Genomic DNA, 55,848 nt, shown 5'->3' with positions numbered 1-55,848 from the left:
GCGGCGACCAGTTTCGTCGGTGCGTATGCGAGTTATTTCCTGGACGGCGCAACTGGCGGCATCATCGTCGTGCTGCAGACCCTCCTCTTCCTTGCCGCCTTCTTCCTTGCCCCTAAACACGGAATGCTGGCGGCGCGTCGCAGGGCGGCCGAAGTTCACGAGGCCCGTCAATGAATATCCTTGAGACTTTGGTTTCGCCTTTCCAGTTCGGCTTTATGGTCAACGCGCTGGTCATCTCGATGCTTGTGGCCGTGCCGACCGCGCTACTTTCCTGCTTTCTCGTGGTCAAGGGCTGGTCATTGCTGGGTGATGCCATCTCCCATGCTGTTTTTCCTGGCGTGGTCATCGCGTATATCATCGGCATCCCTTTTGCAGTCGGCGCCTTCGTCACCGGCATGTTCTGTGCGGTTGCCACTGGCTTTTTGAAAGACAACAGCCGCATCAAGCAGGATACGGTGATGGGTATCGTGTTTTCCGGCATGTTCGGCTTCGGCCTGGTGCTCTACGTCAAAATCCAGTCCGAGGTGCATCTCGATCACATATTGTTTGGGGACATGCTGGGCGTTGGCTGGCGCGACATTGCCGAGGCGGCCGTCATTGCGGCATTGACCGCGGGCATCATCGGTATCAAGTGGAAGGATTTCCTTCTGCATGCATTCGATCCGGCCCAGGCAAGGGCCGTCGGCCTTCGGGTCAACCTGTTGCACTACGGCTTGCTCTGCCTGATTTCGCTGACCGTTGTCGGTGCATTGAAGGCGGTCGGAATTATCCTCGCCATCGCGATGCTCATTGCACCGGGCGCTATTGCCTTCCTGCTGACGCGCCGCTTCAGCAGGATGCTCATCCTGTCGGTGGTCATTGCCTTAATCGCCTCGAGTGCGGGAATCTATCTATCTTTTTTCATCGATAGCGCACCGGCTCCGACCATCGTTTTGATGCTCTCCATCCTGTTTACGGCGGCCTTTATCGTCACCGTTAGGACGAAGCGGTCGCAGGCCACATTGCAATAGGTCGATGCGGGATAGATCAGAACAGCGTGGGGTCTCTCTTTCTGAGCCTTAGAAGACACGATGCTTCATGACGGATTGATGACAAAACTGAAAAACAGCTGAAAACAGCCGCTGCCTATTTGACATGGGAGCCTTTTAGAGAGGTCGCCAAGAAGCGCCGCTCGTTCAAAAGGAACGTTTGACGCTTCCCTCACCCGAAGGCGCGCCCCATGAAAATCATTCAGATCACCGATACGCATTTCAGCCCGAACAAGCCGCATTTCAACGGTAATTGGGCGCCGCTTTTGACATGGATCGAGGAAACCGGTGCCGATCTGATCATCCATACCGGCGATCTTAGCGTCGACGGCGCGGATCTGGACGAGGACATCATCTTTTCGATGGACCTCATGCGTCAGGCTTCCATCCCGATGCTCATCGTTCCGGGTAACCACGATGTCGGCGATCTCCCAGGCTCGCGTCAGCCGGTCAATACTGAGCGGCTTCAGCGCTGGCGGCGGCTGGCCGGTGAGGATCGATGGCTGGAAGACGCAGGTTCCTGGCGCTTCGTCGGCCTCAATTCGCTGCTGCTCGGCCATGAGGATGACGAGGAGGAAGCGCAATTCGAATGGCTCCGCAATGCTTTGGAAGACCGGGGCGGCCGTCGCGTTGCGCTTTTTGCGCACAAGCCGCTTTTCGTCGACGAGCCGCATGAAGGCGATACCGGTTACTGGAGCGTAAGGCCGTCCCAGCGCCGCCGGCTTTACGACCTGATCGCCGCACATGACGTCGCGCTCTTTGCCAGCGGCCATCTGCACTGGGCCTGGCAGGGACGCTTTAAACAGACAGCGCTGACATGGGGACCGTCGGCCGCCTTCATCATCGACAAGATGGAGCGCGAAATGCCGGGCAAGCGCCTGATCGGCGCCGTTGTCCACGAATTCGGCGACGATGCCGAAAGCCGCACCGTCGCGGTTCCCGGCATGACCGCGCATGTGCTCGACGACGTCGTGCACGAGGTCTATCCGCATGCGGCAAAGGCGCAGGAGCTGGCCGAATGAGTGCGCTTTCGCTCCGCGGCATCACGAAGTCCTTCGGCGGCAGCAAAATCCTCAAGGGCGTGAGCCTCGATGCGCAGTCCGGCGAGTTCATCGCGCTTGTCGGTCCTTCAGGCTGCGGCAAGAGCACCCTTTTGCGTATCCTTGCCGGTCTCGAGCATGCAGACGAGGGCGAAATTGCGATCGGCGGGCGCGACGTGTCGGCGATGGCAGCGGCCGACCGCAATATCGCGATGGTCTTTCAATCCTACGCGCTCTACCCGCACCTGACGGCATCGCAAAACATCGCCGTCCCGCTTGCCATGCGCCGGCTCTCAAGAACCCAGCGTCTGCCATTCATGGGGCCGCTGACGCCCGGCCAGCGCACGATCCGTGCAAGCATTGAGCGTGACGTCAGGGAGATGGCGAAATCGTTGAAGATCGACCATTTGCTGGACCGCAAGCCTGGGCAGATGTCCGGGGGCCAGCGGCAGCGCGTGGCCCTTGCCCGCGCCATGGTCCGCCAACCAAGCGTTTTCTTGATGGACGAGCCGCTTTCCAATCTTGACGCAAATCTGCGCGTCCATGCGCGCGGCGAAATCGTCGAGCTGCATCGCCGCGCCGGCGTACCCACCGTCTATGTCACGCACGACCAGGCGGAGGCTCTCTCGATGGCGGACCGCCTCGCCGTGATGATCGGCGGCAATCTTCTGCAGCTCGCGAGTCCGCAAGTAATCTACGATGACCCAGCGCATATCGAGGTTGCCTGCTTCATAGGCCAGCCGCGCATCAACCTGCTGCCGGCGGTTGCGGAAGGCGGTATCGTCGCCTTTGGCGGAATTCGCCTGGCGCTTAAGACCATGGCGCAGTCGAAAGCTTCGGTCACCATCGCCATTCGCCCAGAATTCGTTCACCTTGTCGAGAGCAGGCATGACGGGCTTCCCGCGTGCATCGAGCGGATCGAATTCCTGGGATCAGAGGTCATTATCTACTGCCGGCTGGACGCGATCGGCGAGACAATGATCGTCAAGCTTTCGCCGGCGCGGGCCGCCGGTCTTTCAGTCGGCGCCCCTGTCGGACTTCAGCTCTCATGCGATCGCGCCATGGTCTTCGCCGAAGACGGCTCGCGCCTGCGCAGTGTCGTTGCTGTAGCGGATGCTGCACGGGAGAAGGCGCATGGCTAGTGTCACATCCATGGCCATGCCGGGAGATCCGGCCGCAGCGCATCGCCTGAGCGAAGCCCGCATTGCCTGGATGCTGGCGCTGCCTGCGATCGTGTTGCTTTTCCTCTTCGTGCTTCTTCCGGTCGTTGCCGTCATCATACTCGGCTTCACCGACTTCGAACTCGGCTATGGAACGTTCCGTTTCGTCGGTTTGGAAAACTACGCTGACCTGATCACCGATCGCACCTTTCGCAGGTCGCTGTGGAACACGGCGGTCTACACGGCAATCGTCGCGCCGGTCTCGATCTGCCTTGGGCTCGCCATTGCGATGCTGATCGAAAGCGAGACTGCGGCGCGCAGTTTCTTTCGCACCGCATATTTCCTGCCTGTCGCCTCGCTGATCGTCGCCATGGCGACCGTCTGGCAGTATATGTTCCATCCGACGATCGGCCCGCTCAACGGGCTGCTTTCGCTTGTCGGCCTTTCCGGCCCGAACTGGCTCGGCAGCTCCGGAACGGTGCTCTACAGCCTATCGATCATCGGCGTCTGGCAATCGGTGGGCTTCAATATGGTGCTCTTCCTGGCTGGCCTGACGGCGATCCCGCGTGAGCTCTATGCCGCAGCCGAGGTGGACGGCGCCAGATCCGCAGTCGACCGTTTCTTTCTGGTCACCTGGCCGATGCTCGGCCCGACGACGCTCTTTGTCATCACCATCAGCATCACCAACGCCGTTAAGGTTTTCGAGACGGTCAAGACGCTGACCGAAGGTGGTCCGAACAAAGCCTCGGAGGTGCTGCTCTTCACCATCTACCAGGAAGGCTTCGTCTACCTGCGCGTCGGCTATGCCTCGGCGATGACGGTCGTCTTTCTCGCAATCCTCGTCGTGCTGATGTTCCTGCAGTATCGCCTTCTTGACCGCCGGGTCCATTACACATGACGACGAGCGCCTTTCCTTTCGGCAGACTTATCCGTCTAGCACTGCTTTGTCTTGGCGCCATTGTGTTTTTGGCACCCTACGTCTTCATGATCTCCACCGCCGGCAAGGCGCAGAGCGATATTTTCACCTCATCTCTGTCGCTGGTCCCCGAGCACTTCAACTATGTGCAGAACTTCACCAAGGCGCTGAGCCGCGTGCCGATGGGAAGGCTGCTGTGGAACGGGGTCGTCGTCTGCGGGCTGATCTTCTTCTTCCAGGTGCTGGTCGCGATCCCCTGCGCCTATGCTATGGCGAAGCTCCGCTTCCGCGCCGCACGAATGATGATGGTCTTGGTCATGCTCGGCCTTCTGGTGCCGATTCACGCAACCGCCTTGCCGCTCTATGTGGCCTTCGACCGCACTTCGCTGCTCAACAGCTATGCCGTCCTTGTCGCCCCCTTTACGATTTCGGTTTTCGCGATCTTCATGTTTTTGCAGTTCTTTCGCGCCATGCCGGATGATCTCATCCATGCCGCCCGGCTCGACGGCATGTCGGAACTCGGTATCGTCGCCCGAGTGATTGTTCCCAACGCCTGGCCTGCAGTGACCGCGTTTGCGATCTTTTCGGTCGTCGCCCACTGGAACGATCTTTATTGGCCGCTGGTCGTCATCAGCAGGCAGGATTTTGCGACGCCGCCGCTCGGTCTGATGTATTTCCGCGCCGCCGAAGCCGGCGACGACTACGGCGCGCTGATGGCGGCAACACTGACCATTACCCTTCCCCTCGTAGCCGTCTTTCTGCTGGCGCAGAAGCGTTTCGTCGAGGGCATCACCATGACCGGTCTTAAAGGCTGACCGGTTCTAACAAAGGAGAACGAGCGATGAAACATATCACCAAGCTTCTCGCCGCAGCGGCTGTATCCATGGCAATTTCGCTTCCGGCTCGTGCCGAAACAGCGCTGACGGTTCACTACCCCATGCCCGGCTTCTTCAAGGACGTGATGGACACGATCTCGAAGAAGTTCATGGAAGAAAATCCGGATATAAAGATCCAGTTCGCAAGCCCGTCTGCAACTTACGAAGAAGGTATCCAAACGGTCCTTCGTCAGGTCGGCACCAGCGAATTGCCCGACGTCACATTCGTCGGCCTCAATCGCCTGCGCATGCTAAGCGAGCGTAACGTCGGTCTTGATCTGAGCCCGCTCGTCCAAAAGGACGGGAACATGGCCGAGCAGGGTTTCTCCGACACGATCCTGAAGCTTGCGCAAGTCAACGGCAAGCAGGTCGGTCTCGCCTTTGCGACCTCCAATCCGATCATGTACTACAATGCCGATCTCGTGAAGGCAGCCGGCGGCGATCCGGACAATCCGCCGAAGACCTGGGACGAAGTCATTGCGCTTGGCGGCAAGATCAAGGCGCTCGGCAACGGCGTTGACGGCATCGATTTCCGCTGGCAGGGCGACGACTGGATGTTTTCGGCTCTGCTTTTTGGCGCCGGCGGCCAGATGCTGAACGAGGATGAGAGCAAGGTTGCGTTCAGTGGCCCGGAAGGTCAGAAGGCCGTCGAGACCCTGCACCGCATGGTCACTGAAGGCGGCATGCCGGTCTTCACCAAAGCTGCCGGTGAACAGGCCTTTGCCGCCGGCAAGGTCGGATTTGAATTCCAGACGACCGGCGCGTTGCGCAACACGATCAAGAATGTCGGCAACAAGTTCGATCTGCGCACGGCTAAGATCCCGCTGATCGATCCGGTCAACGGGCGCCTGCCGACGGGCGGCAACGCCGTGGTCATCCTGACGCAGGATGAAGCAAAGCAGGACGCCGCATGGAAGTTCGCCAAGTTCGCCGCCGGCCCCTATGGCGCTTCTGTCGTCGTTCCAGGGACGGGTTATGTTCCGAACAACGAACTTGCCGCCAAGTCGGTCGAATATCTCGGCGATTTCTATAAGCAGAACCCGCTCTTCCAGGCGGGCTTGAGCCAGATGCCGGTGATGGTGCCTTGGTATGCCTTCCCAGGCAGCAAAGGCGTGAAGGTCACGCAGACGATCGTCGACAACCTTTCGCGCATCGTCGATGGCTCTGCCGAGCCGAAGGAAGCGCTCGACGACGCAGCCGACGACGTTCAGGGCATGCTGCCGCGCAGCTGAGCCGTTCGCCTCAGCACGAAGCCGTCGCATCGCACATGCGGCGGCTTTTACTATGACGGATCTTGAGTGAGATCGCGTACCGTTCCACCTTTGCGCAGCGTATAGGCAACATCGAGATGGCGGGCAGGGGCGGCGTTCTCGGCGATATCGAGGAGCAGGGAGGCCGCCGTCGCTCCCATGCTGGCATCGGGCATCTCGATCGTCGTCAGGGGCGGGTCCATCAGCCGGCCGATTGCGATACCGTCGAAGCCGGCGACGGAAACGTCCCGGGGCACCGAGAAGCCCTCGCGCCTGAGCGCGCCGATAGCGCCGAAGGCAAGAAGATCATTGGAGGCGATGATCGCTGTCGGCGAAAACGTGGCCATTGCCTCGCGCAGATCGAGCTCCTCATAACCGCTGACAAACGGGATCTCGACCGCATCCAGCGGCGTAAGGCCCCTTTCATGCATGGCGTCGACATGACCGGCATAACGGAATCTAGCTCTGTCGGAGGCGACGAAATTTCCCGAAACGAAGAGGATCTGTCGGTGTCCCATAGCGATCAGAAACTCGGTAAGTTCGCGTCCGGCGCGGCGGTTGTCGGCCGTGACCGCAGCGGGAAATCGCTGCGTCGGCATGTTGTTGAGGAGAACCGTCGGCGGCAGGGACGGCAGAAGGGCGGCACTTGTCAGCGGATCGCAGACGGTAAGGATCAGGCCAGTTGGACGGTCGTTCAAGAGTGACGCAACGGCGTCGGCCTCGCGCCCAGGATCATAATTGGACTGGGCGATTACAACCCCGTGACCGGCGACCAGCATGCGATTTTGAATGCTGGAAAGCGATGAGGCAAAAACCGGATTGGTTATGCTCGGTATGAGGACGCCGACAACCGGGCGTTGCCCAAGCTTCCCAGCGGTAGGTCCCGCCGGCCGATAACCGAGTTCGGCTGCTGCCCGGCGCACCTTGCGCACCATTCCGTCGCTGACGGGTCCATTGCGGTTTAAGACCCGACTGGCGGTTGCAAGCGAACACCCCGCGCGAAAAGCCACCTGTTGCAGGGTGGTCATGAAATGCTCCGCAATATGACGTCATCGAAAATCCCGCGCCACCAGTACCATGAATCCGATTTTGATGCGTGATGCAAATCGCATGGCTGCGCTGACAAAATTGGGTCCTTGGCAGCCTCTGTTGAATAATGCTCGCAGGATTGGAACCGGCACCAAGCCCGATGAGCCGGGTCGCTTTGCCCCGGCGTCTCGCCTCATTTCCAACTAGCTCGGCAGGTTTTTTCCAAAGCGACGATATTTCGATCGCCGCATAAACACGTCAGCAAGACCGGGTGGTTTTCCGATCGAATGCAACACGAATGCGCTTCGGCCCGTCATGACACGAGTTCGAACTCCGCGACCTCCGTGTCCGCACCGTTGATTCTCAGCCCGATCCGATGGACGCCGTCGTAGTATTTTCGGGTGGTGATCTCAGCGAAACGATGTGCCCGTCGGAACCGGCGGATTTCGCCGGGCCCTAACGAGAATGCCGAGCCTTTGAACACCTTCGGTGCAAGGGAACCATTGGCCTTTCGGAAATGCACCACATAGTCCACGGTGAGTTCCTGGGTATGGTCGGCGGTCGACGTGATTTCCACGGCGAATCGAAGCGTGTCCGGCATGGTGATGGCCCGGCTGGAGAGTTCGAGCGCGCCACATAGCAGTCTCGCCGGATAGCGTCCGAAGGCTGCCAGGATCCGGGCATCGCCGCTCTTGATCAGTGAGCGGCTGGCATGCCGCAGGAGCGATCGCCTCTGCGGACTGGCGTCGACCATCCAACGCTCCGCGATCTCAGCGAGGAGACCCGGGTGGTCCTTCGAAATGTCGTTGAGGTGGTTGGCGACCGAACGACGCACATAGGGCTCCGGATCGTCGCGTAACGCCTGAAGGATCGGCAGAACGGGGGACGGATCGTTCATCAGCGAAGACAGCCGCATTGCCCAAGGCAGACGAGGCCGCGTGCCTTCTGACACGAGTCTCCGCACGTGCCTGTTCGAGTCGAAAATCCACCGTGACATGATTTCGAGAGCGGCTGCCTGGTCCTCGATCAGAAAATACCTGATGGCGAACTCGGACGTGAACCGCTTGGTCATCTGACGAAGGGTTTCGAGGCTTCCGGTGAAGTCGCCGGTCCCATGCTGACCGACGACAAGCGTGAGGGGAAGGACAGCCCAACCGCAGAGCCCCAGCCTGTCCGATTCCTTGTCGACGTGGTCGAATTCGTCCGGATGCAGCATGGCAAGCAGAATAGCATGCCGCGCGGTGCGATCGATCGGAAGCACGCGGACCAAATGGTCCGCAATCAGCTGGGAACGTTCCTTCAATTCCAGCGCCGGCAGCGCCTGGAGAACCGCCCGCTGGAATGCGGCTTCGTCGAACCCTTCGAGGTGATGTTTCAGATGGAAGGCGATCCAGCCGACGAGATCGGATGAAAAGAGATTCTTCAGAGGTTCCATTTCAGTGCTCGCCGTACGTTGCGAGCGTGGTGAAATGCCGAAGGCCCCGGGTGGGGTCGGCGCCGTCCATGTCCATGAGCGCGAAACAGGCTGCACATTCCGGCGAAATGACGGCGGCGGCCATGATTGCGTCTGCGTCGGCCTGGCTGCGCCAACGCACGAGGTTCGCATGCTCTGCATCTGCCTGTTTGAGAAGTTCACGGCGCATGAAACCGTCCGTGCCCCGGAGGAGATTCTGGGCTGCATCCGAGGCAGCGATGAGACCCGCCTCAGTGACCCCTAGCTTGAGGCGGATGGCGGCAATTTCGACGATGGGTTTGGACATAAGGCGTCTCCAATGTTGCTCTGGAACCGACTTAGTAGAATATATGCCATTATATGTCATATTAGATCGATGAACCGCGCCTGCACCTCTGATCGTCTGGAACGACTCGATCTCCTTGCGAGCCGCCTGAAAGCGGATGAGGCGATGACTCTCGCCAACCTGGCCGTGGAATTTCGCGTCAGCGTCAGGACGCTGGCACGCGACCTGTCCATCCTGCGGGAGAGGGGCCTTCCGGTTGAGACTGAGCGTGGCCGTGGAGGAGGCGTCCGCCTGGATCGCCATTGGGGCGTCGGTCGGCTTTCGCTCACCTACAGGGAGGCTGTCGACCTCCTTGCCAGCCTAGCGATCGCCGAGCAGCTGCAGTCGCCTTGGCTGATCGCCAATCTGGATTCCATTCGACGGAAGCTGAGCGCATCGTTCTCGCCGTCCCTCAAGGACAGGATATCGGGTCTAAGGAAACGTATTCTGGTCGGGCGTCCCGCGTCGGCGATGGTGCTCCAGGGCTTTGCCGCCCCCGCGCTGGATCGCGGCGATCTACTCACGGCATTCCTCGAACTGCGGGTCCTCAGAATTGTTTACGAGGATGCGACGAGGCGTCTCTCCGACCGGATCATCGAGCCGCAGCTTCTGCTCCTCAATTATCCTGTCTGGTATGTCATCGCCTGGGATCTGTCGCGGCAGGCGGTTCGCAGCTTCAGATGTGATCGCATCGCTGCGGCCGATTTACGAGAAGAGACCTTCCGGTTGCGCCCGGCCGGTGACTTCGCAGAGGCGATCGACGGCATAGAGGCGATCAGTCCATGACAGACAAGCGCCATGCGATCGGCATGCCGGCTGAAGGCGAGAAAAGCTGCTTCCCAAAGGCTGCTCGTTGCAGATTTCATCTGGTGAACGATACCGGAAGCCGAGTAGTCGTGCTTGACGGTCATGCCCGCAATAGCGGGGCGGCTCGCATTCGTTCAAGAACATGTTCCAATGCCGCGGCGAAGTCTCTGGCCGATGGTTGCAGGGATGCGTTGGCCGGTGGTGGCGCACTCCACGCCCACGCCATTTGATTGCGTCGGCGGCGGCGATGGATACGGTGTCCCTTGCGGGCGGACCGACGTAATTTATGAAACGATTCTCCGCTTCAACCTGCAGGCATATGGAAACTTCGCTTTATCTGCCTGTCAAAGGCTTTCTGGAAAAGGCAGGTTACGTCGTCAAGGGCGAAGTTGGCGGGTGCGATCTCGTCGGCTTGAGCGATGACGAGCCGCCTGTAATCGTGATTTGCGAGTTAAAACTGAGCTTCAATCTGGAGCTCATACTGCAGGCAGTCGATCGCGCAGCTGCCGCGGACGAGGTCTGGATCGCGGCGCGAGTCTCGGCTAAGGGAAAGGGTCGAGAGGCCGACAAACGCTACCGCGATCTTTGCCGCAGGCTCGGGATCGGCATGCTCGGCATTTCCGATGCCGGCGACGTCAGCGTTATCGTCGGCTCCGTATCGCCGATGCCGCGAACCAATCCGAAACGGCGTTCAAGGCTCGTGCGTGAACACCAGAGACGACGCGGCGATCCGTCAGTAGGCGGGAGTACGCGCGCACCGGTCATGACCGCGTACCGCCAGCAGGCGCTCGGCTGTGCGGCAGCGCTGGCGTCAGGACCGCTGCGCGTGCGCGACATCAGATCCAGCGCACCGGATGCTGGAAAGATCTTGCTTTCGAATGTCTATGGCTGGTTTGAGCGGCTTGATCGAGGCGTCTACGGCTTGACAGACGCGGGGCGGGAGGCACTGCGGCGGTGGCCGCAGGACATCCCGGGCACAATCGCCGCGCCGGCCTGATTTCTGTTCCACAATGGAGCTTTACGCAGCTCAATCGAAAACATGGGCCGTAGTTCGGGGCCACTCAAGGCGAGCGAAAGTTGCATCTTTCCCCCGCCTTCTCATCTGGCTGGATCGACGCCAGCGGAATTTGAAACCCAACTTGCCCAGCAGGCGGGGCAGTTTCGCCTTCACTCGAAGCCCCCGTATTTCCGATCAATACCTTTTTGGTTCGCCCCGACCATTTTCGCTGCCGACGCCGGCGCACTGATGGCGGTAGCCGAAGCGGTTCGATGGGCGCGGGATTGCGATGAGCGCATGCGCGGCGGACCTCGCTGACTGGATAGATCCTAAGGATACCCAGGTGGTGATCAGTCGTGATCGCCGCGATACCGGCTTCATATGCGGCGCGGACGATCGCCTCGTGCAAGTTCTCGGGCTCGGTTTTTCCGGTAAGGACCTCCAAACAGGTTCTCACTGCCGTCAAGAACTCCTCACCATCGTCGGTGGGCCATTCCTTCAGCAACAGTTGGGCAGCCTCGTGTGCGGTACGGACCACCTTGCGATCCTTGCCTTCCGCGAAAGCAAGAATTATCGTTGGGAACCTTCTCAACATATCGAATTTCATTGCCCCTGAACTCCGCCGGACAGCCAATGTGAATCCCGTGCTATGGTTTGAACCGGGATCGACTACACATGCTCGTCAACCATCTTCCGCGTCGTTTCGACAAAAACGTCGCGTGTCCTCCCATTGGTGGGAAGGTGGGGGCGTCCTCATTGCCTCTTCCTTTCCATCTCCTCTGATAGGGTTGGCCAGTTTAGTTTCCATCTCACGGGCTGCCGTCCGAAGAACTCGCTTGAATTCTTCGGAGGTCACGCCATCGGCGCGCATCACCATTGCGATCAGTGGATCACGAAGCGCTTCGGATATGGTCAGCTCATCGTTCTTTCCGCCAGCTGCCCCGACATAGCCGATGACTGAGCACAGCGCGAGCGACCGCGGCTCCGAATTTGTCGCAGCCGGATGGATGGCATCAGCGATTTCGATATGATCCATATCAGTGCCTCTCGTAGCGGCGAAACAGGCGCGCACATTCAAGGTTTTTGGAAAGACAACGGAACTCTGCCTGATTGCTTTTGAGGTCCAATCTCCATTGGCGTCCCCGTGATGCGGAGTGCTTAGAAAGGCAGTCTTCGGTGATCTGCGACACGGCAAGGCCAGCGATAAATGCGTTGTCGGCAGCCGCCGGTGGGGCGAGAAAGCTGTCGTCGGTTGCGATCTGGGCGGCGCAATGGCAGACGGGACGTGCGTCTTCATGCACTGCGACCGAGGGACCTGCCATGCAATAGGCCCCGGAGCGGCCGACATGCAGGTGGGCCGGCAGGCGGGCTTTCGATGCGTGGCAGGCCGTCAGGAACTCTTGGGCCGGATGAGAATCGTCGCCGGCAAGAACGACGAACGGATTGCGAGCGTAATCTGCGATTAATCGGAGCGCTGCGGCCCCTTCCGCAAATTCCGGCAGCGCGAAGACATTGGCCGAGAAACACGCGGCCAGATAGGTCGCCAGCTTGTCCGTCTTCAGACAGCCGAGATCAGCTTTGCTTGCCCATGGCAGATGGTTCAAGTTGTTCTCGTCGATACGATCGGGATCCACGAGGAGGAAATGGCGCGCGCCGCAGGCTGCAAGCTGGATGGCAATCTGCGAGCCCAGGCCGCCGCATCCGATGATGGCGAAGTCGATTCCGCGAAACCTTGCGAAGCCGCGTTGCCGATGGCAAAGAGGCGTGAGGAGGGCGTCGTCGTGATCGACCGCGGCGGAGACATATTCGTCCTCAGGCGGCACATTGGAACCCTCCAACGCGCCGCCGAACGCAGACCTAGTAACAGCGGGGCACTGTTCCTCGACAGCATCGGTACGATTGCCGGTGAACAGAGCCCCCCTGCCGCCCCACCCAAGGCTGTGGGCGAAGAAGTTCGGGAAGTCGACGGGCGCACGGACTGCCGCTGTCAATCGCCTAGACCGATAATTGATCATCACATCGCCTCCATTTCGCTGGGCGCGATTCCGCGGATCGTGGCGGCGTAGCGACCGTAATCCTTGCCCACCGCATGGTCGGCTGCCTTCGGGATCACGTGGAATTTTCCGTCGTACCAGAGGCTGACATTATCGCCGCTGGCATCGATCTCTCGCCGGCCCAGCCGAGGATCGATCGGCTCCTCGCCGCGCAGGAGCATCTGTCCGATATCCCAGGCTTGGCGATCGAGAACTCGCTGGCGCTCGGCAAGATGGGCCTGGCGGTGTGCGACAGGCTCTTCGGCAAGCAACTGACCCACGAGGTCGAGGATCCGGCCACTCCAGGAAGGAATGGCGGCGATGTCTGGGAGGTCGAGGAGGACATCGCCGCCGAGACGTTCGATTCCTTTCCGAGCGATGTCGATGAGCGGGACTTGCCGCGCGGCATAGGTGATTATGAATCCCGTTTTGCGGGCGCGGCGCTCAGGATCCGCCTCGGTGGATAGGCATGCCATGCGCATGGCGCACTCCCAGGGAATGGTGTAGGCCGTATGCAGGATGCTCTCGAGCGTCTGTAGGTCGTTTTTGTATGGGGAAACATATTTGAACTCCCCAGGCAGGGATGCCGCCGCAGAGGTGGTATAAAACCCAAGCAGGATATTTCCCGCCGCGTGAAGCAGTTGGGCCGCTGTGGCGGCATGATCGCCGTCGCGCAATCTCTCTCTGGAAAGAGCGATGAGCGCGCTGCCCGGCAATTCGTTCGAGCTCGAAAAGGAACACTGCGGTTCGCGCCGCACGCCAACGTGAAGCGTGTGCAGGCCGGCGATCAGACGCTGATAGCCGCACTCGTCCAATTCCGCGATTAATGCGAAGGCCTTCTCCAGATGGTCGGCGATGCGATCCAATTCCGCATCGTCCGTGATGGGGCGGTCGGACCCGGGATAGTCCGGCATGCATTGGCGGAGGAGGGCTTGCATGATAGGGCTTCGCGCCGGGCTTTCGATGCGGACGAGGCCGATGCCGCAAGAGAGCCGGCACGCCGGCTGACGTTCGAGTTCAAGATCCGATGCGATCAGATCCGGCTGCAGATAACCGCTGACGACTTGCACATCGGGACGGGCTGCCTGCCATTCCAGACTGCGCGCGAGCCCACCCATCCAGGCTGCAAGCGCGGATGAACGGTAAGGGTCGGCACCGACCGGTCCGGCAACCGCTGGCGGAAGCTCCAGCAGACGAGTGTATCCGCCATCTGCAAGATCGGGGAAATAACCTGCTAGCGCCGCTATCCCGACCGAACAATCGGCGAGCTTCGAAGCCGCCGCAAGCGTGCGGCCATACTGGAAGCGTCGCTTCAAAAGGGTGCGAGTTGCCACGCGCTGCAGGGAGACAGTACTTGCCATCAGGGGATTGCGCTTGAGCAGGAGACGCGCCTCATCTGCTAGTTCTTGTATACGGGACGTGGACATCGGCAGCCTCCGTGGGTTAGTCTTCGGACGGATCAAGATTGCATCTCTGGCGAAAATGCCGGAGTTCGGGACGGCTTCGTCCGGCATCGGAACGTTGCGCGTCGTCGTTAGAGAGGCACTATTCCCCAAGGGCGTCATTCGCCCGCCAGTCCCGCGTTAAAAATCCGTAAAAACCACCTAAACAAAGAAAATGCCTCCTCGATCGAGGAGACTCCTCGATCGAGGAGGCTTAAATTGGAAAACGCATGCGCAGCGGTCAGATCGCCAGAGCCGCCTGTACCGCCGCCCGCGCATTCGGCAGGCCTGACCCGAAGAAATAGGCTGCGTCGAGAGCGTCCTCGCTTTCTGCATTCATGCAATCCGCCGTCAGTTTCCTCGTTCCGGGTGCGACAATGGCGTCCAGGCGGGACGCGGCTTTCAGAATGGACTTGACATGAGGACCCGAGAGGCGGTCACCGGGATTGTGGCGGCTCTTGTAGGCCCGCTGAATCAGAGCGCATAGTCCCCCCACCTGCGCCGACGCGCCCGAGGTGCCCCCGAAGGTGGTGTAATATCCTCCGCCAATGCCGGGATTGGTTCCGAACGGCACGACCGCCGACCATGGATCGGAGCCGCGATCATAGCCGAAAATCCCCGGCAGGTCCGTCGTCAGCAGCGAGAAGTGCGAATAGCAGTATTCCTGCATTCGAAAAGCACCGTAGTCGTGTTGTGCGGCAAAAGGAGAAAGCCGGTCGAGACGCAACTGATGCCGGTTCAAGACCTCACCGTCGTCGGAGGGGGAGACAACCGTCAATCCTTCGCCGTAATTGCTGTAGCCCGAACGGAAACCTTCGACGGTAACGGCCCCGACGGCGATGATGCCGTTGTCGTCGTCGGCAAGACTTGCCGGATAGATCAACTGGCTCTCGCCACTGTTTCCCGCGGCGCAGACGATCGGAACGTGCCGGCTGATGGCGACGATGAGCTGTTTGAGGATATGCCACGGGCGATCCGGATTGGAGCCTTTCTGCGCAGCCTTCGGCTCCAGTTCAGGCCCACCCTGGTCGGCGAAGGCGATGCGCGTGAAGAGATTGGCGGCATCCTGGTTTTTCCATAGTTCCAAGTCGGCCTTCAGCTCATTCTTCGGATCAACGACGCTGCGTTTTGGGTCCGGCAGACCACGCGGCAAGACGATCACGTCCGCCTTTTGATGATAGGCATAAAGAAAGGCAGCGATGAACTGCCTGACATCGTCTTCGAAGGACGTCCTGATAGAGATGATCCTTGAAAAAGGGTCAACGCCGAAATAGGGGATGACATTGCGATTACCGCTCGTACGCAACTCGTCACCATTGCCGTAGAAGGCTCCCTCCGGCGGAGCGCTTGCTGTGCCTTCTTCCGCCACAACGGCGGGTTCGCCGACAATCAGACCTGCGCAGCACGTACCATGCGATGCAAAAAGCGATTCCGGATTGTAGAGCCGCCGAAGAACACCCTCCGACGTGGCGTATTCGGCAACCAGGTCACTGAGATAGTCCCGGTCGTCATTCGAAAGGCCGATATTGCCGAGCGGAGCGATGTCGAGCCCGGCAAAGAAGGCATGCCTTTCCTCGCGGTCAAACGACGTAGTCGTATCGAGTATTTCGAGCGCGCGCGCGCCGTAACGATGGGTCGTCAAATCGATCGACGCTTCCCGGTCAAGCCGGGTTGCCAGATTGGGATGGTCCGGAGATACGCCGACATCGATCAGCGCGACGCGCGCGGGTCGCAACGGGCCGGCGGAAGCGATGGCATCCCAGACCGTGCCGGTGATGAGGGGATCGGGGAGCGCGCGTGCGGCGCTCCCATCGAGCGCGGGTGGAGCAGGCGGAGCCGATCCGTATTCCGCGTCGACCACACCAAGCGCAGTCAGGTGCCAGAGATAATAGTAGTTGATCGGCGCGGGCTCGGGCATTTGTGATTGATCCGTCATGTTCATGATCCCTGTTGTGCAGCTGGCGAATTCAGACCCATTCGTCGTGTACGGCCTGGAATAGAGGACCGAATGCGTCGTGGAGGTAGGGAGCGAAGCGTCGGGCGAGATCTCGACCCGCCTGCGTGTCGCTGGGATAGTGGAGGCCAGCCCATTCACGGTTTTCGGCGACGTTCTGGGCGATGCGGGCTAGCTCGTCGGTGGCCGGATGTTCCGGCAGGATCGTCGAGAATGCGAAGGCGATCGAAAAGCACTGGAACGAGTGGTTGCTGGGATAGGATTCGTGGACGGGCACGGCCAGCAACGGCCGCAGCATGGGCTCGAACTGGTTTGGCCGCAGCCGGTTGAACTGACTTTTGTAGATCAGTCCTACATACTCGCAGGTCGTCAGGATCGCCTGGAAAAGTCCTTCCGTCTGCTCGAAACCGCCGAGATCCTCGATATGCAATGCGCGGGTAAATTCCGTCACGGAGATCGTCGACTCGATCTGGACGTCGGGCAGGCGCCGCGCACGTTCCCGGTCGCGGCGTTGCATGGAGAGCAGCACCGTCGTTTCGAGACGGGTATAATCGGGACCTGGCGGCGGCAGTATATCCAGCGTTTCCCAGGTGAAGCGCCGCGCCGCGAAATAGGCGTTGCGTGACGGCTGCTGGTGCAGCCTGCGCAGCTCGAAGGAAGGGATAAGCTGCGACACGCCAAGGCCCGCACCGTCCATCGTCGTCTTGTTCTTGTTTTTATTCTTGTTTTTGTTCTTGTTTTTGTTGAGCGACGCCTTGTTGAGCACCGACTTATTCGCCACGCTCTTGTTGAGGACCGAGGCTGCGGCCATCGTCGCCATCATTGGCTCATCCAGGGGCGGTGCATCTTCATCCTCGCCGAGGAAGAGCGCAGGTTCGGCGGCTGCATCAGGCGCAACCAACGATGCACCGGCGAGAGGATCAGCGCCGGCATCATCCCTGGGTTCGCATGGAAGCACCGTATCCGGCTCAATCCTGAATCTATAAGTGTTTAGGAATAAAACAATTTTTGATTGCGATTCTACAGTATTGTCCGCTTCTTCCATTGCAGCCTCCTTGCGCGAAGTTCTGAAAAATAGTCCGGGTTCAGCGCAGCTTGGCGCCCGCCTTGAGCAGGCCGTCGATCAAGATCTGGCCGCCGCCTGTATTGAGCAGCGGATAGCCGCTGCCTTGAAAGGCATTGATGGAGAAGCTGCCCTCGACCGCCTCAAGACGCTGCAGGTAATGGCGCGCGCCGCCTAGATCGTCGAAATGAGCATGGCTGGAGGCAAGATAGCGCAGCAAGCTGTTGAAGTTCGGCCGTGCCCGTAGGGCTTCTTCGCCTGCAGCTATCGCTGCGGCATGATCGCCTGCAAGCGCTGCTGCAATGCATTTGGTCGTGTCGAAGTAATATTTATGGGGGCTGTAGACGCCGAGCTCTTGTACCCAACGCGCCATGGCCACGGCCTTGTCGGGCTGGCCTGCATAGCAATGAAGCATCGCATAGAGATCCCAGCTGAGCGGCAGGGCCGGGTTCAGGCGGATCGATTTTTCGAACAGGTTGGCCGCATAGTCATATTCGCAGAACAGGAACGAGTGGACGTGGCCGACGAGCGCGAGTGATACGGAATTCTGCGGGTCGAGTTCCAGCGCTTTGCGCGCATAGGCCTGAGCTTCCTCGATCAGATGCGCGTCAAGCGCGTTGAAACGTTGGCCAACCTGGAAAGTCCGGATGAATGACAGCCAGGCAAAAGTCGATGACCGCGGCTGATACTGGATCTGTTCTTCCAGGCGCCGCTCCGCGTTATCTAGATCGCCGCGCGACAGCCGAAAGATCGCGTTGACGGCGTCGATCAGGAGGCCGTCTTGCGACAATCGACTGTCGTTTGCCTGGGTCTCCTGGAAATAGGCCAGCTGATCGACGGCCTGGCTGATTAGCGCAGCGGCGGTGCCGAACTCGCCCCGCTCGAATTGCATGCGGTTGATTGCCTGACTGCCCAGCCAATAAATACGGTTGTTGATCAGGTGCTTCATCACCAGTTCGATCATCACCATGTCGCCGTCAAACGTGAGGCGAAGCTGTAGGCATATCGGAAGGCTGATCTGCTGTTCGCTCTCTTCAATATCTGGCAAGGTGAAGGAGAGGTCGCTGACACCAATGGCCAGCCCATCGATGATGGCTTTTGCAATGAGATTCTGGAACCGTGTCGTCGCGATTTGTCCGCCCTCTCCAGCACCCACCACGATAGGGGGCTGAAGGACCATGATCCATTGCCAGTCACCGTCGGCCGTCCGCCGATATGGGTTGCCGCCGGCGATTTCCACGGATTTGCCTCGTCTTGGCATATCCGGAGCGCCTGTCAAAGGCAGCAGGGCGGAATGTTTGGCGATATCGCGGCTCGGCTGCTGTCGCGGCTCGAAGACATCGTGGACTTGTCCTACGTTGAGCCGGCTATACCAGTTCTGCCGTTCCAGCGTTAACCAGTCCTCGAATTCTGGATCGCGGATGTCTATACCTTCGAGCAATTCGTCGGTGATTTGATCCGCGGACCGCTTTGTCCGAACCACCAGGTCGGTATCAAGCACGAGTCGGTCCATATCCAGCCAAACGGTATTCTTGTCCGCAATCAAGAGATCACGTGCAGGCCCCAGAGTCTTATTAATATCCAAAAGGGCCTGGCGCAGACTAGCTGCCGCCTGGTCGTCCGAGCGGTCGCTCCACAATTTGTCCCTAAGCCAGATTCTGGAGCGCGAGCCCCGGGCGGACAATGCAAGCATCGCCAAAAGAGCCTGGGCCTTTTTGGATTTCGGAGTGACCGATCGCCCTTCGGCGTCCACAAGGGCAAAAGGCCCGAGCAGGAACATCCGAAACGGATTTTGCTCCTTGTTCATGCGATCCACCGGCCCCGCCCCCGTTGCCTCCGATGCGCTCGTTTGGCAGGCCGTAGACCTGGCATCTGGAGACCAGTCTGCCATACCTGCGGCGCCTGGCAAGCAACCGGGAAGGGAAATCGGAATTCCGAAAGGAAGATCGATGCTTTGGTGATAATTAAACTGAAGCATAACCGGCTTCGATCCCTCTGCGTAACTTGGCAAGCCGGTCGTAGCGCCCTGCCGTCAAAGCAGCGTCAAAGCAATGTTATTTATCCTTGAGCAACGCCTCGAAAAGCTTGACGAGTTTCGGCTTTAGGGAACAAAAGGCTGCCATTCAAAAGCAGGCGGACGTCGTAAAAGACGAGCTCCAGCGCAAGCAGTCTCTGGTAGAGCGAGGGCTAATCAATCGAACGGACTACACAGAACTCCTGCGCGACCTGCCGGGCCAATCTGCATCCATCACGTCGGAACAGGCGACGCCGTATCGCAAATCGCCGAGGCGAAGGAGCAGGTTGAGCGCTTGCGGACGCAACGCATCGAAGAAGCAGTAACGAAGCCAAGAATTCCCTTCGAGATATCGAGGAGCAGGGAGGCCGCCGTCGCTCCCATGCTGGCATCGGGCATCTCGATCGTCGTCAGGGGCGGGTCCATCAGCCGGCCGATTGCGATACCGTCGAAGCCGGCGACGGAAACATCCCGGGGCACCGAGAAGCCCTCGCGCCTGAGCGCGCCGATAGCGCCGAAGGCAAGAAGATCATTGGAGGCGATGATCGCTGTCGGCGAAAACATGGCCATTGCCTCGCGCAAATCGAGCTCCTCATAACCGCTGACAAAACGGGATCTCCGGCGCGCCGGTTGTCGGCCGTGACCGCAGCGGGAAATCGCTGCGTCGGCATGTTGTTGAGCAGAACCGTCGGCGGCAGGTACGGCAGAAGGGCGGCACTTGTCAGCGGATCGCAGACGGTAAGGGTCAGGCCAGTTGGACGGTCGTTCAGGAGTGATGCAACGGCGTTAACCTCGCACGCCTCAAAGCGGATGAGGCAACGACTCTCGCCAACTTGCCTATTGCGGGGCCGCAACAACGGCTTGAGCATCGCGAAGCCGACGGTTGGCGATGTGCAATCCTCAACCGTGAAACCTCACCGCGCGATGAATGCGCTTGCGAGCGGGATTGGTCATCGCGGCCACGCCGGCAATGACGCAAGCGAGCCCCGCCCACGCGGTTGAGGTCATGGTTTCACCGAGAAACAGGACTCCGATCCCCACGCCGATCGGAACCCGGAGGTAGGCCTGGGCAGTCGTACCGACCGAGCCGAGTGTGTGAACCAGCCGGAAATAGATGACGAACGCGAGGGCGGTCGAAAACACCGCGAGACCGAGCAATGCGAGGATCGATACCGAAGAGGGCATCAGTGTCCACGGCTGATCAATGACAAGGCTGACGGGAATGAGGATGACCGCACCGCAGATGAGTGATCCCGCTGCGGGCATGATTGGGTCAAGCCCCTTAAAACCCCGACCGAATATTGCGGCTCCAGCGTAGCAGACAGTGGCCGCCACAATGGCAAGCTGCGCCGGCAGTTCATCGCCGAGCCCGTGAAATGCCTCGAGGCCGATGATGAGGCTGGTGCCGGTAATGCCGGTGACAACGCCGAACAGCTTGCGGCCAGTCACTGGTTCATGGCGCGTGATAAGGACCGTCAAAAGGAACGCGAAGATCGGCGTCGTCGAATTCAGAATCGCAGCAAGCCCGGCATCCACGGTCCGTTCCGCCCAGGCAATCAATGTGAATGGAATCACGCTGTTGAGTCAGGCTTGAAATAGCAAACGCCGCCATGTCGCGGGGTCCCTTGGCAAGGCCAATCCGCGTAACCTGATGACGCCAAGAAGGATCGCGCCGGCCATCAAGGTGCGGGCAGCGATCAGTGTCACCGGGGGGATCGTTTCCACGCCGATTTTGATGAACGTGTAGGACGCACCCCAAAGCGTCGCGAGCGCGAGAAGAAGTGCGAGTTCCATTCTCATATTCGTCTTTTGTGTTGTCATGATCGTGTCGCGTTCGAATGGTTTTGAAACTTCTCTGCTTTATCGCGGCTTGGCCCGACATTGCTTCGACCAAGACCGAACTATGAATGACTGGCGAAGGACACCAAGCAGGCAGCAAAAGGCGACTTAAGCTCGTCAAGCCGGCGGATGGGCGGCGGTTTCCTCTCACGCTACCTGCCTTTAATGCGTCATTTAAAGCTCGAATTCAGGTCTGCCGCGGCATCGAGGTGCCAACCGAGACCCAGCAAATGCCCTGCAGTTGATCGCTCGATTGATGTTCTGGTGGAGCCTCCTGCGGGCGATGCAGATATAGACTTCCGAGAAGCTCCTGCCGATCAGTCAGCCAACGGATGCTTCGAGTCCCAAACGCCATATGGGCATCGACCTATTTCGGGTCGTCTCCTTTGTGTCAGCCTTTCATTCGCCCCTTGTTTCGCTACTGCGGCCCGCTAGCTAAGGTGGGAGTGTCGAACGACGGAAAACGCGCAGACAGACGGGCGGGCGTGATCGGTAGCCCATCCATCGATCCGACACGAGCATCCATGCGGCACGCTTCGGCCAAGTCTTCTCTACCGACGCTTGAGGAGGTATCGTTGTGTCAGACTCCTTTCCCAATCGACCCCTTGCGACGGGCGCTCGTTCCCGGCGGCGTAACGAGTTTCTGACGTTCCTCGTCCTGGCTTTCGGCATCTGGCCGCTGGTCGCTGTCGGTGTGGTTGGCGGCTACGGCTTCCTCGTCTGGATGTTCCAAATCGTCTTCGGGCCGCCCGGCCCGCCGGCGCATTGAGGTTTGTCATGCGAGCGGAATCTTTCCCCCGTCGTCAGTTCCTCGTGGGCCGCCCGGCTGTCGGGCAAGCTCGTATCCGTCCGCCCGGCGCATCCGCCGACGGTCTTAAAAGCTGCACCGGGTGCGGGCTGTGCGCGGAGCGATGTCCCACCAGCATCATCCGACTGGTCGACGATTTGCCTTCCATCGATTTCGCATTCGGTGAATGCACCTTCTGCGGAGAATGCAAGGCCGCTTGTCCGGAGCCGGTTTTCCAAGAGGAGGCTCCGAAGCGCCTCAACCACGTGGCTGTCGTTACGGAAGGCTGTCTGGCGAGGAAGGATATCGCCTGCCAGTCCTGCGGCGAAAGCTGTCCCGACCAGGCCATCCGTTTCCGCCCGCGCATCGGCAGCCCGTTTCTTCCGGAGCTGAACGGAGGGATGTGCAGCGGCTGCGGCGCGTGCCTGCAGGTCTGTCCCGTCGGCGCGATCACTCTTCGGGCACGCGCCGTGGAGGCTGCCGATGTCTGAGCCGATGTTGCCCTATCATATTTCAAGCGCTGTGATCGCCACGATGCCGGCCCGCACCGAAGGCGTGCTTGCCGCGCTCGCAAGGATGGAAAACGTCGAAATCCATGCTCATGCCGGCGGCAAGATCGTCGTCGTCATCGAGGGAACAAGTACGGGCATGCTTGGCGAATGCCTGTCGCGAATCTCGCTTCTGGACGGGGTGATCGCGGCAAACATGGTTTTCGAGCACGTCGAGATGGAGGAGGTGCGAAGCGATGACGGGAGAACTGACGCGGCGTGACATTCTCAAGGCCCAGGCCGCCGGCATTGCGGCGGCCGCTGCCGGCATAGCGCTTCCTGCTGCCGCACAACCGGTGCCGGGGGGCGTCAGCGCGCTGGAGATAAAGTGGTCGAAGGCACCCTGCCGTTTCTGCGGAACGGGCTGTGGTGTCATGGTCGGCGTCAAGGAAGGGCAGGTGGTTGCCACGCACGGCGACATGCAGGCGGAGGTCAACCGTGGCCTGAACTGCATCAAGGGCTATTTCTTGTCGAAGATCATGTACGGTGAGGATCGTCTCAAAACGCCGCTCATGCGCAAGAAAAATGGCGCCTACAGCAAGGATGGAGAATTCGAGCCTGTCAGCTGGGACGATGCGTTCGACCTGATGGCCGAGCAGTGCAAAAGGGTGCTGAAGGAGAAAGGACCGACGGCGGTCGGCATGTTCGGCTCGGGCCAGTGGACGATCTTCGAGGGCTACGCGGCCACGAAGCTGATGCGGGCCGGCTTCCGTTCCAACAACCTCGATCCGAATGCCCGACACTGTATGGCATCTGCAGCCTACGCTTTCATGCGCACCTTCGGCATGGACGAGCCGATGGGATGCTATGACGATTTCGAGAACGCCGATGCCTTCGTGCTCTGGGGCTCGAACATGGCGGAGATGCATCCGATTCTCTGGACGCGCGTCGCCGATCGCCGCCTCGGGCAGCCACATGTCCGCGTTGCCGTTCTGTCAACATTCACGCATCGGAGCATGGACCTTGCCGACATTCCGATCATCTTCACGCCCGGCACTGATCTCGCCATCCTCAACTACATCGCCAACCACATCATCACGAGCGGCAAGGTCAACGAGGAATTCGTCCGCGACCATACGACCTTCATGAAGGGCGTGGAGAACATCGGCTACGGCCTACGCCCTGAGGATCCGCTGGAACTTAAAGCGGTCAATGCGGGTGATCCAACCAAGATGGAGCCGATTGATTTCGCGGCGTTTAAGACGTTCGTCTCCGATTACACGCTCAAAAAGACCGCTGAGCTGACAGGCGTCGATCCCGGTTTCCTTGAGCAGCTCGCGGAACTTTATGCGGATCCGAATCGGAAGGTTATGTCACTCTGGACCATGGGCTTTAACCAGCACGTCCGCGGGGTCTGGGCCAATCAGATGGTCTACAACCTGCATCTGCTGACCGGGAAAATCTCAGAGCCGGGAAACAGCCCTTTCTCGTTGACCGGCCAGCCGTCGGCCTGCGGGACGGCGCGAGAGGTCGGCACCTTCGCGCACCGCCTTCCAGCCGACATGGTTGTCACCAATCCCGAACATCGGCATCACGCCGAAGAGCTGTGGAAGCTCCCCGAAGGCCTGCTTCCCGACAAGCCGGGCTATCATGCCGTTCAGCAGGACCGCATGCTCAAGGACGGCAAGCTGAATTTTTACTGGGTGCAGGTCAACAACAATGTCCAGGCAGCCCCCAATACCAAGAATGAGACCTACCAGGGTTACCGCAACCCCGATAACTTCATCGTCGTTTCCGACGCCTATCCGACGATCACGGCGATGTCGGCCGATCTCATCCTTCCCGCTGCAATGTGGGTGGAAAAGGAAGGAGCGTACGGCAACGCCGAGCGAAGGACACATGTCTGGCACCAACTCGTCCAGGCTCCAGGAGAGGCGCGGTCCGATCTCTGGCAACTAACGGAGTTTTCGAAGCGGTTCACGACCGACGAGGTCTGGCCGAAAGAGATTCTCGACAAGCACCCCGACTATCGCGGCAAGACCCTTTTCGAGGTCCTGTTCAAAAACGGCCAGGTCGACCATTTCCCAACAAGCGAGATCGACCCGAACTACGAAAATAACGAAGCCGGGGAATTCGGCTTCTACATCCAGAAAGGATTGTTCGAAGAATATGCCTCATTCGGACGTGGACACGGCCATGATCTGGCACCTTACGACCGATATCACCAGGAACGCGGATTGCGTTGGCCCGTGGTCAATGGACAGGAAACCAAGTGGCGCTACCGCGAGGGTTACGATCCATATGTGAAGCCGGGCGAGGGCGTGCGCTTCTACGGGCGCCCGGACGGCAAGGCCGTGATCCTCACTGTTCCGTACGAGCCGCCGGCCGAGTCTCCCGACGATGAATATGATTTCTGGCTGGTGACGGGGAGGGTGCTCGAGCATTGGCATTCCGGCTCGATGACCATGCGGGTGCCGGAACTGTATAAGGCATTCCCCGGCGCTCGCTGCTTCATGAACGCGGACGATGCCCGCAAGCGCGGCATCAATCAGGGCGCCGAAGTCAGGATCGTGTCCAGGCGCGGCGAAATCCGCTCGCGCATCGAAACCCGAGGACGTAACCGCATGCCCTCGGGCGTCATCTTCGTCCCTTGGTTTGATGCCAGCCAGCTCATCAACAAAGTTACGCTCGACGCAACCGACCCCATCTCCAAACAGACGGATTTCAAGAAATGCGCGGTCAAAATTCTTCCCGTCGCCTTATGAGAGGACGACCAAAATGGATGCTGGTCGTGACAGGCCTTGTCCTGTTTGTCACGACGACAGCGATCGCTCAGGTGGTTCGGCAGATGGTGCCTCAACTCGAGGGGCCGACGCCCTCGATGGAAAACGGCGCGGCCGAACCGTTGCCGAAATGGGTCGTCGATGACCAGCGCAAGATGCGCGCTTACCCGGATCAGCCGCCAGTCATCCCGCATTCGATCGAAGGCTACGAACTGTCGGTGAACGCCAACCGGTGCCTGACGTGCCACAAGCGCGAGTTCACGCAAGATTCCGGCGCGCCGATGATCAGCGTAACGCATTACATGACCCGCGACAGCCAAATGCTCGCGGACGTTTCACCGAGGCGATACTTCTGTACTGCCTGCCACGTGCCACAGGCCGATACCGGGCCCCTCGTGCCCAATCGCTTCAAGGACATGAGCGAAATGGGCTTCAAACCGGCCGGAAGTGAGTAATGCGATGATCGCCTGGATCAAAAAAGTCGTTCTTTGGGCCTGGCGGATACTGAGCACGCCTGCCGCAACCCTCAGTCTAGGCTTCCTTACGCTTGGAGGCTTCGTTGGCGGGGTCATCTTCTGGGGCGCATTCAACACGGCGCTGGAACTTACTAACACTGAACCATTCTGCGCCTCCTGTCACGAGATGCGCGACAATGTTTATCAGGAGCTTACCCGCACCATTCATTTCTCCAACCGTTCCGGAGTTCGCGCATCCTGTCCCGATTGCCACGTGCCGCATCAATGGACAGACAAGATTGCCCGCAAGATGCAAGCCTCCAAGGAGGTCTGGGGCAAGATCTTCGGGACGATCAACACACGGCCAAAGTTTCTGGCAAAACGGCTTGAACTGGCGCAACATGAATGGGCACGCCTGAAGGCCAATGACAGCCTCGAGTGCCGGAACTGCCATTCGTCGACGGCGATGGATCTGCAGAAGCAGACGCAACGCGCCGCCGATATCCACACCCGCTATCTCTTGTCTGGCGGGGCAACCTGCATCGACTGCCACAAGGGCATCGCACACGAGCTTCCCAACATGGAGGGAATTGATCCAGGCTGGAAAATGCCAAAGGAGCTAGAAGGAAAGAAGATGGCGGGCCACTCTCCAATCGACGATCTCAGCCGAGCTTTGGAAGACGTTCACGCGGAAGCATTCTAAGCAATCATCTAAGTTTAAGTCGCGTAGGCATGTTTTTCAGCGCTGCGGCTCGCGCCTCGACGCGACATAAATCGCGGCAGCCGCCATCAGAATTCCAGCGGTCTGAAAAACACAAGCAGGATTGCAAAGCTGCAAGCCATCGAGACACCGGCGACAAGCTTATGTCGGCGCCGGATCGCCCCTTCGCGGCACCAGGCCTGCAGCGGCTTTCCGAGGCGGGGATGGGCAAGCAGCCAGCGTTCAAAGCGCGGGGAGGAACGGGAAAAGACCGCAGCTGCAAGGATCAGGAACGGTATCCTCGGCAGCAGCGGCGCGAAGATGGCGGCAATGCCGATTGTCACGAAACCCAAGCCGAGGACAGCAAGCAGCAGCCCGCATGGAATCTCCTTTCGTCAAACGGTTTTTGCGGTTCCATCGCTCGAAAGCGCCGCTCGTCCCGCCATTTCCCTTATCAAGATACCATAGAAGACATGAGGAGAATGGGATCGCGCCGCCTGTGGTTCCGGCTTGAGCGATCCCATTTCCCACCAATCCGAATGCCTCTGCAGCAGAGACCAGGCATGCAGACGCTCGCTGTGCAGCAGGTCGGTATCCGGGAACTCCTCATACTTTCCCATGACGATGACACTTTGCCAGCCGACGTTGCTGACATGATCAATCTGCAGGCAAACCTTATTGTTCGCCCGCATCCAATCAACTTTTTGCCCCGGCATCGAGAAGCTGTAAAGGATCCCTTTGTCGTAGGAGAAGTAGACTGGCACGATGTAGGGCTGATCATTGCTGCAACAGGCGAGGTGACCGTACCGTGACTGTTCAATCAATGATACGCATTCTGCCTGCGTCATATTCCGAAGCGACAGTGCCATGAGATTAACTCCCGTCAAACTGTACAGCCGTGGGCAGGGCGCCTAAAGGCGGCAGCCTATGGTGCCTGGACGACAATTCCGTAGCTCGGATCAATCCAGGCAAGCTGATCGCGCACCATCTTGACACCCGGGAAGTTCTCGGCTGCCACGATCGCAGCGCCGCGCTCGCGCTCGTCCAGCACCGATCCGCTGAGCGTCACGACACCATTCTTGACGTTGGCACGGATAAGGCCATTTTTGGCCCATGATTGAGCAGCCAGCTCTTTCGCAATCGCCGCAGCGATGGCTGCGTCGGATAGCGGTTGACCCGGTTCTACTGGCGGTTCACGCAGCGGCTTTAGAAAATCCGAGCGCGTAACGATGCCGACAAGCTGCCCATTCGCCACCACTGGCAAACGTTTTACCTTCGACTTTTCCATCAGGTCGGCTGCCTCGCCAAGCGTCATGTAGGGGGATGCCGTCTTAACCGGTGTGGACATGACTTCCTTGACTTTCCTAGCATGTGCCCGGACGTATTCCTCGGCAACCTTTCCGGGGCTGGCCAGCAGTGCCAGCCACCACGAGCGCTGGCGCTCGGTATCAAGCTCGCTGCGCCGTAGAAGATCGCTTTCGCTGATGAGACCAACGAGTGCGCCCTGCAAATCAACGACCGGCAGGCCGCTGATACGATTGCTCAACATGAGATTTGCTGCCTCAGCGACCGTCGCCGTCGATTGGATCGTAATAACCGTCGATGTCATAATAGAGTTGACGCGCATGGCTGTCCTCCCACCCATTGTTGGTGTCATGGGAAGTAGGTTACAGGGAAAGCCGATCCTCGACTTTGAGATGGATCAAAGCCCAAGACGCAAGTGGCATGAAAAAAGTGGGGCTGCAGGCGCCGCGCTGACTGTTGGTCAGAAACGAAGGTGTTTGCCCGACATCGTCACCAATTCGACGCTCGCCTCGCTGTAAGGGGCAAGCATGTCCGGGATCTGTTGCGGCGCCGCCAAGCTCATGGCGGTCGACAGTGCATCCGCGGTGGCCGCTTCTTTGGCGACGACGCTCACGCGCTGATAGAGCTGCGGGGCGGCTCCAGAGCGCGGATCGAGAATATGTCCGAAGCGGCCGGACACGTCGAAATGAAAACCGGCTGCGCTCGAAGTCGCCACGGCTTGATTGGTAATCTCTAGCACAGCAGCTGGTCTGATGCTGTCTTCCTGTGATGCAAGCCCGATGCGCCACGGACTGCCGTCCGCCTGAGCGCCGACTGCCCGATCCTCGCCCATGTTGACGAGACTGCTGGTGACGCCGGCATTGCGTAGAATATCGACGACCCGATCGGTTATGAAACCCTGGGCAACGCCGTTCAACGATATCGCCATGCCGGGGCGGGCAAAAGCAATCCGATCGCGGTTGAACCTGACGGCATCGAAGCCGATGCGCCCCAGCGACGCCTTCAAGTGCGCGGCCGGAGGCCCATCCGCATCGGCGCCCGGGACCGAGAAATGATGAGCATAAAGTTCCCAAAGAGGTTGGATTGTCGGATCGAACAAACCTTTGGTCGTCTGCCAATAGGTTTGGCACGCATCGAGAAGTGCGATCATTTCGGCCGGCGGCGCTGCCAGTCCGCCAACGCGGTTGAGCTCGCAGAGCGCAGAATCCCTGCGGTAGAGACTGAAGATCGTCTCGAGCCGCTCGACTTCTGCCACCACCTGCGCAATCAACGTTGCGGCGTGGCTGCGATTGTCGTCGTGGAGGATCAGCGTGGCCTGTGCCCCCAATGCCTGTCCCCTCCAAACGACGGCATCGACTGCTGCGCCGGCAGGATCGGCCGATCGAAGGAGCGGCAGGCCGGCAGCAGCGGCAAAGATCGCGATGGCGCGCCGGCGGGTAAAAAGACTAGCCACTGATCGCGCTCCCTTCCTCATTGTTCGTGTCGCCGTGTCCGGCTCCGGCACTTGTGTCGGCTCCCAGAACATAGCTCTCGGGGATCTCTTCGAAGCCGACGATCTTGCCGCCGTTCTTCACCGCGAACGCCGCCGCAGCCTCACGGCTCGAAAACGGGACGGTTTCGGCTGCGCCCATGCCACCGCGCAAGCTGCTATCGATCACATAGTGGGCGCCTCGGGCGTCGATCCAGTTGTCGTTGCCAGGATGCTCCCAGCTTGATGCGCGGCTCATGTCGGAGACGTAGATGGCCGCAATGTCCTTCGGTTCTTCCGGAAGCTTGGTGAATGCGACCGCGTCCCGCGAGGATGTGAACCACACGGGCTCGTCACGGCTTTGAAGAATGATCTGTCCCTTAGGCCCTGGATGCTCCAGAACAGTCATGCCGCAGTAGTGGTCGACGGCTTGTGACGTCAGCAGCATGGCTGGAGGTGCCGCAGTTTCGGTTTTCTCACAGCCTACAAGCAGCAGCACCGCGGTTATCATCGCAGCCAAATTTGTCCTTTTCATAATTCTCTCCTGGAGAAACGCAATGTGGCGAGCGTCAGTGGCACCAGCGTCCAGAGACCAAGCGCTAAAAGCAGCAGCGCGGGTGTCAGCGTCGCGTTTGCGGCAACGCCACTCATTCCTGAGAGCGATCCAGCCCCGCCGGAACTAAGATTGAGAAGACGGTAGGCATCCGTCGGGTTGATCACCAACAACACGTCGAGCAGCCCGCCTGGAATGCCGTGACCCTGCATCGCCACGAGCATGCCAAGCAGCGCCATGTCGTAAAGCATGACGAAGAACAGCCATATGCCGATGGCGATACCACCCGCGGTGCTGCGCTCGCCGACCGACGTACTCATCAAATACCCGATGGCGATGAAGACTGCGCCAAGCAATATCGATGAGCCGACCATTGACGCGAAGGCCCACCAGCTGCTGGCAGCGATTGCCGTTCCGGTCAAGGCAAGGGCTGCCGCTGCGGCGCCATAGCCGCAAAGCGTGGCAAAGGCAAGGATCGCGAGATGTCCTAGAAATTTGCCGAAAATCACCTGACGCCGCCCGAGCGGGTAGCTCAGCAGCAGCAGCATCGTTCCGCGCTCCATCTCACCGACGATTGCATCATGGGAGAGCAAGAGCGCGATCAACGGCACGAGGAAGATCGTCAGGCTTGAGAGGCTGACGATGACGATGTCGAGCCGATTGACCCCCACATGTCCGGTCGGCGCGCTGCCAAGGAATGACAGGGTGAGGGCCAGGGCGGCAAGAAGGATGGTCATGGCCAAGACCCAGCGATTTCGCATTCCCTCCTGAATTTCTTTGCCGGCGATGATCAGTATGTTCGTCATTGTCTCGTGCCCTGTCCGTTGAGAAAATGTGCATAGAGATCATCGAGCGTCGGCTCCATGATCGTCAGGCTTGCCACGGCTTGAGGATCGGCGGTGACGCAGGAAAGGGCAGCAATTTTCTGTTCGTGGTCGATATCGGCCTCAAGGAAGCCGTCCGCGGATCGCGTCCATGAGAAATTGCCTGTCGCCCGGTGACCACGTGCGGCATCGTGGCTCGGCTTGAATCGAATGCGCGTGGGCAGCCGGGCGATCTGCCGCAGGTCCTCAAGGGTTCCGTCGGCAATCTTGAGGCCGCCGTTGACGATGATCACACGGTCCGCCCGGTCCTCCAGCTCGGTGAGCGCGTGCGATGACAAAAGCACCGTTGTGCCTTTTGAGCGCAGCTCGGAGACGAGATCATAGAAATTTCGTCTGAGTGCCGGATCCAGCCCACTTGTCGGTTCATCAAGCAGCAGGATACGCGGCTCGCCGAGCAGGGCCTGCGCCAGGCCCAGTCTTTGCCGCATGCCTTTCGAATAGGTGCGGACCGGCCGATCGGCGGCGCCTTCAGCAAGACCAACGCGGTCGAAGAGGTCGTGCGTTGTTGTAAGCCGGATCCGCTTGAGACGGGCGTAAAATGCCAAGATCTCGCGGCCCGTGAGCGCAAGGTGAAATGATACGCTTTCCGGCAGGTAGCCGAGACGGCGGCGCACACCGGCATTGCCAGTCACCGGATCTTCGCCGAGAACGCGCACCTTGCCCGACGTCGGCCTAATCAGCCCCAGGATCAGCTTGATGATCGTGGTTTTTCCAGCACCGTTGTGGCCGACGAGCGCGATCGTCTCGCCTTCGCCCAGTGATAACGAAATGTCGCTGACTGCGGCGAACTTGCCATAGCTTTTGCTTGTTTGCGTCAAGCATACCGAAGTTGTCATGGTGTTTTGTCCTTCCTGTCGGGCGGAGCCATCAACGGCCGGCTATCGACAACACCGCCGGGCAATAGCGCAGGAAACTGGGATTGCGCCCATCGGATTACCTGGACCGCCGGGCTGCTTGTGAGGACCTTCGCCTGGGGAGAGGTCCATAGCACCTGGTCGATGATATCGTTGGGGCGATAGGGACTGTCGCCCAGGCCGTCACCATTGAGATCGAAAGCCGGGTTATCGCTCCAATAATTGCCTTGCCCGTTTTTCGACCAATCGAGATAGCGCGTGCCGACATATTTTACCTGGTTTCGATTGGCTATGAAGGCGTTGCCGGTAATGGCATTGCCCTCGGACCCGGCGGTGAAATGAATGCCGATCGAGCAGCCTTCGAAGACATTGTCGGTGAAGGTGTTCTTGTTGGCGTTATAAATGAAGACGCATTTCTCCGGTCCAAGCCGTTGTCCGGTTTCATCGACCCGGCCGGCCTGCTCGGCGATCTTCGGCAAGTCATTGTCGTCGGCCCGAGTGCCTCCCATCACCCAGCGATCGGCGGCCTGCAGGCGACCGCGCACCGTATTACCGGTGACCGTCGAGCCATTAGCAAAATTCAGCAGAAGTCCATGATCTCGATCGCCATCCGACATGTTGTTGACGATCTTCAGCCGGCTGGAAAACATGATTGCGTAACCGACGAGGTTACCGCTCGAGACGTTGTCGCTGATCTCGCTGTCATTGGTATACATGTAGTGGATGGCAAAGCGCAGATTGCGGAAACGATTGCCCTTGAAGACGTTTCGCTTGCTGGAGTTTGTCGCAATGCCGTCTCGTCCGAAGCTGATATTGTTGTCGATGACCTGAGCGCCGGGTGCATTCCACAGTGTCACGCCATTGCCCGCCTCACTCATACGGTCGCCATTCATGCCGACGATATGATTGCCGCGTGCGATCGCCTGCGCTGCGCCATGGAGGTAAACGCCCGTCAGATTGCCGATGATCCGGTTGTTTTCGATAAGCGCGCCCTTTGCCGAGGCAGCGACGAATACACCTGAATCCATACCAGCGAGGTCGCGGCCGGAACCGCGGATTTCCAGCCCGCGCACCACCGCTGCGGGCGCGGTGACCGTCACCACGCTGCCCTTGCCGGGGCCCAGAAGGATAGCGCCCGGCTCGCCTTCAAGTCTTACCGGCACATTGAGGCGCAACGGCCCTTCATACTGACCGGGTGTCAGCCGGATGACGTCACCTGCGGCGGAGGCATCCAGAACTGACTGAAGGGTACGGGCCTGCGCGCGGCCGATGGTATGTTCGGCCGCAGCAGCCGGAATGGCGGCCGAGGCCGCCGCCATTCCAAGTATCCCGATGGTGAGCAGATGCCGCATCACGCCTGCTTCGGCTCGACGAACATGCGGCCCTTCATTTCCATGTGCATGGCATGGCAGAACCAGGAGCAATAGTACCACCACACGCCTGGCCGGTCGGCCTTGAAGGTCACCGACGCGGTCGCCTGGGGTCCGACTTCCATGTTGATCCCGTAGTTGACGATGGCAAATCCATGCGTCAGATCTTCGACGTCGTCGATATTGGTCACATAGACCGTGACTTCGTCGCCTTCCCTGACGTTGAAGCTGTCCAGACCAAAAGCCGGTGCTGCCGACGTCATGTAGACGCGCACCTTGTTTCCGTCGCGGATCACCTGAGAGTCCGACAGAAGGTCGATTTTGTCGGCCTTTGCCTGTTTGACTGCGTCAGCGAAGAACGGGTCTTCGCGGTTCCACGTGCTGACCGGATTGATCTTTGAATTGTGGACGATCGTTGCATCATGCGGCTCGGCGAACGTCGGATTGTCGTGAACCAGGACCATCTGATCGCCGGAAATGTCGATGAGCTGATCATTTTCCGGCTTCAACGGTCCGACGTTGAGATACCGGTCCTTAGAAAACTTGTTCAGCGAGATCAGCCATTTGCCATCGGCCTCCTTGGTCTGTCCCATGGAGGTGTGGTTGTGGCCCGGCTGATACTGGACGTCGAGCTTCTGGCGGATCGGATCGACTTTCTCACCTTTGTAGGCGCGCTTGGCATCCTCGATGTTCCACTTGCAGACCTGGCTGTCGATGAAGAGCGTCGTATAGGCGTTGCCTTTGCCGTCATAGGCCGTGTGAAGCGGTCCAAGGCCGAGCTGCGGCTCGGCAACGACCGTATCGCGCGGTTTGATCTTGTCGGCAAACAGATCGTCGAACGTGCGAACGTCGAAGACTGTGACTGTGGGCGACAGCTTGCCGTTGGCTACAAGATGAATGCCGTCCGGAGCGGTGTTCATGCCATGCGGGCTGTTGGAGACCGGGATATAACGGGTATAGGGCGAGCCGTGGCGGCCATCGAGGACAGGTACGCCGCCCATTTCCTTGAATTCACCCTTCGCAACCGCCTCTTCAATGCGCTTGAGATCGAAAACCACGACCCAATCCTGCTCGCTGGCCATCATCTCCGGAAGGGTGACGCCTTCTTCCGAGTTGTAGCAGGTCGCAAAGGCATATTTGCCCTGATAGTCGGCATCGACGTTGTCGAGATTGCCATCGACCGAGATCTGCCAGGCGACCTTCATTGTCTCGCCGTCAACGGCCGTGAAGATCGCATGATACTGCTTGTGGTCGTCAAGCACCTTGCCGTCATTCGGGATCGGAACACGGTCCTCCCCATTGCAGAACACATAGCCGGTTTTAGGATATTTCTGCACACGCAGACCGTGAACGGTATGCTGATTGGGCAATTGAATGATCTTGTCGCACTTCATCACGTCGAGACGTATGCGGCAGACACGGGTATTTGCCTTGTCGTTGGCAAAAAGGTAGCGCCCGTCATAGGTGCCGTCGGTAAAGGACGGATGCGGGTGGTGCAGATCGCCGTTGAGATAAATACCACCGCGCTCGCCGAGAAATTCGATGGTTTCAGGCAGCAGACCTTCCGTCAGGACCTTGCGGCTTTCATTTGTGAGACCCCAACCGGTGGCGCTGCAGCGGTTGAAAACCGGAATGCGCATGAGCTCGCGCATCGAGGGCATGCCGACGACGCGGATTTCCCCCGAGTGGCCGCCCGACACGAAGACGTAGTATTCATCGAGTTCACCGGGCTTGACCTCATAGGCAAGGCCGTCTGCGGCACGTGCCGGTGTCGCCATGGCGCCCGACAGCGTCAACGCACCGCCAACACTTGCAGCACCCGCTGCCGCGGCAAAGGCCGTCGTTCCCAAAAGCTGGCGCCGGTTCAGGCGCGGTTGTCTATCATCAATTGCCACTTCGTCTCTCCTTGGTTGTTCGGGTTATGCCGGCTGATCCGGCACGGCATCAGGACTCTTGATAGGATCGCCCTTGTAGGTGACCTCCACCTTGGGTCGCTTTTGCGGTGTCTCGCCGCGGGAAGCAGGGGTGGAAAGAGCCATGAATTTCTCGCGTTTGAGCCGTACCTGGATCATGTGCGGACAGCGCTGGTCGTCCTGGTACAGTTCCTGGCAATGCATGCAGTAAATGCACTCATTGACGTTGATAGTGCCTTCGGGATGGATTGCCTGTACCGGACATTCCTTGGCGCAGCGCTGGCACGGCGAGCCGCATTCCGACCATCTCTTCAGCCACTCGAACATCCGGATACGGCCCGGAATGGCGAGTGCTGCGCCGAGTGGGCAGAGGTACCGACAGTAGAAACGTTCGATGAACAACCCAGCCCCCAGCAGCACGGTTGCAAAAAGCAGGAAAGGCCACTGCCGAGCAAATTTGAGGATGATCACGGTCTTGAACGGCTCGACCTCGGCGGCCGTTTCGGCAAGCGCCATCGAATAGAACGACAATCCGAAAAGTCCGAGGAAGATGATGTACTTGACCGGCCAAAGGCGCTCATGCAGGCCCCAGGGCAGCTTTAGCTGAGGGACTTTGAGCGTCTTCGCGACAGTGTTCGTGAGTTCCTGCAACGCTCCGAAAGGGCATAGCCAACCGCAGAAGGGGCCGCGTCCCCAAAACAGGAGCCCGGCGGCCACCGAGGCCCAGAGAATAAAGACCAGCGGCGCAGCAAGAAAGAACTCCCAGTTGAATCCAGTTGCAAGCGAGTTGGCAAAGGTCAGCACATTCACGACGGACAGCTGGGCATTGGCATACCAACCAAGCCAGACCAGCGTGAACAGCAGATAGCCATTGCGCACCCATGCAAAGAGCTTCGGGCGTCGCACCAACCAGTCCTGGAAAAAGAAAATGGCGGTCAGGACCAAGAGTGCACCGATCGTGATGGCAATCGAGCCTCGATTCATCTGCCAGATGCTGATCCAGAGAGCCTGGCCCGCATCATCAACTTCCGCTACCGAAGCCACAGGCCGATCTGCGGGCGCTGCGGCGGCAACTGATGGCGGGGGCGCTGCTGCCCGCTTGACGGAGACGTAATTGTCCGGCAGCGTATAGCCCAGATTGTAGGGCAAGGCTGCTTTGTCGCGACCGCTGGCGCTGCGTTGGACGAGCAGTTGAAGCTCAAACGGTGCCGTCACGTCGAAAGGGAAGTCACTTGGAACGATGAAAAGTGCGATCTCGCGCAAACGTGGCGCACCCTCGGCGGCAAGCGACGCTATTCTCGTGTGGTCATGATCGTGAAACCGCACGCCCTGGCCGTCCTGGAGCAGTTCAATCCGATCGAAGATGCCGCCACGGACATAACCTGAACCCTTGAAGGAATAGGCACCGTCGCCGGCAACGATCAGCGCGGACTGGTCGGGTTTTAGCTTGCCACGCAAGCGCTGGTAGACTGTGTCGCCGAGCAGGCTGCGGCCGATCGCAGGAACGCTGACTGGCGCGATGAAAAGGTCGATGAAACGGTTTTCCGGCTTTGGATCTTCAGGATGCGCGGCAGCTTCTGGTCGTTTCGCGGCCAGAAAGGCCTGCGAAACTTCGCCCACCGTAAGCCGCAGACTGCGCACAGATCCATCGCCGATCAAAGTCTGCCAGTTATGGGTCCCGGTCTTTGCTTCATCGACTTTCCGTGTATCGGCGACTGTGAGCGCGGCACCTTGCGACACACTGCCATCAAGCCGGCGACTGCGGATGAGTTTGACGGCCGATCGCACGACACTGTCGCCCATCACCAGGACGGTGACGGTGGCGCCGCTGACGATATCGACCTGAGGCGGCCTTTCTTGCCCTGCCGCCACACGCCCGAGATCCTTGCCAATAATCGAATTCAAGGCGGCGACGACCCTCGCCTGTGGTATGCCGATCAGGACGATCGGCTCCTTATGATCGATGAGCTTGATGCCTTTGACGACACCGGCCGGATCGATGCCGACGATGATGTGGATCGGTTTGCCGGAATAACCCGTCGATGCCGTGAAGTCGGAATTGAGGTAGGCGTAGCCCACCATATCGTTGCCGCGGAATACCGGCGCGATCGGCGGCTCTCCCTGGAGGGCGCCGAAACGATCGGCTCCTGCAAAGAGCTCCGACGGCTGCACATTCGGCAAATAGGCCGACAACTGGTCGCCGCAAAAAGCCGGCACGGCAGAAAGAAGAGCCAGACACAGGTAAATCAGCCCTCGGACGATGCGCTGGTGGGACCATCTGAAAATCGGAAAAGACATGGTGCCGTTGCTGCCTGCAGAATCTCGGTGATCAGTTGGCAGCAACCTAGTTGCCTGACGGCATCATTCTTTGATCAAGGTCAAACTCTTGGATTTTCTCTCCTGCTAATGCAGTTGCGACGACAGCCGCCGCAGGGCGCTTTTGAGACGCAACAGGAGGATATGCCCATGCAGAGATTGAGCGCCGAGCCAAGACCCATCCAATCGATGTTGGATCTGCTGACGACCGCGCGGTCGATGGAGCAGGAAGCGGTTGCCGGCTACCAAGCATTGTCCGAACGCATGCTCAAGGATGGAAAAGCCGAGCTTGCTTCCGTTTTTGACAGGCTTGCCGCCGAGGAGCAGGGCCATCTCGGCATGATCGAGCAATGGTCGGCTCAAACGGGTATTCCCTTCGAGACGGCGCCTCTCCCGGATCAGCACGGACTCTTTGACGATGAGGGTGCGGGTATTGTCGCGCCGCAAATGCTGAGCGCCTATCGGGCGTTCTCGATTGCGGTACGCAATGAGGAACGCGCCTTCGTTTTCTGGACCTATGTTGCTGCCCACGCGCCGACGCCGGAGATGCGATCAGCCGCCGAGCGCATGGCACGGGAAGAGCTCGGACATGTCGCCACGCTTCGCCAGGAACGACGTCGTGCGTTCCACGCTCTGAGGCGCTCGGAGGCGACCGTCGTCAAAAGCATCGCGTTTTTGGAGGAACGGCTGACCGGTGCCCTGGACGGGCAGTTTTCGACAGTGGAGGCGGCCGACATTGCTGAAGTCATTGTGCTCGCGCGTCAGGCACGGGCACGTGCTGGCGCTGTCCGGTTCTGGCCTTTCGCGGGTCCAATGACGGTTGCCATGCCACGAAACGGCGAGGCGCCGAACCTTCCCGGATTGAGCGAGCTTCTGCTTGACTGTTATCTCGACATTGCGGAGAGCTGCAAAGATCAGGCGGGGCGTGATCTGGCTCAGAAGTTCGCGGGCGAACTTATTCACTGCCTGTCTGTGGTGCGGCGTCTAGAGATGCTATCATGACGAGGCTGCGGAAAGAGGATCCAGTATGCAGATAACGCGCGACGACAATGGTGACTTTGTTCTGGATCCCACGGAGCTCTCCACGCGATTCGGCCTCTCTAGAGCCGAGTTCAAGCGAAATCTGCAGATGGGTTTGGTTGCAAGTACTGTGGAAATTGGAGAGGGCGACGATTCGGGGCTGCGGCGGCTAAGCCTCAGGATCGGCAACCGCATTTGGCGCGCGCTCCTGGACGAGTCAAATACTGTCCTTTCCGAAGAGATGACCTTTGCCCGGGCTGGCTCTGTGAAAAGGACCGGCCGCCGGATCCTTGGGTAAATACGGGTGTTCGCCAGGTACTCGCCCTCATCGCTCAATCTTGCTTTGGGCTATCTCGTCAGGGTCAGAAGAGACTTTGTGCTCCTCTGAGATCCCCTTCTTGAAAGCTTTGATCCCCTGTGCGACGTCACCCATCAATGTTGGGATCTTGCCGCGGCCGAAGAGCAGCAGAACGATCACCATTACAATCAGCCAATGCCATGCGCTGAACGAACCCATTGCAAAACTCCTAACTCCTGGCAATTGCACCGAGCGCGGCGAGATTGCCTCACTGACCTCCAGGTCCCTTGAGCAAAATATATGGCGTTCAGCCGCTGGAATATTTGACATATCTCAAGAGCGGGCATAGCGCCGATTTCGCGCTAAACAAATGCCGAGGTAGGACGAAGCCTGAACGCTGTCACGCCGCTTGCTGTTTTCCAGATAGGTTGAGAGGTTTTCCGGTCGGTTGTCTTCGCGGCACGATCCCAAAGGATAAGGTGACGAGCGGAAGATCGACCTTCTCGGCCTCGAGGATACGATCGACACCTCCTCGGCGGCCGGCGAACTGATCTTCACGTATATTTAGGGGATCGCACATTTTTGAGCGGCGGCTGATCTCAGAGCTAACAAAGGATGGTGCCGGTTAGGCGTCAACGGCCCCGCTTAGTGCAATTCGCTTTTCGACCCATCTCTGATCAACCCGACAATCGTTCGACTGCCCGTATCGGCGGGCCGCGCAGCCCCGGTAATCAATGACGGCCAAGTGCCATAAGGCTTCTGGCTGGATCTATAGCGTTGTGTCATGCGGACATCGCAATTGCCGGCGCTTCCCATGTCAGGTGTTCAACCGAGATCTATTCCATGTATGTTGATGTTTTTCCAGTCAGTGATAACGTTAGCAACATTACTTCTCATAAATGAACATGAACGCTCAGATGATCACCGCTGCCCAGCTTCGTGCCGCCCGCGCCCTTCTCGACATCGACCAGAAAACCATGGCAGCGATGGCTGGCGTTTCTGTGCCAACTATCCAGCGCATGGAGGCGAGCGCCGGGAATGTGCGGGGAGTGATCGATTCCTTGGTCAAGGTGGTCGAGGCGCTCGACCGCGCCGGCATCGAGCTGATTGGCGAGCATGCCGTCAGCGGCGATGGCGGGCGCGGGGTTCGCCTCAAACACTCTGTGAACTCGGGCTGAATCTAAGGTTTTCCGTGTAGCGGCGCCGACCGCCTGGTGGCCGACGATCCGCCTCTGTTGTGGCAAGCGAAAGGTTGGTCATGGCCGCTCGAACAGTTGAACCCAGCTTTGTTGACATGTTTACGCCCAAACTTGTCACTGTTCTCCACGAGCGCTACGGCCTCGCGGATCTAAAAGCTGATGCCATTTCCGGTCTGACTGTCGCCATCGTCGCACTGCCGCTGTCGATGGCGATCGCGATCGCCTCCGGCGTCACGCCCGATCGCGGGCTCTACACGTCAATCATCGGTGGCTTCATCGTATCCGTGCTTGGTGGCAGCCGCTTTCAGATTGCCGGACCGGCCGGCGCGTTCATCGTGCTCGTGTCCGCGACTGTGGCGCAGCACGGGCTCGACGGCCTTCTCCTGGCGACGATGATCTCGGGAGTGATGCTGATGGCGATCGGATTGCTGCGGCTCGGGACGTTTATCAAGTACATTCCCTATCCGGTGACGGTCGGGTTCACTTCCGGCATCGCGATCATCATTTTTGCAAGTCAGCTCAAGGAATTGCTCGGCCTTACGCTCGACCAGGAGCCCGGGCCGCTGCTGCCGAAGCTTCTGGCGATCGGCAGCGCTTTGGCGACGTTCAACATCTCAGCAATTGTCGTCGCGGCCCTGACGATCGGCATCATCGTCGTCGTACGCCGGTTCCGCGCGCACTGGCCCGCTTTCATCATCGCGGTGGCGGCCGCAGCCAGCGCGTCCGCCGTGCTCGGCTTGCCCGTCGAAACTGTCGGCACCCGCTTTGGCGGCATTCCACAGTCGCTTCCAATGCCGCAGCTACCGCCGCTCTCCTGGGCGAAAGTGGTCGAAGTCCTCCCCTCCGCGTTTTCCTTTGCGCTGCTCGGCTGCATCGAGAGCCTGCTCTCGGCGGTCGTGGCGGACTCAATGAGCGGCCGGCGGCATCGTTCCAACTGCGAGTTGGTGGCCCAAGGCGTGGCCAACATCGCCGCTCCGCTCTTTGGCGGTTTCTGCGTGACCGGCAACATCGCCCGCACGGCAACCAATGTCCGCTCCGGCGCTCGCGGTCCGGTCTCGGGCATGCTTCATTCGGTCTTTCTGCTGCTGTTCATGCTGATCGCCGCGCCACTTGCCGCATACGTCCCTCTGGCGGCTCTGGCAGGGGTACTGGCGGTGGTCGCCTGGAACATGGCAGAAAAGCATGAATTCTCGACCCTCCTGCGCGCCTCGCGCGGCGACGCCGTGGTGCTGCTGGCCACCTTCCTGCTGGTTGTGTTTCGCGACCTGACAGAGGGGATTCTGGTCGGGTTCGCTCTGGGCACGCTGCTTTTTCTGCACCGTATGGCGGAGGCCGTCGAAGTCGAACGTACATGGCCGGTCGCGGAACTGGATAAGCCCGACACGATGAATGGCAACGGACGCAAGCCTTACGAGGCGGATCTGGCAACCGATCCGGACATTGTGGTTTGCAGGATATCTGGGGCATTCTTCTTCGGTGCGGCGGCGGGGGTCGGGGCAGCGCTCGAACGTATCGGTGAGCATCCCAAAGCCTATGTCATTGATTTCTCGGGTGTGCCGATTCTCGACTCGACCGGCGCCGCCACTATTGAAGGGTTTGTGCGTAACGCTTACCATCAAGGCGCTGCCGTTCACATTGGCGGCGCATCATCGTCGGTCCGGCGCGTCCTTCTGGTACACGGCATGCGACCGCCGCGGGTGCGTTTCAAGAGAACATTGGCTGACGCAGTGACTGCGGCGCGCGCAGGAATACTGCAAGGGGCACAGAAGACAGGGAGGCAACAGGATAGTTGAACGCATCCGATCATCGACTGGCGAGATTCACCGAGAATGAAGAAACTGTGCGCATGCTGGTGGCGACGGACTCACGCTTCAACAAGCCCGGTGACGAATATCGCACCATAACCGACCCCAGGCATGAACTCGAGGCAGAGGTGGCGCGCCTCAAGGACCGCCCAACCTGGCTGGGAGGGGAACTGTTGGCGCATCGAAGGACATCAGCCGCGATAGCTGTCGTCGCCGACACGCTCATGCCGGCGGCAAGACCGTCACGGACTTCCTGCTTCTGCTTGTCGTTGAGGCGTGTGGGACGACCGAGGCCCAGCGCCGCCACGCTCGGATCCTTTCGGCAGCGGCAAGGCATCGTCAGCAGATATTCAGGTAAAAAGGCTGGCCGTTAAGCCGGCTGAAAACAGCAGGAGTACCGCGCAAGTGCACCGGCGCACGAGCACCGGCAACGCTTCTTGTGCTTCAATCACAAGCTTGCCGAGTGCAAGCCAAAGCATCGAGGCTGCCGCGACAACGAAGGTGATGGTCACAAGATAGGGGATTTGAGTCGAGACGCCCGCAGGGGGGACCATGGCCAACCCGAGGATAATCGCTTTCGGATTGAGCAGCGTCGTTATCAGGACTTGATGCGCCGAGATGTCGGCGGCCGAAACCGAACCGGGGGCGAACCACAACCGAAAGGCAAGATATAAAACCCAGGCCGCAGAGACCAGTTTGAGGTCATCGGCGATCTGCGGATGGGAATGCAGGTAGGCTCCGGCAAAGACTGCAAGCGAAGCCGCCACCATCAGATAAGCGGCGACCACTATGGCTGCGAGAATTGCAAGATCCCGCACTCCCCGCCGGTGGGCGGCAAGCGCAAGCAGGGTATTGGTCGGGCCGGGCATTGCAAGAAGCGCAAAGGCGCCGGCAGCCATCGAAAGTTGGGTCATGCTTTCGCCGTTAATCTGATCGAGCCTTTTTGATAGCATGGGGGGAAGGCAACGCTTTGACGAAAGTCAAGACCTTGCCCGACCTATGGAACTTTCCAGCCGTTTTGCTATTGTGGTCTCAGGCGTTACGGATTTTGCGCCATGCCCCAGCTCATTCGGTTTATCATCACCAGAATAGCCATCGGCTTCCTCATCGGGAGCGTCGTGGGTTCGATTGTCTGGACAACAAGATTTGCGGATTCAGCGGCCTCGCTTGGCCTGGTAGAGAGCTATGTGGCCCAGGGCCTCTTCATTTTCTTGTTTGGCGACACGATCGCACTTGGATACCTCAGCACGGCGCTGATGATGGAATCGGAATAACCTGCGACAGCGCCGAGGCGCTTGATGATTTTGATCTTCCTCAAAGACACCGTTCCGTATTGCGACGATATTGATCTGCCGGCATATCCAATGTCGTAAGAGCGCCCTCGAGCGCTTGTTCATCGAGCAAGAGGTATTACGATGTCTTTGAAATTCGTTACAGCCTTCCTGCGCTCTTCCGGCGAAAATGCGATGGTCATCCTTGAGCAGGCCGGAAGAAATCAAATCGCCGTCGTCGACAAGCAGGCGCTTCTCGACGTCGCCTCTCCGCCGCGTGCGGATGAGACGCGGCTGCAGGAAAACATCGAGCTCTTCTGCGACATCGCCCGCGCAAAGCATCGCGTCAAGAATGTTGCGTCTGACGGCCGTATCTATATTTCTGCTGGCGATGTCTTCGAGTGGAGATCAGGTCCTTGCCACCGGCACTGACTTTCGCTGTTAGCCCTCCAACCGCTCAGCGTCCCTCCGCGGTATTCCTAGCTGAGACAAGCCGCAGGTTATGTGGCCGGTTGCCAATGCGAGGCCCTTGCGAGCGGGAGGAAACGAGTGCCGGAGATGATGGCCAATGCCGGCGCCAGCCTCGCACATCGTCTGCGGTGATAACGATGACGTCCTGATTGACGATCGGGGTCTCCATGCGATTGGAGGCAATCTCGCAGAAGGTCCTGACGTGCTCGAGGAAACGCGCCTCGCTGGCGCGCGGCGGGGAGGCGACGTTCAATATGGCACGGCGCGTCACCAAGACGGTTCGGCATTGTGAACCGACCTGCAAAATGATGCATCCCGACTTCTCGTGCGCGTCCAATCCGGCTGCTACGATGCCATACTTCATGACCGCTGGTTCCCTCTTTGCAGTGCGCAACATCCATTCACGACCGTCGGCCGCCCGTGCCTTCTTTGAATATCGTCGTGCAGCTTATTCGCGAAGGCACGATTGGCATGTGACAGCGAACGGGACCGCTTCAAGACGCGCTTCCGAAATCGGCGACCCACACTTTACGCAAATGCCGAAGGTTCCGTTTTCCAGGCGCTGCAGGGCGGCGTTGATCGCGCGCACCTCTTCCTGCCCCGCACGTCCAAAGCCCTCCAGCACTTCGTTGTTTTCGAGCTCGACGGCACGGTCCTCGTCGTCGGCATCCTTTCGCCGCCCCAGATCGCTATCGACGAGATGCAGGCGCCGGTTCAGATCTTCCAATCGGCCCCGCAAAATCTTTCCAAATTTCTCTTTTTGCATCCTGGTTCTCCAGACTCTTCCTCTCCGATCATAGCTAGGGCGATTTCGGACGAGTCGTCTTGATCTGCGTCAATATCTCGAAAACACAGGTGTTGAGGCGGCGACAAAGGTGCGGCATCAGAGACCGATCATGTCGGCAAAACACCATGCCGAAGGAGCGCGGCAGTCCTCGAACGCATCGATGAAACACACCACCTCAGGTTCTCTTCGGCGCATGGTTCCCGGTCGTTCGGGACGCTCGCGTTTGCGACCGCAAGATCACTGGCGTGGGCTATCGCATGCAGGAATTGCGATCCCACCTGCGCCTGCATGGCCAGATCATCAAACAGCAGCGCGGCCTCATCGATGACCCCACCGTCGGAACCCGTCGACACCTCGCCGAAATCGCGCAGCAATTCGGTAAGCTTTATGATCTTGTCCCTTTGCCTGACGGCAGCTTTCAGCAGTTCCTCGGTGGCGACCGCCTTTTCCCGGCGCTCAAGACCCTCAAGCACGTCATCGACCACATCACGGCATCGGCAATCCAGAGCGCTCGTTCGAATAATCGCGCGAATCTGGTGGATGACAGCCTGGACATTGGCTGCGGCAAGAATGGAATTGGAATCGCTCATTTGGGCACTCCCATCGTAGCATTGCGGTTGTGGGCGACCCATTCGGCGCCGGCGTGACCATGGTGAAAGCCATTCGACAAGGATACGGCCGGATAGGCCGTTCGCAGGCGAAGCGCCGCCTCGTCCGGATCGATCTTGTCTTTCGTCAGATCGAGGAAGATTTCGGAGACTTCGACCATATCGCAGACCTGCGGCGACAGTCGCAGAGCCGACACACCGAGCGCCTTGAGATCTTCATCCGTTTGCAAGAGCGCCTGGCAGGTATAGGAAAGGGTTTGAACGCCATTCAGCGCAAGAAACGGCTGGTTCGACATCGTCTTTACGGTCAAGCCATCAGGCTCCTCGCCACAGACGAACTGACAATTGTCCTTGATCCGGCCTTTCGCCCGTGCATGCGCGCAGCGCGCCGACACGGCAAGCGGAAGACGGCCGAACGCGAAAAGCTCGAAGGCGAGATCCGGACAATCTGCGGCGACCGCCTTGACGGACGTGGCCGGCAATTCCGGCGGCAGGCATATTGTCGATGCTCCGTTTTTTGCAAGGAATCGCGCCGCCGCGCCGTTGTAGATATTCACTAGAGGCCCGACGGCATGGTTGCGGCCCTTGAGCAAATTGAGTGCCGACAGGTCGTTGGCTTCGATGACGTGGCCGCCGTCATGGATGAGATCGCGCTGATATTGGCTTTCGCGATCGAGCGTGATGAGGGCAAGTGTTGAAAGCCTGATGGACTTGCCCGCCGCTTCCAGCCGATCAACGACATCCGCAAAAACCGGTTCGGTGATGTGCAGCCGTTTCGAGCAAACCGTTTCCCCGATGACCACCGTTTCGAGCGGCGCCTCGTCAGCGATCCGGAAATAGAAATCGCGCCAACGGTCGGCGTCCCAGAGATAATAGACGGGACCGAGAGCAAGCGTCGTGGAGCGATCGGTCACGTTTTTATCTCCACCGTTTCTCAAAGGCGCCATGCGTGGTTTTCTGGCCCTCGCTTAAAGTCCGCAGACGGGCAAGCAGACGGGATCGTTCGGCCGGGGCTGCATCGACCGCAGCGCGAAGCGTCGCTACGACTTCGCCGACATAGGCTTTGCCGCGCTGCCGCCCTTCGATCTTGAGAGCGCAAACGCCCGCGGCCTTCAGCGCATCGATTTCATCCATGACCTCGAGTGACGTGGGGTCCTCGAACGCGTAGCCCTGGCTGTCGGCAATGTTGAAACGGCCTTTGCATAAGGTCGGATATCCCGCAGGCTCGTTGGGCCCGAAGCGGTTGATGGCGAAATTGCCAAGCTCGGAGAGGAGTCCGCCCGTCTCCTGACGGTAGCGCACATGGCTGGCTGGTGAGCAGACGCCTTGCATGTTCGGCGACTTTCCCGTGGCATAGGATGACAGCGAACAACGACCTTCCGCCATGACGCAGAGGCCGCCAAAGACGAAGACCTCGAGTTCGCATTTGATCTTGCGCGCAAGCCGGGCGATATCGGGAATGGTCAGCGTGCGCGGCAGGACGACGCGCGCGGCGTTGAACATTGAGCGCCACGAAGGTGCGGACACCTTTGGTCCGAGCATATGCGATTGATGCGACAAGCTCTTCCCGCGTGAAGTTCAAACCGGGGAAATTGCGGGCATTGGTTTCGTCGCGAAAACCGCAATAGATGGCATCGGCACCCGCGTCGACGGCTTCCCTGAATGCTGCCGGCGTACCTGCGGGACAGATCAGTTCCATGAGAGCCCCTCCGACGTCAGGGCCTGCTTGCGGAGCGAAACCATCAATGACTTCAGCATCGGGCGAAGAGGTCCGGCGGCCTTGGCGATCATTTCGGTGACGTCGATATCGCAGTCATCGAGTGCGTTTCGAAGGGCAAGGACGCTTTCCATATCGCCCGTTACCGTCAGGCGGCGCGAAAAGAACACCGCATCGCCATCAACGCGCCCCTCCGCCAGCGCCAGCAGGAGCGCTAGCGGGCCTTCGACAGTCGCATCTGCCGCAATAGTGTGGCGCTTTCGGAACGCTTTTATCGTCGTGCGGGCCGGATCGACCAGAAAGCAAAAGGGCAAATCCGTCGGAACAAACGCAAATCGCGTTTCCTTGAAGGCTCCCAGCCGATCTAAGAGTCCTGAATGCCGTTCGAGGATCTGTCTTAACAGGAAAGCCGAGACGCCCTGAACAAGCGGTAAAGGAACCGCGTGCAGGGAAGCCATCAGCCGTGGTCGGAAAAACATGGGCGCGCCTCATTGGTAGCGGGAACCGGTTTAGCCCCGGCTGATCGGTCGGTATTTGCGCCATCTCAAAGACAGGCCGGATTTTTTTGCCGATGGCATGGGGATGAATACACGCGCCTCTGCCGTTGCCACATTTCCAGACCTCCAAAGCTTTGCGCTCGCCCTTGAACGGCGCAACCTGCTCCGGCGTATCAGCGAGCCGGTTTCCCTCGTCCACGAGATGGCCGATATCCACCGGAGGTCCATCGAAGAAAACGGTCCGGCCTTGCTGTTCGAGACGCCGATCGATGCGTCCGGCCGGACGAAGGACATTCCTGTTCTCGTCAATCTCTTCGGCACCAGGGAAAGGATTGAGCTCGGCTTCGGGCTCCAGGCCGGAGGTCTGGCTAACCTCGGCGATATGCTGGGCGAATTGCATCGGCCGACACCGCCGAAGAGTATTCGGGAGGCCTGGGACAAGCTGCCGCTTGTGCAAAGGGCGATGTCGATGCGGCCCAAGCGCCGGGCAAGGTCGCCGGCGCAGGTGATGATACGCACGGCAGAGGAGGTGGATCTTTCGCTGCTTCCGATCCAATGGTGCTGGCCGTGCGAGCCGGCACCGCTCGTCACCTGGCCGATGGTGATCACGTGCTGCCCGGACGATCCGTCCGATATCAATGTCGGAATATACCGGATGCAGGTGCGTGATCAACGCTCACTCATTATGCGCTGGCTGGATCATCGCGGCGGAGCGAAACATCATCGAGCCTGGCAGCGCAAAGGCTTGGACATGCCGGTCACGATCGCAATCGGTGCGGACCCCGTCAGTATTCTTTCGGCGGTCATGCCCCTTCCGGAAGGCGTGAGCGAGATCAATTTTGCAGGCCTCCTGCGATCTGCGAGGACAGAGGTGACCCCTGCCTTGACAGTCCCGATGCCAATTCCAACCAATGCGGAGATTATTCTCGAGGGCACGGTGTCGGCCACGGCGCGAGCGCCCGAGGGGCCCTACGGCGATCACACAGGTTATTACAACAGCGTCGAGCCTTTCCCGGTGATGACCGTCTCGGCCATGACAAGCCGAAGAAAACCCTTCTATCTCTCCACGTTCACCGGCCGCCCGCCCGATGAGCCGTCGCGATTGGGAGAGGTGATGGCCGACCTTTTCGTCCCGATCGTCAAGCGGCAGTTTCCGGAAATATGCGATTTGTGGCTGCCGTCGGAGGCCTGTTCGTATCGAGCGATCGTTGTTTCGATCGACAAGCGTTACCCGGGCCAGGCCAAGAGAATCATGATGGGTCTCTGGTCGATGCTGCCGCAGTTCAACTACACGAAGCTCATCATCGTGGTAGACCCCGACATCAACGTCCGCAATTGGGCCGCCGTCATCTGGGCTCTGTCAACACGATTTGACGCTGGCCGCGATCTGACGGTCATCGAAAACACGCCGATCGACTATCTTGATTTTGCCTCCCCGAGGCCTGGTTTGGGCACCAAGATGGGCTGTGACGCGACCAACAAGATCGGATCGGAGACCGAGCGTGACTGGGGGCGTGTCTTGTCGATGCCGCCTGACGTTTCGGCCCGCGCCGATGCTATCTGGGAAAGGGCGAAGCGTGATTTATGACCCCCAGACGGCGCCACGCGTGGTGTTGTCGATCACCGGCGCTTCGGGCGCCATTTTTGGTGTTGCAATCGCCGACAAGCTTATTGCGCTCGGCATCCACGTTCATCTCGTCGTCTCGGAAGCGGGGCAGCGCACGCTTGCCCATGAGATCGGCGCGGGTGCCTATGGCAAGCTTCTGCTCAAGGTGCGCAAGGTCTATGATGCCGCCGACATCGGAGCGGCCATCGCCAGCGGCTCGTTTCCCGTCCATGGCATGATCGTCGCGCCGTGCTCGATGCGGACACTGGCGGGGATCGCCGCCGGCCTCTCCGACAACTTGATCATACGTGCAGCCGACGTGCAGCTCAAAGAGCGGAGGAGACTGGTTCTGTTGGCGCGCGAAACACCGCTTCAACTCGGTCACCTGCGCAACATGGTCACTGTCACCGAATGCGGCGGCATCATCATGCCGCCGGTTCCGGCCTTCTATCAGAAGCCGGAGACGGTCGCAGATGTCGTGATCACACTGCATCACGAGCGATCGACCAGCTGGCATTGCCCATCCGGCCACTTGCGCAGAGCTGGCACGGAGAACGGTCTGCCGGCGCCGGCTTCGTTCAACCAAGCAGGGAAAGCGGATCGGCCCCAAACAAATAGCTGTGGCCGGCCATCAGCAACCACGCCGTCAATGCAGCTGTTGCCAATGCGGCTGCGCCGAGACGCATGTCAAATCGCGGTCTCACGTTCCCTGTCAAGATGCCGAGCAGCGGTACATTTGATGTGCCTGCCGCAACCACGGCCCAGCCGGCGCCAAGGCGGCGCCGGGCGCGTTTTTCCGCCATAGGAACACTTCCGATGGCAAAGAGCGCAAATCCGCCGAAAAGCAGCAATGAGCGAAGGTCACCGTTGACGATCACGTGTCCGACGGCCCAGAGAAAAAAGCCCCATAGGACTGGATGCCGTGTGATGCTGGCAACCGCCCCGAGCGTCGATCCACGCGCCAACGAGATCGACAAGGGATTGTTGCTCATGAGTCCGGCGATCACCAGAAAAATGCCCAGCGGGGCGAAGACGAAAGGCATGATCGCCTGCCAAGGCTGAAATTCCCAAAGCGGGATGTAGTCCAGCATCAACGCGGCACGAAAGACCCAGGCGAGGACCGCGGTTGAGACAATGGAATAGATGACGAAGTAGGCCGGCCTTCCAACGACGCCGATAATGCGCGAGCGTAGAGCCGGGATCGCCGGGATCGAATGCAGCGCGATGAAGACTGCGAAGGCGGCTGCGAGTTCCTGCACGTTCAACCCTCAATTTGATGTCGATCCGCTCCTGTATCTTCTCTTCGGACATCGCTTCATTGCGAAATCTCAAACGCGGTCGCCTGGCTTCGTATTGCTCTGGTACAAAGGTGCGATTGACGGAGACCTTCTTGATCACGATGATCGACGAGGCCCGCTGCCTGCTTGGTGGTGCGGCTGGCGTGTTATCGCTCTACCTCGCGCACAGCATCGCCGGGCGCAACAATCGTCGTCTGTTGCAAGACTTAGGGCCCCAGTACCCCGATTGCTGCGCGGCGTGGGCGCTTTTTTATCGGCTGACGGGGCAACCAGAGCTACGGCCGGTCCGCAATCGTCGTCACATTATCGACAATGGTCGCCGAGCCTCTGAGACTCTCTGCAAGAACTTTTATGGCCTTGCGATGGAGCTCCGTCTCGACGGTGCCCGTGAGTATGACGTTGCCATCTTCGACGGCCACGGCAATTTGCTCCGGGGAAAGGTTCAGATCGCTCTTCAGCCGGGTCGCGACCGCAAGGCGCAACGCCTCCTCGCCGCGGGGGATGCGATCGGGCAGCCCTGCAACGACCGCCTTAAGCAGGTCGCGGCGGCTGACAATCCCGATAACTCTGTCGCCCACGACGACCGGCACGCGCTTGATCGAATGGAGCGCCATGAGCCCGGCGATCTCGCCGAGAGACGCCGAGGGCCTCACGGCGACGACATCTGTGGTCATGACGTCTTCGACCCGCCAGCTATTACTGTGCACATAGTCACGAAGCGCATCAACCGTGCCTGCATCGGCGGCCGCCCTTAGGTCCAGTTCCTTTCGGCGCAGCATGTCGCCTTCGGTAATAATGCCACGCAGGCTTCCATCGTCACCGACGACCGGCAGCCCGCTGACACCGGCGGCGATCATGATTTCGATAGCCTTGCGAATGCTGGCCGTCACGCTGAGCGAAGTCACGGTCCTCGTCATGATGTCCTTGGCTTGCATGGCGGCTCCTTGCGTTCAATGCTTCCAGCGGGTTTGCCAGAGACGCAACTTACCTCAGCGCGCCAACAGCAAATTGATCAGGATCAAGGATCCGGCTTTTCCGGCGGCAGGCGCTGATGAAGGAATTCTGATGTGATCCACGCGCGGGCGAGGGCAGTCGGGGAGCGACGTCTATTCACGGCCGCCGTCTGCCAGAATCACCAGCTTCCGGTAGTCGCAGACGAGCAGCTTTTGACGGCCGCCTTCGACGAGGCCTTTGGCTTCCCAGGCGCTCAGAATTCTTGAAACCGTGTGCAGCGTCGTTCCCGTCATTTCGGCGATATCCTGGCGAGAAATCGGAAAGTCGATACGAATGCCGTCGCCCTCCTGCTTTCCTGCCTGCTTGGAAAGCCTTAGGACAGCGTGGGCAACGCGTCGTTCCACTTCCTCTGTCGACATTTCGCGGATGCGCGTATGGGCCTCTTCAAGCCGCTGGCCGATGGTTTGCATCGCGGTTACCGCCAGGCGCGGATTTTGCTCGACAAATTGCGGCCATAGATCGGTCGGCCAAGAAAGCGTCAGGCTCTCGGCGGCAGCAATCGCGGTGCCTGGATAGTCGGAACGCTGCAAGGCTCTGGCAAAACCGAACAAATCGCCCGGGTGAACGACCCGGACGATGATCTGCTGGCCATCTGCCGTAACTTGTGTGACCTTCAATCTGCCATGCAGGAGCAGGAAGAACGATTTGGCAGGCGCACCTTGCTCGAAAACCGCATCACCCTGCGCGACGCGCCGCGAAACCGCGTGCTCCACCATCGCGTCGAGATCGGCATCCGTCATTCGATCGAACAAGGGCAGTGATTTCAATACGGCGCGGTCAATTTTCATGCCGGAGGTCCTTCATCGGCGGGAACGGCGTTTATCGAAAAGGCAATCAAGCCGATCATGCGCCCGACCCAGTCTTTCGCTGCCTCGAAAGAATTTGGCTGGCGAACGAGCCGGAAACCAAGATTGTCCGGCGGGCTGCCCACAGAGCAGCCACCTCCTTTTGGAATGCGGACAAAACTGCTCATTGGTGCCCGATGTTTGCCGGAGGCAATCAGGATACCGCAGCGTGATGGATCAGCCTGCGGGGCGGCCGCTTGAACGCCGATATCAATACGCTTGCTGCAACTGCGCGTCCATTCCCAAATGTTGCCGGCAAAGTCAGCCAAGCCGTACTCGCTGACGCCAAACGAACCTCGGATTTGGGGGCGGGGATTCTTGGAGGCCGAACGGCGCGCCTCGCGCTCGTAGTCTGCGAGCCAACGTTTGGCGGGATTTTTGTCATCGCTTGAAACGCCGAGGGCGTCGTCTGGAAAGCGGCTTCCGGCGGCAAAGGCCAGTTGCTGATCCGTCGGCAGCACCCATGAGGCTCCGGTCTGCTCGGAAAGCCATGCCGCATAGCGCACGGCATCCTCATAGCTGACGCCAATAACAGGCGTGTCGCCCGGCGCGGCCGGCTCTTCGCTCTCCGCTGCAGAGCAGGCCTTATCTTGGACGCAGCGATCATACTCAGCGTGCAAGACCTGATACTTCATGATCGTCAGCGGGTTTTCGATCGCAACGATTAACCGCGGCGGATCGACGGCAATCCCGGCGCGGAAGTATTCTGCATGATCCCGGTAATCGAATGACCTGGGCGCTACTGTAATCACATCAGGGCCTGCGACCGAATGCTGAGGGCTGCGCCAGGCGATGACACCGGACTGAACAGCGACCGCAGCCAGCATGATCGCCAACAGCGCGAGCGGTATGGCGATGGAAATCCCCGAAACCTGGTCATCGACTTCGTCTAGTATCACAGCCGCTACGCGTTTGAAGACGCCTCACATTGAGTTTTAGCGAGCGGGCCAACGGCTTGGCCCGCGCGTCGGTTGGACTGCCCAGATCAGCTGCCCGACGGCGACTTGACCGCGGTCATCAGATCATCGTTCCAATCGCCGGTGACCTTGAAATGAGCCGCAGCGCCAAGCTCGAACGCCTCGATCAGGTTGTGATTGACATAGGCATAGATGCCAGGCTGCTCGAAAGTGTAGTAGGCAGCGCCGGCTGTGCCGCCGGGAATGAACCAGGTCTCCTGATCCCGGTCGGGCACATTGACGAACTTGCCCGTGGCCCAGACATATTCGCCGTGACCGCCGATCAAGTGCGGCCGGGTGTCACGATTGGCTTGCGAGTGAACGATCAGAACGCGCTCGCCGACTGCAGCCGTCAGGGCATTGTCGCCGGTGAGCGCGCCAACGGCGCCGTTGAAGACGACGTGCGTCGGGGTCAAGGTGCGCATGACGGCAACGGTGTCTTCATAGGCTTCTCCGGGGCTGTCATATTTCTTGAACTCGCCCCTTTCGTCGCGCGGGATGTAAAAATCCTGCTCACCGACGTAATAGACCTTGTCGTAGACAAGTTCCTTGCCATGGCCGTCTGTCAGGCCTTCACGCGGCAGCACCATGATCGCGCCGTTCATGCCCGACGTGACGTGCCAAGGCACCATACCGGGAGGGGCGCAATGATAGACGAAGACGCCGGCCTTGGTGGCCTTGAAGCGAAATACGGTGCTCTCGCCAGGATTGACGATTGAAATCGCACCGCCACCGAGTGCGCCGGTTGCCGAATGGAAGTCGATGTTGTGCTGCATCGTGTTCGTCTCGGGATTGACGAGCGTAACTTCGACGTAGTCGTCTTGATGCACGACGATGAGCGGGCCAGGGACAGATCCGTCAAAAGTCATGGCGTTGACTTCGGTGCCCTTGCTGTCGATCACGAGCTTCTTTTCTTCGATCGTCAGCGTGACTTCGATGACTTTCGGTCCGCCTTCTGCCTTCTGCGCATGTGCGTGGACGAAAGGTGGCTTCTCGAGCTCCAGTCTCTGGCGTGGAAGGGCTGCGATGTCGGCGGCGCTCAGCTTCTTGGCGGTGGCGGGAGAGGCGTTCGCCGCCGCCGATGCGAGAATGGGGGTCAGCGCTCCGGCGACAGCAGCGCCCGTCAGCATCGTGCGCCGGGTCATTTGCAACGTATTTGTCATCATTCTTCTCCTGAAGTCGAAGACGGAGCGAAGGCCGCCCGGTCACAAGATTTCTAGAAGAACGGTGCGGAATCTCTTTGATTTGGAGCAAATTCGGACTTTGTGGGAGCACAAAGTCGGGACGTTGCTCTTTGCGTATTGTCAACGACTGCTTCGGCCGATGCGACCATTACTGGCTGGTCAACTCGGAGATCTTAACCATGCAAAACACGTCAGCAGCCGAACCGGCCACGCGCATTCCAAGAGGAATGTGGACGTCCGGGTCGGTGCTCTTTTCATACGGCTTCCGGCCCTTCTTCCTCGGCGCTGCCGTCTGGTCCATTCTCTGCATCGGGCTCTGGGCAGCGTTTCTCTCGTTGGGACGGGCGATCGCGCTCGACTACGGACCGACCAATTGGCATGCCCATGAAATGCTCTTCGGGTTTGCCTCGGCGGTCCTTGCTGGCTTCCTGCTGACGGCGGTACCGAATTGGACCGGCCGCTTGCCGGTTTCAGGCCGGCCGCTTGTTGTTCTTTTTGGGCTCTGGACCTTCGGGCGTGCAGCCGTCCTTGTGTCGGACACGATCGGCGTACTGTCCGCCGCCGTTATCGACAGCCTTTTTCTGCCGGCAATGCTGATCATCTGCGCCCGTGAAGTGATCGCCGGCCGGAAGTGGAAGGACTTGAAAGTTATAGGCGGCCTTGCAGCGCTATCGGCGGCAAACATCTGCTTCCACATTCTGGCCATCGAAGGTGTCAGGCCGGAACTCCCGATCAGGCTGGCTCTTGGTGCTTACGTGGCTTTGATCACGATTGTCGGCGGACGGATCCTTCCAAGCTTTACCCGCAACTGGCTCAATCAGTTCGGCCGAACCGACTTTCCCGTCCCCTACAATCACTTCGACGCGACGGTGATCATCGTCGGTGTCGTCGCGCTCGCCTGCTGGACAATCGCCCCAACGTCAGTCGCAACGGGTGGTCTGAGCGCCCTAGCTGCGGTTCTCAATCTCATTCGGCTTTACCGCTGGCGCGGATGGACGACCCGCCGGGAGCCCATTCTTTCGGTGCTTCACGTCGCCTATCTCTTCATACCCTTGGGGTTCGGGACAATCGCGTTCGGATCGATAGGTCTTGATCAGACATCAATCCTGCATACGCTCGCAATCGGCGTGGTGGCTCTCATGATGCTCGCGGTAATGACGCGTGCAACGCGGGGGCACACGGGCCGCAAGCTCAAGGCGAGCGCTCTGACGACTGCATCCTATGTCGTCCTTGCAATCGTTGCCGTCGTCAGGCCAGCAGCCGAACTTGTGCCGGCATACACCTATGAAATCCTGATGATCGCAGCGCTCGGATGGATAGTGGCCTTCGGATTGTTCTTGGCCGAACACGCGCCCTTTCTTTGCCGGACGACAAAATCCTTGCGCTGACACAATAGGCCGGAACATCATACCCGATGCTCCGGCCTCTCAATATATAAGATCGGGCGTTCAAGCCCGGCCTTCAATGCTGTTGTTCACGCCACAAGCCTGCCGATCATATCCGGCGACCACGGCGGCTCGTAGACCAAATCAACGGTTATCCGCCCGATGCCCGGGATCGTGCCGAGGCGTTCGCGGACGGCATCCGCAATGAAAGCCGAAGCAGGACAGGCGCGTGTGGTAGTCGTCATGACGATGCGTACGGCTGCGTCCGGCTGGATCTCGACCTGATAGATCAAACCCAGCTCGACGATGTCGGTCCCAATCTCGGGATCGTGAATAGTCCGCAAGGCGAGCAGAACGACGGAATCGGTGATCGGTTGAGGCGTCGTCATGCGACTCTCGCCGACGGGTTGACGCGGATCATGATGCGATAGGTCGAGCCGCTCGCGTCGAAGTTACCGGCCCATTCATGGCCGCGCCTCTTCAGTTCATTGAACAGGAAGACCGGTTCACGGGCGAGGAGCGCAAAAAGGACTTCGCCCGGCTTCATCGTCTCGAGGCGGGCGAGGATCCGCTCCATGGGCTCGGGAGGCGCCAGATCCGTTAGATCGAGATTCCATTCCGGTTCCGGCCAGGCATCTGATGCCGGAGTATCGATATCGTCGGTCGCTGGTGCGGTGGCCGCTGCCTGCGGTGTGAACAGGATTTCCCAATTGTCCTCCGCAAGTTTCGTGCTGCGGTGACTATATCCCCGCTCGCTCAGCTGGCGAATGAGGGGAACAGGCTCGA

The 55,848-nt window shown here is 59.5% G+C and carries 56 protein-coding genes and 6 pseudogenes (2 of these 62 cut by a window edge); 25 read left to right on the top strand and 37 right to left on the bottom strand.

Annotated features, from left to right (window positions below; genetic code table 11):
* From RGR602_RS33650 to RGR602_RS33620, 7 genes are all read left to right on the top strand, one after another.
* A protein-coding gene (locus tag RGR602_RS33650) for a metal ABC transporter permease (protein WP_063856029.1) crosses the window boundary here: on the top strand, window positions 1–174 show its 3' portion. It extends 684 nt beyond the left edge of the window; 174 of the gene's 858 nt are visible here — the last part of the coding sequence; its start codon lies off the left edge, out of view; it ends in the stop codon at window positions 172–174.
* Window positions 171–1,010 carry a metal ABC transporter permease gene (locus tag RGR602_RS33645; RefSeq protein WP_040116227.1) on the top strand — a complete coding sequence of 280 codons (840 nt, stop codon included), beginning with the start codon at window positions 171–173 and terminating at the stop codon, window positions 1,008–1,010. The genes RGR602_RS33650 and RGR602_RS33645 overlap by 4 nt, the downstream gene beginning before the upstream one ends.
* A 209-nt stretch (window positions 1,011–1,219) precedes the next feature.
* Window positions 1,220–2,050, top strand: coding sequence for a metallophosphoesterase family protein (locus tag RGR602_RS33640; protein ID WP_040116226.1), 831 nt, complete (start codon window positions 1,220–1,222; stop codon window positions 2,048–2,050).
* The gene (locus RGR602_RS33635) at window positions 2,047–3,210 is read left to right on the top strand and encodes an ABC transporter ATP-binding protein (protein ID WP_040116225.1); all 1,164 of its coding nucleotides are present in this window, start codon (window positions 2,047–2,049) and stop codon (window positions 3,208–3,210) included. The genes RGR602_RS33640 and RGR602_RS33635 overlap by 4 nt, the downstream gene beginning before the upstream one ends.
* The gene (locus tag RGR602_RS33630) at window positions 3,203–4,126 is read left to right on the top strand and encodes a carbohydrate ABC transporter permease (protein ID WP_040116224.1); all 924 of its coding nucleotides are present in this window, start codon (window positions 3,203–3,205) and stop codon (window positions 4,124–4,126) included. The genes RGR602_RS33635 and RGR602_RS33630 overlap by 8 nt, the downstream gene beginning before the upstream one ends.
* On the top strand, window positions 4,123–4,959 hold the full coding sequence (locus RGR602_RS33625) for a carbohydrate ABC transporter permease (RefSeq protein WP_040116223.1): 837 nt from the start codon (window positions 4,123–4,125) through the stop codon (window positions 4,957–4,959). Before RGR602_RS33630 ends, RGR602_RS33625 begins: the two co-directional genes overlap by 4 nt.
* Window positions 4,960–4,985: 26 nt before the next feature.
* A complete protein-coding gene (locus RGR602_RS33620; RefSeq protein ID WP_040116222.1) occupies window positions 4,986–6,251 on the top strand; it encodes an ABC transporter substrate-binding protein in 1,266 nt (421 codons plus the stop codon).
* 50 nt (window positions 6,252–6,301) lie between these two features.
* Here RGR602_RS33620 and RGR602_RS33615 read toward each other — a convergent pair whose 3' ends face one another.
* The 3 genes from RGR602_RS33615 to RGR602_RS35095 all read right to left on the bottom strand — a co-directional run bounded on the left by RGR602_RS33615 (window position 6,302) and on the right by RGR602_RS35095 (window position 9,058).
* Window positions 6,302–7,297, bottom strand: coding sequence for a substrate-binding domain-containing protein (locus RGR602_RS33615; protein ID WP_040116221.1), 996 nt, complete (start codon window positions 7,295–7,297; stop codon window positions 6,302–6,304).
* 314 nt (window positions 7,298–7,611) lie between these two features.
* On the bottom strand, window positions 7,612–8,733 hold the full coding sequence (locus tag RGR602_RS33610; RefSeq protein ID WP_040116220.1) for a DNA alkylation repair protein: 1,122 nt from the start codon (window positions 8,731–8,733) through the stop codon (window positions 7,612–7,614).
* A gap of 1 nt (window position 8,734) precedes the next feature.
* Window positions 8,735–9,058 carry an antibiotic biosynthesis monooxygenase family protein gene (locus RGR602_RS35095; RefSeq protein WP_052451886.1) on the bottom strand — a complete coding sequence of 108 codons (324 nt, stop codon included), beginning with the start codon at window positions 9,056–9,058 and terminating at the stop codon, window positions 8,735–8,737.
* A 12-nt stretch (window positions 9,059–9,070) separates the two neighbouring features.
* On the opposite strand from RGR602_RS35095, the gene RGR602_RS33600 reads away from it, so the two are divergent.
* Together RGR602_RS33600 and RGR602_RS33595 are read left to right on the top strand one after the other, a co-directional pair.
* The gene (locus RGR602_RS33600) at window positions 9,071–9,862 is read left to right on the top strand and encodes a helix-turn-helix transcriptional regulator (RefSeq protein WP_323808284.1); all 792 of its coding nucleotides are present in this window, start codon (window positions 9,071–9,073) and stop codon (window positions 9,860–9,862) included.
* A 340-nt stretch (window positions 9,863–10,202) separates the two neighbouring features.
* Window positions 10,203–10,880, top strand: a complete 678-nt coding sequence (locus RGR602_RS33595; RefSeq protein ID WP_040116218.1) for a DUF2161 domain-containing phosphodiesterase — start codon at window positions 10,203–10,205, stop codon at window positions 10,878–10,880.
* Between the two features lie 304 nt (window positions 10,881–11,184).
* Here RGR602_RS33595 and RGR602_RS39580 read toward each other — a convergent pair.
* The 9 genes and pseudogenes from RGR602_RS39580 to RGR602_RS33550 form a co-directional block, all read right to left on the bottom strand.
* Window positions 11,185–11,487, bottom strand: a pseudogene (locus RGR602_RS39580) (DUF982 domain-containing protein); the annotation flags it as partial.
* A gap of 75 nt (window positions 11,488–11,562) precedes the next feature.
* Window positions 11,563–11,847, bottom strand: a complete 285-nt coding sequence (locus RGR602_RS33585) for a hypothetical protein (RefSeq protein WP_052451940.1) — start codon at window positions 11,845–11,847, stop codon at window positions 11,563–11,565.
* A 70-nt stretch (window positions 11,848–11,917) separates the two neighbouring features.
* Window positions 11,918–12,895 carry a ThiF family adenylyltransferase gene (locus tag RGR602_RS33580; protein ID WP_040116217.1) on the bottom strand — a complete coding sequence of 326 codons (978 nt, stop codon included), beginning with the start codon at window positions 12,893–12,895 and terminating at the stop codon, window positions 11,918–11,920.
* A complete protein-coding gene (locus RGR602_RS33575) occupies window positions 12,895–14,478 on the bottom strand; it encodes an aKG-HExxH-type peptide beta-hydroxylase (RefSeq protein WP_040116216.1) in 1,584 nt (527 codons plus the stop codon). The genes RGR602_RS33580 and RGR602_RS33575 overlap by 1 nt, the downstream gene beginning before the upstream one ends.
* Before the next feature lie 118 nt (window positions 14,479–14,596).
* A complete protein-coding gene (locus RGR602_RS33570) occupies window positions 14,597–16,291 on the bottom strand; it encodes a S8 family serine peptidase (RefSeq protein WP_040116712.1) in 1,695 nt (564 codons plus the stop codon).
* Between the two features lie 31 nt (window positions 16,292–16,322).
* Entirely contained in the window at window positions 16,323–17,354 is a 1,032-nt protein-coding gene (locus RGR602_RS33565; protein WP_040116215.1) for a phosphatase PAP2 family protein, read from the bottom strand.
* 40 nt (window positions 17,355–17,394) lie between these two features.
* Entirely contained in the window at window positions 17,395–19,350 is a 1,956-nt protein-coding gene (locus RGR602_RS33560; protein WP_040116214.1) for an SARP family transcriptional regulator, read from the bottom strand.
* 378 nt (window positions 19,351–19,728) lie between these two features.
* Window positions 19,729–20,180 (bottom strand): annotated as a pseudogene (locus RGR602_RS36760) (substrate-binding domain-containing protein); the annotation flags it as partial.
* A 106-nt stretch (window positions 20,181–20,286) separates the two neighbouring features.
* A pseudogene (locus RGR602_RS33550) lies at window positions 20,287–21,207 on the bottom strand (DMT family transporter).
* A 595-nt stretch (window positions 21,208–21,802) separates the two neighbouring features.
* On the opposite strand from RGR602_RS33550, the gene napE reads away from it, so the two are divergent.
* From napE to RGR602_RS33520, 6 genes are read left to right on the top strand one after another with little or no spacing between them, the layout of a single operon-like run.
* Window positions 21,803–21,994: a periplasmic nitrate reductase, NapE protein gene (gene napE, locus RGR602_RS33545; RefSeq protein WP_040116213.1), complete on the top strand. Its 192-nt coding sequence runs from the start codon at window positions 21,803–21,805 to the stop codon at window positions 21,992–21,994.
* An 8-nt stretch (window positions 21,995–22,002) separates the two neighbouring features.
* Complete coding sequence (locus RGR602_RS39990; RefSeq protein ID WP_040116212.1) at window positions 22,003–22,503, top strand: ferredoxin-type protein NapF; 501 nt, start codon at window positions 22,003–22,005, stop codon at window positions 22,501–22,503.
* Window positions 22,496–22,783 (top strand): chaperone NapD, encoded by a 288-nt coding sequence (locus tag RGR602_RS33535; RefSeq protein WP_040116211.1) that lies wholly within the window; start codon window positions 22,496–22,498, stop codon window positions 22,781–22,783. The genes RGR602_RS39990 and RGR602_RS33535 overlap by 8 nt, the downstream gene beginning before the upstream one ends.
* Window positions 22,758–25,265, top strand: a complete 2,508-nt coding sequence (napA, locus tag RGR602_RS33530) for a periplasmic nitrate reductase subunit alpha (protein ID WP_040116210.1) — start codon at window positions 22,758–22,760, stop codon at window positions 25,263–25,265. The genes RGR602_RS33535 and napA overlap by 26 nt, the downstream gene beginning before the upstream one ends.
* On the top strand, window positions 25,232–25,738 hold the full coding sequence (locus RGR602_RS33525; protein WP_040116209.1) for a nitrate reductase cytochrome c-type subunit: 507 nt from the start codon (window positions 25,232–25,234) through the stop codon (window positions 25,736–25,738). The genes napA and RGR602_RS33525 overlap by 34 nt, the downstream gene beginning before the upstream one ends.
* A gap of 7 nt (window positions 25,739–25,745) precedes the next feature.
* Window positions 25,746–26,441: a NapC/NirT family cytochrome c gene (locus RGR602_RS33520; protein WP_040116711.1), complete on the top strand. Its 696-nt coding sequence runs from the start codon at window positions 25,746–25,748 to the stop codon at window positions 26,439–26,441.
* Between the two features lie 86 nt (window positions 26,442–26,527).
* Here the strand turns inward: RGR602_RS33520 and RGR602_RS33515 are convergent, their stop codons facing one another.
* The 10 genes from RGR602_RS33515 to RGR602_RS33470 form a co-directional block, all read right to left on the bottom strand.
* Window positions 26,528–26,809, bottom strand: a complete 282-nt coding sequence (locus RGR602_RS33515; RefSeq protein WP_223844165.1) for a YbaN family protein — start codon at window positions 26,807–26,809, stop codon at window positions 26,528–26,530.
* Between the two features lie 24 nt (window positions 26,810–26,833).
* Window positions 26,834–27,307: a pyridoxamine 5'-phosphate oxidase family protein gene (locus RGR602_RS33510; protein WP_040116208.1), complete on the bottom strand. Its 474-nt coding sequence runs from the start codon at window positions 27,305–27,307 to the stop codon at window positions 26,834–26,836.
* Window positions 27,308–27,363: 56 nt separating this feature from the next.
* Window positions 27,364–28,065 carry a CBS domain-containing protein gene (locus RGR602_RS33505; protein WP_040116207.1) on the bottom strand — a complete coding sequence of 234 codons (702 nt, stop codon included), beginning with the start codon at window positions 28,063–28,065 and terminating at the stop codon, window positions 27,364–27,366.
* Window positions 28,066–28,203: 138 nt separating this feature from the next.
* Entirely contained in the window at window positions 28,204–29,196 is a 993-nt protein-coding gene (locus RGR602_RS33500) for an FAD:protein FMN transferase (RefSeq protein WP_040116206.1), read from the bottom strand.
* Window positions 29,189–29,746, bottom strand: coding sequence for a nitrous oxide reductase accessory protein NosL (locus RGR602_RS33495; RefSeq protein ID WP_040116205.1), 558 nt, complete (start codon window positions 29,744–29,746; stop codon window positions 29,189–29,191). Before RGR602_RS33495 ends, RGR602_RS33500 begins: the two co-directional genes overlap by 8 nt.
* Entirely contained in the window at window positions 29,743–30,570 is an 828-nt protein-coding gene (locus RGR602_RS33490) for an ABC transporter permease subunit (RefSeq protein WP_040116204.1), read from the bottom strand. Before RGR602_RS33490 ends, RGR602_RS33495 begins: the two co-directional genes overlap by 4 nt.
* A complete protein-coding gene (locus RGR602_RS33485) occupies window positions 30,567–31,484 on the bottom strand; it encodes an ABC transporter ATP-binding protein (RefSeq protein WP_040116203.1) in 918 nt (305 codons plus the stop codon). The genes RGR602_RS33490 and RGR602_RS33485 overlap by 4 nt, the downstream gene beginning before the upstream one ends.
* Complete coding sequence (locus RGR602_RS33480; protein ID WP_082046753.1) at window positions 31,481–32,854, bottom strand: nitrous oxide reductase family maturation protein NosD; 1,374 nt, start codon at window positions 32,852–32,854, stop codon at window positions 31,481–31,483. Before RGR602_RS33480 ends, RGR602_RS33485 begins: the two co-directional genes overlap by 4 nt.
* Window positions 32,854–34,767 carry a TAT-dependent nitrous-oxide reductase gene (nosZ, locus tag RGR602_RS33475; protein WP_040116202.1) on the bottom strand — a complete coding sequence of 638 codons (1,914 nt, stop codon included), beginning with the start codon at window positions 34,765–34,767 and terminating at the stop codon, window positions 32,854–32,856. Before nosZ ends, RGR602_RS33480 begins: the two co-directional genes overlap by 1 nt.
* A gap of 24 nt (window positions 34,768–34,791) precedes the next feature.
* Window positions 34,792–37,083 (bottom strand): NosR/NirI family protein, encoded by a 2,292-nt coding sequence (locus tag RGR602_RS33470; RefSeq protein ID WP_040116201.1) that lies wholly within the window; start codon window positions 37,081–37,083, stop codon window positions 34,792–34,794.
* Between the two features lie 168 nt (window positions 37,084–37,251).
* Between RGR602_RS33470 and RGR602_RS33465 the strand changes: the two genes are divergently transcribed.
* Together RGR602_RS33465 and RGR602_RS37985 are read left to right on the top strand one after the other, a co-directional pair.
* Entirely contained in the window at window positions 37,252–38,103 is an 852-nt protein-coding gene (locus tag RGR602_RS33465) for a ferritin-like domain-containing protein (RefSeq protein ID WP_223844099.1), read from the top strand.
* A gap of 25 nt (window positions 38,104–38,128) precedes the next feature.
* Complete coding sequence (locus RGR602_RS37985) at window positions 38,129–38,419, top strand: DUF6522 family protein (RefSeq protein WP_040116199.1); 291 nt, start codon at window positions 38,129–38,131, stop codon at window positions 38,417–38,419.
* 27 nt (window positions 38,420–38,446) lie between these two features.
* Here RGR602_RS37985 and RGR602_RS33455 read toward each other — a convergent pair whose 3' ends face one another.
* Window positions 38,447–38,638, bottom strand: coding sequence for a twin-arginine translocase TatA/TatE family subunit (locus RGR602_RS33455; RefSeq protein ID WP_040116198.1), 192 nt, complete (start codon window positions 38,636–38,638; stop codon window positions 38,447–38,449).
* Window positions 38,639–38,906: 268 nt separating this feature from the next.
* Between RGR602_RS33455 and RGR602_RS39985 the strand changes: the two are divergent.
* The 3 genes and pseudogenes from RGR602_RS39985 to RGR602_RS33445 all read left to right on the top strand — a co-directional run.
* Window positions 38,907–39,039 (top strand): annotated as a pseudogene (locus RGR602_RS39985) (recombinase family protein); the annotation flags it as partial.
* A gap of 297 nt (window positions 39,040–39,336) precedes the next feature.
* Window positions 39,337–39,597 (top strand): helix-turn-helix domain-containing protein, encoded by a 261-nt coding sequence (locus RGR602_RS33450; protein ID WP_040116708.1) that lies wholly within the window; start codon window positions 39,337–39,339, stop codon window positions 39,595–39,597.
* A gap of 80 nt (window positions 39,598–39,677) precedes the next feature.
* On the top strand, window positions 39,678–41,411 hold the full coding sequence (locus RGR602_RS33445) for a SulP family inorganic anion transporter (protein WP_040116197.1): 1,734 nt from the start codon (window positions 39,678–39,680) through the stop codon (window positions 41,409–41,411).
* A 362-nt stretch (window positions 41,412–41,773) separates the two neighbouring features.
* Here the strand turns inward: RGR602_RS33445 and RGR602_RS33440 are convergent, their stop codons facing one another.
* Window positions 41,774–42,337 carry a hypothetical protein gene (locus tag RGR602_RS33440; protein ID WP_040116707.1) on the bottom strand — a complete coding sequence of 188 codons (564 nt, stop codon included), beginning with the start codon at window positions 42,335–42,337 and terminating at the stop codon, window positions 41,774–41,776.
* A gap of 141 nt (window positions 42,338–42,478) precedes the next feature.
* On the opposite strand from RGR602_RS33440, the gene RGR602_RS33435 reads away from it, so the two are divergent.
* Window positions 42,479–42,697 (top strand): hypothetical protein, encoded by a 219-nt coding sequence (locus tag RGR602_RS33435; protein ID WP_040116196.1) that lies wholly within the window; start codon window positions 42,479–42,481, stop codon window positions 42,695–42,697.
* Window positions 42,698–42,838: 141 nt separating this feature from the next.
* Window positions 42,839–43,126, top strand: coding sequence for a hypothetical protein (locus tag RGR602_RS33430; RefSeq protein WP_040116195.1), 288 nt, complete (start codon window positions 42,839–42,841; stop codon window positions 43,124–43,126).
* Window positions 43,127–43,151: 25 nt separating this feature from the next.
* On the opposite strand, the gene RGR602_RS36755 is transcribed toward RGR602_RS33430, so the two are convergent.
* The 6 genes and pseudogenes from RGR602_RS36755 to ubiT form a co-directional block, all read right to left on the bottom strand.
* Window positions 43,152–43,529, bottom strand: a complete 378-nt coding sequence (locus RGR602_RS36755; protein WP_203226223.1) for a hypothetical protein — start codon at window positions 43,527–43,529, stop codon at window positions 43,152–43,154.
* Window positions 43,530–43,613: 84 nt separating this feature from the next.
* The gene (locus RGR602_RS33420) at window positions 43,614–43,931 is read right to left on the bottom strand and encodes a TraR/DksA family transcriptional regulator (RefSeq protein WP_040116193.1); all 318 of its coding nucleotides are present in this window, start codon (window positions 43,929–43,931) and stop codon (window positions 43,614–43,616) included.
* A gap of 128 nt (window positions 43,932–44,059) precedes the next feature.
* On the bottom strand, window positions 44,060–44,542 hold the full coding sequence (locus tag RGR602_RS33415; RefSeq protein WP_052451882.1) for a hypothetical protein: 483 nt from the start codon (window positions 44,540–44,542) through the stop codon (window positions 44,060–44,062).
* Window positions 44,539–45,474: a ubiquinone anaerobic biosynthesis protein UbiV gene (ubiV, locus tag RGR602_RS33410; protein WP_040116192.1), complete on the bottom strand. Its 936-nt coding sequence runs from the start codon at window positions 45,472–45,474 to the stop codon at window positions 44,539–44,541. The genes RGR602_RS33415 and ubiV overlap by 4 nt, the downstream gene beginning before the upstream one ends.
* A gap of 4 nt (window positions 45,475–45,478) precedes the next feature.
* A pseudogene (locus RGR602_RS33405) lies at window positions 45,479–46,259 on the bottom strand (peptidase U32 family protein).
* Window positions 46,250–46,756 (bottom strand): ubiquinone anaerobic biosynthesis accessory factor UbiT, encoded by a 507-nt coding sequence (ubiT, locus tag RGR602_RS33400; RefSeq protein WP_040116191.1) that lies wholly within the window; start codon window positions 46,754–46,756, stop codon window positions 46,250–46,252. Before ubiT ends, RGR602_RS33405 begins: the two are co-directional and overlap by 10 nt.
* Window positions 46,757–46,859: 103 nt before the next feature.
* On the opposite strand from ubiT, the gene RGR602_RS33395 reads away from it, so the two are divergent.
* Both RGR602_RS33395 and RGR602_RS36750 read left to right on the top strand, forming a co-directional pair.
* Window positions 46,860–48,362: a UbiD family decarboxylase gene (locus RGR602_RS33395; protein ID WP_040116705.1), complete on the top strand. Its 1,503-nt coding sequence runs from the start codon at window positions 46,860–46,862 to the stop codon at window positions 48,360–48,362.
* Window positions 48,328–48,998 (top strand): annotated as a pseudogene (locus RGR602_RS36750) (UbiX family flavin prenyltransferase). The gene RGR602_RS33395 and the pseudogene RGR602_RS36750 overlap by 35 nt, the downstream one beginning before the upstream one ends.
* On the opposite strand, the gene RGR602_RS33385 reads toward RGR602_RS36750, so the two are convergent.
* The 5 genes from RGR602_RS33385 to nirK all read right to left on the bottom strand — a co-directional run bounded on the left by RGR602_RS33385 (window position 48,959) and on the right by nirK (window position 53,656).
* A complete protein-coding gene (locus tag RGR602_RS33385; protein ID WP_040116704.1) occupies window positions 48,959–49,639 on the bottom strand; it encodes an NnrU family protein in 681 nt (226 codons plus the stop codon). The pseudogene RGR602_RS36750 and the gene RGR602_RS33385 overlap by 40 nt on opposite strands.
* A gap of 314 nt (window positions 49,640–49,953) precedes the next feature.
* The gene (locus tag RGR602_RS33380) at window positions 49,954–50,613 is read right to left on the bottom strand and encodes a CBS domain-containing protein (protein WP_040116189.1); all 660 of its coding nucleotides are present in this window, start codon (window positions 50,611–50,613) and stop codon (window positions 49,954–49,956) included.
* 171 nt (window positions 50,614–50,784) lie between these two features.
* Entirely contained in the window at window positions 50,785–51,480 is a 696-nt protein-coding gene (locus tag RGR602_RS33375) for a Crp/Fnr family transcriptional regulator (protein ID WP_040116188.1), read from the bottom strand.
* On the bottom strand, window positions 51,477–52,364 hold the full coding sequence (locus tag RGR602_RS33370; RefSeq protein WP_082046779.1) for an SUMF1/EgtB/PvdO family nonheme iron enzyme: 888 nt from the start codon (window positions 52,362–52,364) through the stop codon (window positions 51,477–51,479). Before RGR602_RS33370 ends, RGR602_RS33375 begins: the two co-directional genes overlap by 4 nt.
* Before the next feature lie 158 nt (window positions 52,365–52,522).
* Window positions 52,523–53,656: a copper-containing nitrite reductase gene (gene nirK, locus RGR602_RS33365; protein ID WP_040116702.1), complete on the bottom strand. Its 1,134-nt coding sequence runs from the start codon at window positions 53,654–53,656 to the stop codon at window positions 52,523–52,525.
* A gap of 200 nt (window positions 53,657–53,856) precedes the next feature.
* Here nirK and RGR602_RS33360 point away from each other — a divergent pair, with 200 nt between their 5' ends.
* Complete coding sequence (locus RGR602_RS33360; RefSeq protein WP_040116187.1) at window positions 53,857–55,065, top strand: NnrS family protein; 1,209 nt, start codon at window positions 53,857–53,859, stop codon at window positions 55,063–55,065.
* A gap of 86 nt (window positions 55,066–55,151) precedes the next feature.
* Here the strand turns inward: RGR602_RS33360 and RGR602_RS33355 are convergent, their stop codons facing one another.
* Both RGR602_RS33355 and RGR602_RS33350 read right to left on the bottom strand, forming a co-directional pair.
* Entirely contained in the window at window positions 55,152–55,451 is a 300-nt protein-coding gene (locus tag RGR602_RS33355; protein ID WP_040116186.1) for a metal-sulfur cluster assembly factor, read from the bottom strand.
* Window positions 55,448–55,848, bottom strand: the 3' portion of a protein-coding gene (locus tag RGR602_RS33350) for a DUF2249 domain-containing protein (protein WP_040116185.1). It continues 124 nt past the right edge of the window; 401 of the gene's 525 nt are visible here — the last part of the coding sequence; its start codon lies beyond the right edge, outside the window — the gene reads right to left on this strand; it ends in the stop codon at window positions 55,448–55,450. The genes RGR602_RS33355 and RGR602_RS33350 overlap by 4 nt, the downstream gene beginning before the upstream one ends.

Origin of the sequence: Rhizobium gallicum bv. gallicum R602sp (assembly GCF_000816845.1) — a bacterium.
GTDB classification, from domain to species: domain Bacteria; phylum Pseudomonadota; class Alphaproteobacteria; order Rhizobiales; family Rhizobiaceae; genus Rhizobium; species Rhizobium gallicum.
The sequence above is the reverse complement of the archived record's forward strand: the minus strand, read 5'-3'. Positions and strand labels throughout refer to the sequence as shown.

Coding starts and splice junctions, on each gene's coding strand:
- RGR602_RS33470 (WP_040116201.1), bottom strand. CDS start 37,083: ATGTCTTTTCCGATTTTCAGATGGTCCCACCAGCGCATCGTCCGAGGG.
- RGR602_RS33355 (WP_040116186.1), bottom strand. CDS start 55,451: ATGACGACGCCTCAACCGATCACCGATTCCGTCGTTCTGCTCGCCTTG.
- RGR602_RS33640 (WP_040116226.1), top strand. CDS start 1,220: ATGAAAATCATTCAGATCACCGATACGCATTTCAGCCCGAACAAGCCG.
- RGR602_RS33440 (WP_040116707.1), bottom strand. CDS start 42,337: ATGACCCAACTTTCGATGGCTGCCGGCGCCTTTGCGCTTCTTGCAATG.
- RGR602_RS33560 (WP_040116214.1), bottom strand. CDS start 19,350: ATGCTTCAGTTTAATTATCACCAAAGCATCGATCTTCCTTTCGGAATT.
- RGR602_RS37985 (WP_040116199.1), top strand. CDS start 38,129: ATGCAGATAACGCGCGACGACAATGGTGACTTTGTTCTGGATCCCACG.
- RGR602_RS33455 (WP_040116198.1), bottom strand. CDS start 38,638: ATGGGTTCGTTCAGCGCATGGCATTGGCTGATTGTAATGGTGATCGTT.
- RGR602_RS33375 (WP_040116188.1), bottom strand. CDS start 51,480: ATGAAAATTGACCGCGCCGTATTGAAATCACTGCCCTTGTTCGATCGA.
- RGR602_RS33610 (WP_040116220.1), bottom strand. CDS start 8,733: ATGGAACCTCTGAAGAATCTCTTTTCATCCGATCTCGTCGGCTGGATC.
- RGR602_RS33420 (WP_040116193.1), bottom strand. CDS start 43,931: ATGCAAAAAGAGAAATTTGGAAAGATTTTGCGGGGCCGATTGGAAGAT.
- RGR602_RS33380 (WP_040116189.1), bottom strand. CDS start 50,613: ATGCAAGCCAAGGACATCATGACGAGGACCGTGACTTCGCTCAGCGTG.
- RGR602_RS33510 (WP_040116208.1), bottom strand. CDS start 27,307: ATGGCACTGTCGCTTCGGAATATGACGCAGGCAGAATGCGTATCATTG.
- RGR602_RS33430 (WP_040116195.1), top strand. CDS start 42,839: ATGTCTTTGAAATTCGTTACAGCCTTCCTGCGCTCTTCCGGCGAAAAT.
- napA (WP_040116210.1), top strand. CDS start 22,758: ATGACGGGAGAACTGACGCGGCGTGACATTCTCAAGGCCCAGGCCGCC.
- RGR602_RS33435 (WP_040116196.1), top strand. CDS start 42,479: ATGCCCCAGCTCATTCGGTTTATCATCACCAGAATAGCCATCGGCTTC.
- RGR602_RS33615 (WP_040116221.1), bottom strand. CDS start 7,297: ATGACCACCCTGCAACAGGTGGCTTTTCGCGCGGGGTGTTCGCTTGCA.
- RGR602_RS33630 (WP_040116224.1), top strand. CDS start 3,203: ATGGCTAGTGTCACATCCATGGCCATGCCGGGAGATCCGGCCGCAGCG.
- RGR602_RS33535 (WP_040116211.1), top strand. CDS start 22,496: ATGTCTGAGCCGATGTTGCCCTATCATATTTCAAGCGCTGTGATCGCC.
- RGR602_RS33370 (WP_082046779.1), bottom strand. CDS start 52,364: ATGCTGGCTGCGGTCGCTGTTCAGTCCGGTGTCATCGCCTGGCGCAGC.
- RGR602_RS33450 (WP_040116708.1), top strand. CDS start 39,337: ATGATCACCGCTGCCCAGCTTCGTGCCGCCCGCGCCCTTCTCGACATC.
- RGR602_RS33645 (WP_040116227.1), top strand. CDS start 171: ATGAATATCCTTGAGACTTTGGTTTCGCCTTTCCAGTTCGGCTTTATG.
- RGR602_RS33620 (WP_040116222.1), top strand. CDS start 4,986: ATGAAACATATCACCAAGCTTCTCGCCGCAGCGGCTGTATCCATGGCA.
- RGR602_RS33595 (WP_040116218.1), top strand. CDS start 10,203: ATGGAAACTTCGCTTTATCTGCCTGTCAAAGGCTTTCTGGAAAAGGCA.
- RGR602_RS33575 (WP_040116216.1), bottom strand. CDS start 14,478: ATGACGCCCTTGGGGAATAGTGCCTCTCTAACGACGACGCGCAACGTT.
- RGR602_RS33480 (WP_082046753.1), bottom strand. CDS start 32,854: ATGCGGCATCTGCTCACCATCGGGATACTTGGAATGGCGGCGGCCTCG.
- RGR602_RS33395 (WP_040116705.1), top strand. CDS start 46,860: ATGAATACACGCGCCTCTGCCGTTGCCACATTTCCAGACCTCCAAAGC.
- RGR602_RS33360 (WP_040116187.1), top strand. CDS start 53,857: ATGCAAAACACGTCAGCAGCCGAACCGGCCACGCGCATTCCAAGAGGA.
- RGR602_RS33565 (WP_040116215.1), bottom strand. CDS start 17,354: ATGGAAGAAGCGGACAATACTGTAGAATCGCAATCAAAAATTGTTTTA.
- RGR602_RS33635 (WP_040116225.1), top strand. CDS start 2,047: ATGAGTGCGCTTTCGCTCCGCGGCATCACGAAGTCCTTCGGCGGCAGC.
- RGR602_RS33625 (WP_040116223.1), top strand. CDS start 4,123: ATGACGACGAGCGCCTTTCCTTTCGGCAGACTTATCCGTCTAGCACTG.
- RGR602_RS35095 (WP_052451886.1), bottom strand. CDS start 9,058: ATGTCCAAACCCATCGTCGAAATTGCCGCCATCCGCCTCAAGCTAGGG.
- RGR602_RS33570 (WP_040116712.1), bottom strand. CDS start 16,291: ATGACGGATCAATCACAAATGCCCGAGCCCGCGCCGATCAACTACTAT.
- nirK (WP_040116702.1), bottom strand. CDS start 53,656: ATGACAAATACGTTGCAAATGACCCGGCGCACGATGCTGACGGGCGCT.
- RGR602_RS33465 (WP_223844099.1), top strand. CDS start 37,252: ATGCAGAGATTGAGCGCCGAGCCAAGACCCATCCAATCGATGTTGGAT.
- RGR602_RS33485 (WP_040116203.1), bottom strand. CDS start 31,484: ATGACAACTTCGGTATGCTTGACGCAAACAAGCAAAAGCTATGGCAAG.
- RGR602_RS33490 (WP_040116204.1), bottom strand. CDS start 30,570: ATGACGAACATACTGATCATCGCCGGCAAAGAAATTCAGGAGGGAATG.
- RGR602_RS36755 (WP_203226223.1), bottom strand. CDS start 43,529: ATGAAGTATGGCATCGTAGCAGCCGGATTGGACGCGCACGAGAAGTCG.
- RGR602_RS33600 (WP_323808284.1), top strand. CDS start 9,071: ATGTTGCTCTGGAACCGACTTAGTAGAATATATGCCATTATATGTCAT.
- RGR602_RS33415 (WP_052451882.1), bottom strand. CDS start 44,542: ATGAGCGATTCCAATTCCATTCTTGCCGCAGCCAATGTCCAGGCTGTC.
- RGR602_RS33505 (WP_040116207.1), bottom strand. CDS start 28,065: ATGCGCGTCAACTCTATTATGACATCGACGGTTATTACGATCCAATCG.
- RGR602_RS33445 (WP_040116197.1), top strand. CDS start 39,678: ATGGCCGCTCGAACAGTTGAACCCAGCTTTGTTGACATGTTTACGCCC.
- ubiT (WP_040116191.1), bottom strand. CDS start 46,756: ATGTTTTTCCGACCACGGCTGATGGCTTCCCTGCACGCGGTTCCTTTA.
- RGR602_RS39990 (WP_040116212.1), top strand. CDS start 22,003: ATGCGAGCGGAATCTTTCCCCCGTCGTCAGTTCCTCGTGGGCCGCCCG.
- RGR602_RS33495 (WP_040116205.1), bottom strand. CDS start 29,746: ATGAAAAGGACAAATTTGGCTGCGATGATAACCGCGGTGCTGCTGCTT.
- RGR602_RS33580 (WP_040116217.1), bottom strand. CDS start 12,895: ATGATCAATTATCGGTCTAGGCGATTGACAGCGGCAGTCCGTGCGCCC.
- RGR602_RS33525 (WP_040116209.1), top strand. CDS start 25,232: ATGCGCGGTCAAAATTCTTCCCGTCGCCTTATGAGAGGACGACCAAAA.